At 55.5% G+C, this 57671-nt stretch carries 46 protein-coding genes; 28 read left to right on the top strand and 18 right to left on the bottom strand.

The window, feature by feature from the left end; genetic code table 11:
- Positions 1 to 188 precede the first annotated feature (188 nt).
- The 3 genes from B1C80_RS19640 to B1C80_RS28170 form a co-directional block, all read right to left on the bottom strand.
- Positions 189 to 935 carry a hypothetical protein gene (locus B1C80_RS19640; RefSeq protein ID WP_077922919.1) on the bottom strand — a complete coding sequence of 249 codons (747 nt, stop codon included), beginning with the start codon at positions 933 to 935 and terminating at the stop codon, positions 189 to 191.
- Positions 936 to 1003: 68 nt separating this feature from the next.
- Positions 1004 to 1315, bottom strand: a complete 312-nt coding sequence (locus B1C80_RS19635; protein ID WP_077922918.1) for a hypothetical protein — start codon at positions 1313 to 1315, stop codon at positions 1004 to 1006.
- 112 nt (positions 1316 to 1427) lie between these two features.
- On the bottom strand, positions 1428 to 1727 hold the full coding sequence (locus tag B1C80_RS28170; RefSeq protein WP_139361688.1) for a hypothetical protein: 300 nt from the start codon (positions 1725 to 1727) through the stop codon (positions 1428 to 1430).
- 371 nt (positions 1728 to 2098) lie between these two features.
- Between B1C80_RS28170 and B1C80_RS19630 the strand changes: the two genes are divergently transcribed.
- The 6 genes from B1C80_RS19630 (at position 2099) to B1C80_RS19605 (ending at position 8301) form a co-directional block, all read left to right on the top strand.
- A complete protein-coding gene (locus B1C80_RS19630) occupies positions 2099 to 3133 on the top strand; it encodes a LacI family DNA-binding transcriptional regulator (RefSeq protein WP_077922917.1) in 1035 nt (344 codons plus the stop codon).
- A gap of 165 nt (positions 3134 to 3298) precedes the next feature.
- The gene (locus B1C80_RS19625) at positions 3299 to 4297 is read left to right on the top strand and encodes an aldo/keto reductase (RefSeq protein WP_077922916.1); all 999 of its coding nucleotides are present in this window, start codon (positions 3299 to 3301) and stop codon (positions 4295 to 4297) included.
- A gap of 217 nt (positions 4298 to 4514) precedes the next feature.
- Positions 4515 to 5252 (top strand): AraC family transcriptional regulator, encoded by a 738-nt coding sequence (locus B1C80_RS19620; RefSeq protein ID WP_236648844.1) that lies wholly within the window; start codon positions 4515 to 4517, stop codon positions 5250 to 5252.
- 184 nt (positions 5253 to 5436) lie between these two features.
- On the top strand, positions 5437 to 6600 hold the full coding sequence (gene egtB, locus B1C80_RS19615) for an ergothioneine biosynthesis protein EgtB (protein ID WP_077922914.1): 1164 nt from the start codon (positions 5437 to 5439) through the stop codon (positions 6598 to 6600).
- A 14-nt stretch (positions 6601 to 6614) separates the two neighbouring features.
- Complete coding sequence (gene egtD, locus B1C80_RS19610; protein ID WP_077922999.1) at positions 6615 to 7574, top strand: L-histidine N(alpha)-methyltransferase; 960 nt, start codon at positions 6615 to 6617, stop codon at positions 7572 to 7574.
- 292 nt (positions 7575 to 7866) lie between these two features.
- Positions 7867 to 8301, top strand: coding sequence for a response regulator (locus B1C80_RS19605; protein WP_077922913.1), 435 nt, complete (start codon positions 7867 to 7869; stop codon positions 8299 to 8301).
- A gap of 11 nt (positions 8302 to 8312) precedes the next feature.
- Here the strand turns inward: B1C80_RS19605 and B1C80_RS19600 are convergent, their stop codons facing one another.
- The gene (locus tag B1C80_RS19600; protein ID WP_077922912.1) at positions 8313 to 11735 is read right to left on the bottom strand and encodes a HEAT repeat domain-containing protein; all 3423 of its coding nucleotides are present in this window, start codon (positions 11733 to 11735) and stop codon (positions 8313 to 8315) included.
- A 280-nt stretch (positions 11736 to 12015) separates the two neighbouring features.
- Between B1C80_RS19600 and B1C80_RS19595 the strand changes: the two genes are divergently transcribed.
- The 9 genes from B1C80_RS19595 (at position 12016) to B1C80_RS19555 (ending at position 21361) form a co-directional block, all read left to right on the top strand.
- Positions 12016 to 14112 carry a TonB-dependent siderophore receptor gene (locus B1C80_RS19595; protein ID WP_077922911.1) on the top strand — a complete coding sequence of 699 codons (2097 nt, stop codon included), beginning with the start codon at positions 12016 to 12018 and terminating at the stop codon, positions 14110 to 14112.
- Between the two features lie 15 nt (positions 14113 to 14127).
- Positions 14128 to 14763, top strand: coding sequence for an HmuY family protein (locus tag B1C80_RS19590; protein ID WP_077922910.1), 636 nt, complete (start codon positions 14128 to 14130; stop codon positions 14761 to 14763).
- A gap of 111 nt (positions 14764 to 14874) precedes the next feature.
- Positions 14875 to 15213, top strand: coding sequence for a DUF6686 family protein (locus tag B1C80_RS19585; protein ID WP_077922909.1), 339 nt, complete (start codon positions 14875 to 14877; stop codon positions 15211 to 15213).
- Positions 15214 to 15226: 13 nt separating this feature from the next.
- Entirely contained in the window at positions 15227 to 16096 is an 870-nt protein-coding gene (locus B1C80_RS19580; protein WP_077922908.1) for a hemin ABC transporter substrate-binding protein, read from the top strand.
- 3 nt (positions 16097 to 16099) lie between these two features.
- On the top strand, positions 16100 to 17203 hold the full coding sequence (locus B1C80_RS19575; RefSeq protein ID WP_077922907.1) for an iron ABC transporter permease: 1104 nt from the start codon (positions 16100 to 16102) through the stop codon (positions 17201 to 17203).
- A 2-nt stretch (positions 17204 to 17205) separates the two neighbouring features.
- Positions 17206 to 18003 (top strand): heme ABC transporter ATP-binding protein, encoded by a 798-nt coding sequence (locus B1C80_RS19570; protein WP_077922906.1) that lies wholly within the window; start codon positions 17206 to 17208, stop codon positions 18001 to 18003.
- Positions 18004 to 18015: 12 nt separating this feature from the next.
- The gene (locus tag B1C80_RS19565; RefSeq protein ID WP_077922905.1) at positions 18016 to 19053 is read left to right on the top strand and encodes a hemin-degrading factor; all 1038 of its coding nucleotides are present in this window, start codon (positions 18016 to 18018) and stop codon (positions 19051 to 19053) included.
- Positions 19054 to 19230: 177 nt separating this feature from the next.
- Positions 19231 to 20085 carry a hypothetical protein gene (locus B1C80_RS19560; RefSeq protein ID WP_139361687.1) on the top strand — a complete coding sequence of 285 codons (855 nt, stop codon included), beginning with the start codon at positions 19231 to 19233 and terminating at the stop codon, positions 20083 to 20085.
- A 337-nt stretch (positions 20086 to 20422) separates the two neighbouring features.
- Positions 20423 to 21361, top strand: coding sequence for a S1/P1 nuclease (locus tag B1C80_RS19555; protein ID WP_077922903.1), 939 nt, complete (start codon positions 20423 to 20425; stop codon positions 21359 to 21361).
- A gap of 9 nt (positions 21362 to 21370) precedes the next feature.
- Here the strand turns inward: B1C80_RS19555 and B1C80_RS19550 are convergent, their stop codons facing one another.
- From B1C80_RS19550 to B1C80_RS19525, 6 genes are all read right to left on the bottom strand, one after another.
- Positions 21371 to 21583, bottom strand: a complete 213-nt coding sequence (locus B1C80_RS19550; RefSeq protein WP_077922902.1) for a hypothetical protein — start codon at positions 21581 to 21583, stop codon at positions 21371 to 21373.
- A complete protein-coding gene (locus tag B1C80_RS19545; RefSeq protein ID WP_077922901.1) occupies positions 21573 to 22775 on the bottom strand; it encodes a PepSY domain-containing protein in 1203 nt (400 codons plus the stop codon). The genes B1C80_RS19550 and B1C80_RS19545 overlap by 11 nt, the downstream gene beginning before the upstream one ends.
- A gap of 66 nt (positions 22776 to 22841) precedes the next feature.
- The gene (locus B1C80_RS19540) at positions 22842 to 25295 is read right to left on the bottom strand and encodes a TonB-dependent receptor (RefSeq protein ID WP_077922900.1); all 2454 of its coding nucleotides are present in this window, start codon (positions 25293 to 25295) and stop codon (positions 22842 to 22844) included.
- A 583-nt stretch (positions 25296 to 25878) separates the two neighbouring features.
- Positions 25879 to 28095 (bottom strand): bifunctional alpha,alpha-trehalose-phosphate synthase (UDP-forming)/trehalose-phosphatase, encoded by a 2217-nt coding sequence (locus B1C80_RS19535; RefSeq protein ID WP_077922899.1) that lies wholly within the window; start codon positions 28093 to 28095, stop codon positions 25879 to 25881.
- Between the two features lie 120 nt (positions 28096 to 28215).
- Positions 28216 to 30912, bottom strand: a complete 2697-nt coding sequence (locus B1C80_RS19530; RefSeq protein WP_077922898.1) for a TonB-dependent receptor domain-containing protein — start codon at positions 30910 to 30912, stop codon at positions 28216 to 28218.
- A 94-nt stretch (positions 30913 to 31006) separates the two neighbouring features.
- Positions 31007 to 32770, bottom strand: coding sequence for an alpha-amylase family glycosyl hydrolase (locus B1C80_RS19525; protein ID WP_161492790.1), 1764 nt, complete (start codon positions 32768 to 32770; stop codon positions 31007 to 31009).
- 432 nt (positions 32771 to 33202) lie between these two features.
- Here B1C80_RS19525 and B1C80_RS19520 point away from each other — a divergent pair, with 432 nt between their 5' ends.
- A complete protein-coding gene (locus tag B1C80_RS19520; protein ID WP_077922896.1) occupies positions 33203 to 34384 on the top strand; it encodes an ATP-binding protein in 1182 nt (393 codons plus the stop codon).
- A 105-nt stretch (positions 34385 to 34489) separates the two neighbouring features.
- A complete protein-coding gene (locus B1C80_RS19515) occupies positions 34490 to 34858 on the top strand; it encodes a DUF1304 domain-containing protein (protein ID WP_077922895.1) in 369 nt (122 codons plus the stop codon).
- A gap of 97 nt (positions 34859 to 34955) precedes the next feature.
- Here B1C80_RS19515 and B1C80_RS19510 read toward each other — a convergent pair whose 3' ends face one another.
- Together B1C80_RS19510 and B1C80_RS19505 are read right to left on the bottom strand one after the other, a co-directional pair.
- Positions 34956 to 35891, bottom strand: coding sequence for a sterol desaturase family protein (locus B1C80_RS19510; protein ID WP_077922894.1), 936 nt, complete (start codon positions 35889 to 35891; stop codon positions 34956 to 34958).
- Between the two features lie 282 nt (positions 35892 to 36173).
- Positions 36174 to 37373 carry a glycosyltransferase family 87 protein gene (locus B1C80_RS19505; protein WP_077922893.1) on the bottom strand — a complete coding sequence of 400 codons (1200 nt, stop codon included), beginning with the start codon at positions 37371 to 37373 and terminating at the stop codon, positions 36174 to 36176.
- A gap of 189 nt (positions 37374 to 37562) precedes the next feature.
- Here B1C80_RS19505 and B1C80_RS19500 point away from each other — a divergent pair, with 189 nt between their 5' ends.
- Both B1C80_RS19500 and B1C80_RS19495 read left to right on the top strand, forming a co-directional pair.
- A complete protein-coding gene (locus B1C80_RS19500; RefSeq protein WP_077922892.1) occupies positions 37563 to 38594 on the top strand; it encodes an alkaline phosphatase D family protein in 1032 nt (343 codons plus the stop codon).
- Positions 38595 to 38645: 51 nt separating this feature from the next.
- On the top strand, positions 38646 to 40418 hold the full coding sequence (locus B1C80_RS19495) for an ABC transporter ATP-binding protein (RefSeq protein ID WP_077922891.1): 1773 nt from the start codon (positions 38646 to 38648) through the stop codon (positions 40416 to 40418).
- A gap of 23 nt (positions 40419 to 40441) precedes the next feature.
- On the opposite strand, the gene B1C80_RS19490 is transcribed toward B1C80_RS19495, so the two are convergent.
- From B1C80_RS19490 to B1C80_RS19480, 3 genes are read right to left on the bottom strand one after another with little or no spacing between them, the layout of a single operon-like run.
- Complete coding sequence (locus tag B1C80_RS19490) at positions 40442 to 41704, bottom strand: FAD-binding oxidoreductase (protein ID WP_077922890.1); 1263 nt, start codon at positions 41702 to 41704, stop codon at positions 40442 to 40444.
- Positions 41701 to 42705 (bottom strand): 4-hydroxyproline epimerase, encoded by a 1005-nt coding sequence (locus tag B1C80_RS19485; RefSeq protein WP_077922889.1) that lies wholly within the window; start codon positions 42703 to 42705, stop codon positions 41701 to 41703. Before B1C80_RS19485 ends, B1C80_RS19490 begins: the two co-directional genes overlap by 4 nt.
- A 12-nt stretch (positions 42706 to 42717) precedes the next feature.
- Positions 42718 to 43632 (bottom strand): dihydrodipicolinate synthase family protein, encoded by a 915-nt coding sequence (locus B1C80_RS19480; RefSeq protein ID WP_077922888.1) that lies wholly within the window; start codon positions 43630 to 43632, stop codon positions 42718 to 42720.
- Positions 43633 to 43769: 137 nt separating this feature from the next.
- Here B1C80_RS19480 and B1C80_RS19475 point away from each other — a divergent pair, with 137 nt between their 5' ends.
- The 5 genes from B1C80_RS19475 (at position 43770) to B1C80_RS19450 (ending at position 49721) form a co-directional block, all read left to right on the top strand.
- A complete protein-coding gene (locus B1C80_RS19475; protein ID WP_077922998.1) occupies positions 43770 to 44705 on the top strand; it encodes an AraC family transcriptional regulator in 936 nt (311 codons plus the stop codon).
- Between the two features lie 118 nt (positions 44706 to 44823).
- On the top strand, positions 44824 to 46455 hold the full coding sequence (locus tag B1C80_RS19470) for a M1 family metallopeptidase (RefSeq protein WP_369822720.1): 1632 nt from the start codon (positions 44824 to 44826) through the stop codon (positions 46453 to 46455).
- 532 nt (positions 46456 to 46987) lie between these two features.
- Positions 46988 to 48067: a Gfo/Idh/MocA family protein gene (locus tag B1C80_RS19460; protein WP_077922886.1), complete on the top strand. Its 1080-nt coding sequence runs from the start codon at positions 46988 to 46990 to the stop codon at positions 48065 to 48067.
- Positions 48064 to 48891 carry a sugar phosphate isomerase/epimerase gene (locus B1C80_RS19455; protein ID WP_077922885.1) on the top strand — a complete coding sequence of 276 codons (828 nt, stop codon included), beginning with the start codon at positions 48064 to 48066 and terminating at the stop codon, positions 48889 to 48891. Before B1C80_RS19460 ends, B1C80_RS19455 begins: the two co-directional genes overlap by 4 nt.
- 17 nt (positions 48892 to 48908) lie before the next feature.
- Positions 48909 to 49721: an alpha/beta fold hydrolase gene (locus tag B1C80_RS19450; protein ID WP_077922884.1), complete on the top strand. Its 813-nt coding sequence runs from the start codon at positions 48909 to 48911 to the stop codon at positions 49719 to 49721.
- A gap of 7 nt (positions 49722 to 49728) precedes the next feature.
- Here the strand turns inward: B1C80_RS19450 and B1C80_RS19445 are convergent, their stop codons facing one another.
- The 3 genes from B1C80_RS19445 to B1C80_RS19435 form a co-directional block, all read right to left on the bottom strand.
- On the bottom strand, positions 49729 to 50991 hold the full coding sequence (locus B1C80_RS19445) for a sodium:proton antiporter (RefSeq protein ID WP_077922883.1): 1263 nt from the start codon (positions 50989 to 50991) through the stop codon (positions 49729 to 49731).
- A 33-nt stretch (positions 50992 to 51024) separates the two neighbouring features.
- Positions 51025 to 51915 carry a YitT family protein gene (locus tag B1C80_RS19440; protein WP_077922882.1) on the bottom strand — a complete coding sequence of 297 codons (891 nt, stop codon included), beginning with the start codon at positions 51913 to 51915 and terminating at the stop codon, positions 51025 to 51027.
- 327 nt (positions 51916 to 52242) lie between these two features.
- A complete protein-coding gene (locus B1C80_RS19435; RefSeq protein WP_077922881.1) occupies positions 52243 to 52626 on the bottom strand; it encodes a hypothetical protein in 384 nt (127 codons plus the stop codon).
- 319 nt (positions 52627 to 52945) lie between these two features.
- On the opposite strand from B1C80_RS19435, the gene B1C80_RS19430 reads away from it, so the two are divergent.
- The 4 genes from B1C80_RS19430 to B1C80_RS19415 all read left to right on the top strand — a co-directional run bounded on the left by B1C80_RS19430 (position 52946) and on the right by B1C80_RS19415 (position 57618).
- Positions 52946 to 53299 (top strand): helix-turn-helix transcriptional regulator, encoded by a 354-nt coding sequence (locus tag B1C80_RS19430; protein WP_129605460.1) that lies wholly within the window; start codon positions 52946 to 52948, stop codon positions 53297 to 53299.
- A gap of 159 nt (positions 53300 to 53458) precedes the next feature.
- Positions 53459 to 54418: a ParA family protein gene (locus B1C80_RS19425; protein ID WP_077922879.1), complete on the top strand. Its 960-nt coding sequence runs from the start codon at positions 53459 to 53461 to the stop codon at positions 54416 to 54418.
- Between the two features lie 12 nt (positions 54419 to 54430).
- A complete protein-coding gene (locus B1C80_RS19420; RefSeq protein ID WP_077922878.1) occupies positions 54431 to 55420 on the top strand; it encodes a hypothetical protein in 990 nt (329 codons plus the stop codon).
- Positions 55421 to 56115: 695 nt separating this feature from the next.
- On the top strand, positions 56116 to 57618 hold the full coding sequence (locus tag B1C80_RS19415; protein WP_077922877.1) for a replication initiation protein: 1503 nt from the start codon (positions 56116 to 56118) through the stop codon (positions 57616 to 57618).
- The last annotated feature ends 53 nt before the right edge of the window (positions 57619 to 57671 follow it).

The raw sequence follows: 57671 nt of genomic DNA, 5'->3' as shown, positions 1-57671 counted from the left end.
ATAGAAAGGGTTACTCTTTACAATAGATGAAGGGTGATTACGACGTGAAAGCCAATCAGATAGTGGGTTTCTTCTCCCCCTTTAGGGGGCTGGGGGGTGAACAGCTCAACCAGTCCAGCAATCCCTATGAATTGTCGGTTCATCGCGTCAACTGCCTCCAGATGCATCGCCCGACGGGAGCGATACAACTAAGCCGGCATCAGAACCGTACCCTCAGGGGGCTGTTCCTCCCAGAATGCACACAGCGTTTGTTTAAGCGGAAAAACCAACCCATGCAAAGCAATCTGCGTCCGGTAGGTCTTGTACTGGGCAACCAGCGCCGGATACAATCGAAGCCGGGCCGATTCCAGAGGCTGGATATCGAACAGAGCCGTTACGTCCGGATTGGTTACCCTCATTACATCTTCCCCGGTCAGTTGCGGACGATAGGGGCTCCTTTCGGGCTGCACAGCTCCCAAACACGTATGTAGATAGTGCCCAAAAGCGGCCAGCCAGAATGCCAGTCCAGCCGTAGCATGCCCCTGATTCAACTCTTGCGTCAGAACAGGAAGCAGAAACGTGGGTAAGACAGAAGCCCCTTCGGCACATAAGCGCTGTAGCGAATCCGTATCTACCGTTTCGGCAAACTGGTTCAAGAGCTGATCAACCCAGGCGCTCTGATCCGCGTCTGAAACCACGTTGTCGGTAGCCCCATCGAAGCGAACGACAAAGGAGTGCAAAAAGGAGTGATATAACCCGCCGGAACGTATGTCAGCCGTTGGTTCAGCCAAAACAAGTGGATAAGCCAGCCAGGTAAACGCGGCAGCCCGCATCGACTGGTCTGTATCGCCGACGGTCTCAATCAATTGTTCAACACCGTCGGCTGCGGGGCTATATCCCGGCAGGTTGGCGCCAGTCCTGTCTACGGTCAGCAACTGATTTATAAGTGTCAACATAGCTGGGACAGTTTTAGGTGGATAAATCCGGTAGGACCAAATGAGTCTTTTCGGCTGGTAAGTCAACCCTAGGCAAACAGGCTTGGCCGATGTAGGTCACCAACCGGCAGCCAGCCTGCATCCCGACGGCGAAGCGACTGGGCAATGGTGATGATCCGGTTGCCCTGATCGCCCTGTTCCCCGATGCTGGCCTGTTCGTAGTTTTGCTGGCGGGATGGTTCCCAGTCGAATAACTCCGTCTTGGAATCGTAGATACCAACCGGCTTCCGTTTTTTGTCAGCGGCCAGTTTATGCAGCACCGATTGAGCCTCGGTCTGTGTGTTGCAGCCAACATGATGATACTGCTCGTTGAGCAGGTAAAGCACTGAAAAACGTTTCATGACTTGGTTGTTCAATAATGAGTGAGCACGACCACAACGGACCGACAAACTGGAATACCAGTGTCAGCCTGTCTGGAGTGAAAATTGTAGTTACATGCTGGTAGAAAACGAACTAGGCGTTTTCCTGCTGGGCGCGAAACCGATCAAGTCCGATTCCTGTGGTTTGGGGCACTTTAGAGCCTACTCGGGAGGAAACCGTACGTGAGCTGACAGCCGGCCTGAAAACGGATGGCTGGGGTTGGCCCGGTTGCTGATCGGCGGGCAGCCAGTTGCTGCCAAATGGGTTGCCACTGCGGGCGAGCGCTTCAAAAACCTGCACCTGTTGGTTAATAAAGGTCAGTAGCGTTTGTTGAAACGGGTTGGCTAGCTTCGTTGGGCGAAGGCTGGTCCTATGTGTTTGTGTAAATTTCATAATCGGTAACGTTGTCGGTCGGGTCGCTGGCTTCCTCTCCCATCAGGATGGTGAAGCGAAACAACATCGGCTTTGGTCTTTGCTGGATTCGGCCGATCCCACCCGGTTTCGGGCGGGCCACTCGCAACTGTCTTGTTGTCAAGTGTTCGTCAAAGTAACGGCATCGTTGCGTCGAAAGTTTAATCGTTTAAACCCAAATAGTACAACAAACCTAAATTTCATTATATAATACGACAAATCTATAAAAATAGTACAATTAAAATGAGCATTTTAGAATTTTTCATTGAAGTTTCAGTGCCAGCAAACTTTATATGACCGTTTATTAGTTTAAACGATTAAACTAATTTGTTGCATTTTATTTTGTTGTTGGCATGCAAAAGAAGACCTCTCTCAAAGACATTGCTCAGGTCGTAGGCGTATCTACAGCCCTGGTATCGTACGTACTCAACAACAAAAAGGAAAACCGCATCAGCAAGGAGGTCGCCAAACGCATACGACAGGTTGCCAACGACTTAAATTACCAGCCCAACCAGATTGCCAAGAGCCTCAAAACGAGCCGGACCCGTACGCTGGGGCTCATTGTGGCCGATATAGCGAACCCCTTCTTTGCCACACTGGCCCGGTACATCGAAGACGAAGCCGATAAACACAACTACACCGTCATATTTGCCAGCTCCGACGAAAACCCGGATAAGTGCCAAAAACTGATTACGACCCTACTCAATCGCCAGGTCGATGGCCTGATTTTGGCCCCTCCTGCCGGGGTAGAGTCGCAGGTGATTGATCTGCAGAAGAAAGGCATTCCGCTGGTACTGGTAGATCGGTACTTTCCGGACATCCGAACCAGCTATGTGGCCCTCAACAACTTTCAGGCCATGTACACGGCTGTCGGCCACCTGGCCAAAGCCGGTTACCGCAGGGTTGGCATGATCACCCTCGACACTGACCTCTTCCATATTACCGAGCGAACGAGAGGGTATCTGTCTGCTCTTCAGGACAACCATCTCACCACCCGGCGCAGCTGGCTCAAACCGATTGGCCCATCGAACCTGCCAGCCGACGTAGCCAGAACCCTGCAGGCCTTCACTACTGGCCCCCAGCCGATAGAAGCCGTTCTGTTCGCATCAAACGTGATCGCTATGGCGGGCCTGAAAGCCATTAAATCGTTGTCGGTAGCCGTCCCCAACGAGCTGGCGGTGATCTGTTTCGACGAAACGGATGCCTACGAGCTCTTCGACACGCCCCTTACGTACATCCGTCAACCCGTTCAGGAACTGGGCCAGCTGGCCGTTTCGGTCCTTCTCGACACACTGGCCGTACCGAGCCAGATTACCCAGGTCAACCTGGATGGTCAGTTGATTGGGCAAGCCTCCACCCAGCCGGTCTCCATCCTGCTCCCCGACTAAAGTGAATACGATTTCCAGACCTGCGCAGGACGCAGCACGTTCGGACCAGACTCGGCCAAACTGTTCCTGAGTTGTTATTTGAATTTCGTAACTTTCTGTTTGTATTTCGTCCTTTTACGACGCTGGGGCCCGGTAGCTTTGTGTCAAATTTTAACCCCCAATGGTATGAGTACAACCCGTCAAAAACGCACACTGGGAACGGCCGGTCTCGAGGTATCAGCACTGGGCCTGGGCTGTATGGGCATGAGCTTTGGCTACGGGCCTGCTCAGGACACAAACGAGATGATCAAGCTGATTAGGTCGGCCGTCGAACAGGGCATTACCTTTTTCGATACCGCCGAAGTGTACGGACCGTACGCGAACGAAGAGCTGGTCGGGGAAGCGCTTGAACCGTTTAAGGGTCAGGTTGTCATTGCCACCAAATTCGGCTTTGCCATTCAGGATGGGAAGATGGCAGGCCTCAACAGCCGCCCCGAACACATCAGAGCCGTTGCCGACGCATCGCTCAAGCGGCTGCGGGTCGAGGTGATCGATCTGTTCTACCAACACCGGGTCGACCCCAACGTGCCGATCGAAGAGGTGGCGGGTGCCGTTCAGGACTTGATACAGGCGGGTAAGGTGAAGCATTTCGGACTGTCGGAAGCGGGTGCCGGCACCATCCGGCGGGCCCATGCGGTACAACCCGTAACGGCGCTTCAAAGTGAATACTCGCTCTGGACCCGCCAGCATGAGCAGGAAATCATCCCGACTATCGAGGAACTGGGCATCGGTCTGGTGGCTTACAGCCCCCTCGGGAAAGGGTTTCTGGCGGGTAAGATCGACGAACGTACCCAGTTCGCAGCGGGCGATATTCGCAACACGCTGCCCCGCTACACCGAAGAGGCCCGCGTGGCTAACAAGGCGCTACTGGATCTGATCGATCAGTTTGCGAAACGCCACGAGGCCACACCGGCTCAGATTGCCCTGGCCTGGGTACTGGCCCAAAAGCCCTGGATCGTGCCGATACCGGGAACAACGAAGCCGCATCGCCTGACCGAAAATATTGGCGCTGTGGCTGTTCAGCTAACCGCCGAAGAACTCGCCGATATCGAAGCGGCTACCGCCCGGATCGATGTGGTGGGCGCCCGGTACACGGAGCAGATGGAGAAATCGACCGGTTTATAAACCAGCTTACGCGGTCGGAACAGTGGCATTGTTTCGACCGCAATTTTCTAACTCCTTTCCAGTTTCTTATTCCTGGTCAATGGCTAACCTACCCAAACCACAGCCGACAGCGGGCAATTCGACAGATTTGACGTTGAAGGGGTTTAAAGTCTATGAGGTTAACCTGCCCGCCACAAAACCGCACCCGCACAGCCGCCGGGACTTTTACAAAATCGTTTTGAGTACAGGACACCTGATCATTCACTTTGCGGATCGGCGCATCGAAGTCAACGGCACGTCCTTATTTTTTGCCAATCCGATCGTTCCCTACTCGGTAGAACGACTCACCGACCACCAAACGGGACTTGCCTGTGTGTTTACAGAAGACTTTCTGAAACCAACCGATCGGTCAGCCAGTTTGCAGCAGTCGCCCCTGTTCAAAATCGGGGGTACGCCCGTTTTCGCGCTGACCGATGACCAGGCGGCTACCATGACGGCGCTCTTTCAGAAAATGCTAGCGGAACAGGCTACCGACTACCCGTTCAAAGGCGAATTGATTCGCACATACATCAACCTGATCATTCACGAAACGCTGAAACTGCAGCCCTCGAACGATCTGGTCAGACCACAAAATGCCTCATCGCGTATAGCGTCGCTATTCCTCGAACTGCTGGAGCGGCAGTTTCCCATCGAAAACCCTAACCACCCGCTTACCCTCCGTACGGCCCACGATTACGCGCTGCAGTTATCGATTCACGTAAACCATTTGAACCGGTCCGTTAAGGAACATACGGGACGACCCACAACGGCTCACATTGCCGACCGCGTCATCAGCGAAGCTAAAGCCCTGCTGCAGTTTACGGATTGGAGCATCTCGGAGATTGGGTACGCGCTGGGCTTCGATTACCCCACCCACTTCAATAACTTCTTCAAAAAAATGACCGCCACAACGCCCAAAGCATTCCGGTCCCAATAAACCCGAATCAGGCACGTTTAACCCGATGCTGTAGGTCAGGGCAAACCGTATCTAATCATCTGATTTACTACAGAACAGACCAGTGATGGCGAGCTATAGCGTCTTTTCACGATCGGGGAAATGCGTTTTTTGGGCACCACCCGCTCCCAAAGCGGGTTATGTATGAAACGTTGAATTTTCCCGCATGCACCTGTCCGAACGATACAGCCAGTTGAGGGCCCGAAGCGAAGCCATTTGTCAGGGTCTGCAACCCGAAGATCATGTTGTACAACCCATAGTCGATGTGAGTCCGCCCAAATGGCATCTGGGGCATACGACCTGGTTCTTTGAAACATTTATTCTTATCCCCTTTGCCGCTGATTACAAGGTATTTGACCCCAGTTATCCGTACGTATTCAACAGCTATTACGAGTCGGTGGGGGCGCGGGTGGTCCGAACCGACCGGGGCAATCTGAGCCGTCCGTCAGTGGCTGACGTGATGGCGTACCGGGCCCACGTCGACAGGGCCATGCAGGCCTTTCTAACCCAACCGGCTCCATTATCCGACTCGCTGCGGGCAACTATTGAACTGGGCATCAACCACGAAGAGCAGCACCAGGAACTACTGATCACCGACATCAAATACATCCTGGGTCATAACCCGCTCATGCCGGGCTACAGCACCTCGTACCCAAAACCGGACGTCCCGGACTGCCAGCAGCCGGACTGGATCTCCCTGCCGGAGGGCGTTTACGAGATGGGTGCCCAGGGCGGTGAGTTCTGCTTCGACAATGAACTGAACCGGCATAAGGTGTATCTGGCCGCCTATCAGGTTCAGTCTCAGCTAGTCAGCAATGCCGATTATCTGGCGTTCATCGAAGCGGGCGGCTATTCGGACTTTCGGTTCTGGCACGCAGAAGGCTGGGAATGGGTTAAAAGCAAGCCAATCAAGGCCCCCCTCTACTGGCACTGGATCGATGGTAGCTGGTACCACTACAGTCCGGAGGGGCTTGTGCCGCTGCCGCCCCACCAGCCCGTCTGTCACGTCAGCTATTACGAAGCCTGGGCGTATGCGCAGTGGCGCGGGTTGCGCCTGCCCACCGAGGCCGAATGGGAAGTGGCTCAACCCCTGTTTCAGTGGGGCTCGCGCTGGGAATGGACCGAAAGCGCTTACCTGCCTTACCCCGGCTTTACGAAGGCAGAAGGGGCCATTGGCGAATATAACGGCAAGTTCATGGTCAGTCAGATGGTGCTTCGGGGAGCTTCAGAAGCAACCACACCCGGTCACAGCCGGCCCACCTACCGCAATTTTTTTCACCCTCCTTTACGCTGGCAGTTCACAGGTATCCGCCTGGCCAGATCCATATGACAGATTCTACCGGTATGCAGCTTACTCAAGTTGACAGCGCCTTTCGTCGGGATGTCATCCGCGGTTTATCCGCCAGCCCGAAATTCCTGCTGTCGAAATACTTTTATGATGCCAGGGGCGATGCCTTGTTTCAGCAGATCATGCGCTGCCCGGAGTATTACCTAACCCGGGCCGAAGAAGAAATTTTACGGGACAAAAGCAGGGATATTCTACGGGCCTGTACCGCTCCACACCCCACGTTCGATATCGTTGAACTGGGAGCGGGCGATGCCTCCAAGACCACGCACCTGCTGCGGGCCGCCATGGACCTGGCATTTAGCAATCGCTACGTGCCGATCGATATTTCGGCCAGCATGGTTGAGCAACTAACGCAAACATTACCGGCACAGCTCCCGGGTCTGGCGGTCGACGGCCTCGCGGGTGAATATTTCCCGATGCTGGCCCAACTGAAGAACAACGGACCAACCCCCAAACTGCTGTTGTTTCTGGGAGGAACCATCGGGAACCTCCTGCCAACCGAAGCCATCGGGTTCTGCAAGGAACTGAACAGCTATCTGAAACCGGGTGATTACGCGCTGATGGGATTCGATCTGCGGAAGGACCCACAGACCATACTGAATGCTTATAATGACAGGGGCGGACTGACCCGCGCGTTTAACCTGAACCTGCTGGACCGGATCAATGAGGAACTAGGGGGTACGTTCGACCCGGCTGATTTTGTTCATTTTCCCGTGTATGACCCCGTAACCGGAGCCTGTAAGAGCTATCTGGTCAGCACCCGCCGGCACGACATCCGCCTGGACGACGGCACCCTTTTCCAATTTGAAAAAGACGAACCGATCTACATGGAAATCTCGCAGAAATACACCCAGACGCAGATTGCTGAACTGGGTCGTGAAGCGGGTTTCGAGCCGATACAGACGTACATAGATAGCCAGCAGCGGTTTACGGATGTGCTCTGGAGAAAATCCTGAACTACTGCCATTAGACCCTGGCTTCCTGTGAGTTATACCGTAGTTGACCACCTGTAGTTAGCCCAGCCTTGTTTTCCCAACGGGGAAGCCGGGATGGCAAGGCTGGGCCATTATTCGTCACATACAGCCAAATAGGGGCCCTTCTGAGCCAGACCCGGATGAATACGGGCGACGTTATGCTTCCGGCAGCAAAGCACGCACAGGCAGTCTGCCACTTAGTAGATAATTGGCCATTTCCCTATCAATTCTGAACGCATTGGGTTCTGTATGCACAACGAAGAATTGAAAACGTATGGAAGTAAACGGTCCTATCATCTGTATTGACGACGATACAGATGACGAAGTGCTTTTAACCCCTATTCTCAACGAAATTGCCCCGCTGAGTCCGGTCATTTTTTTCAGCAGTGCCCAACGCGCGCTCGACTACCTGAAAACAACCAAAGACCGGCCCTTTTTGATCATCTCAGAAGTCAGCCTGCAGGAAATGAGCGGAATCGAGCTGCGCCAGCTGATCGAAGAGGATTCAGCCTTGCGCAAACGCGCGATTCCGTTCATTTTCTTTACCCATCCAGTTTACAAACACCTGGTCGAAGAAGCCTATGAGCTAACCATACAGGGATTTTTTGAAAAGCAGCAGAGTCAGCAGGCCATGCGTTCCCAGCTACAGGCTATCGTGGATTACTGGTCTAACTGCCTGCACCCCAACCGGTTTACCGAGGAAGACTAACCCGCCCCTCCCTACTTGTCGTCCTGTAACGTAGCCAGAAAACTGACCACGTCCCGAATCTCGCGTTTGGTGAGCAGGTACTTCATGTCCGGCATACTCGACGGCGAATCGGTGCGGGTCACTATCTGGCTTTTACTGATCACGGCATCGGGCTGATCACCGGCCTTGATGGTCAGTTCGGTGGCCGTTTCGCCCTGAATGATACCGCTGATCGTCTTGCCGTCTTTCAGCGCGAGCGTGGTCGTGCCGAAACCGGGAGCCAGCCGCGCGCTGGGGTTGATTACGGCTTCGAGCAGTTGTTCGCGGGTCAGCCGCCGGGCTACCCCGTTCAGACGCGGACCGGCATTACCACCCAGGTCATCGTAGGCATGGCACCGGATGCACTGTGCCGTCTGGTGCCGCATGAAGATCCGGCGTCCTTTATCAGGTTCACCCCCCAGCAAACTGCCCTTGTACGACGCCATGACCGCATCCGCCGACAAACGGCCGGTGATGGTTTTGTAACGGCTGGCCAGTACCGGCGATCGGGTGCTGGCAATGGCTTCTTCCAGTTCCAGGCTGATTTCGGGCGAGAGCGTTCCACCCTCCAGTTTGGTCAGCAGTTGATTGAACACAGCCTGCGTATTGGCAACGGGCAGTTTGCCCAGCGTCAGCAGAGCCGCCTGCTTCTCTTCGACGGGTTGGTTATTGATTACGTCGGTCAACAGGCTGGTGATGCGGTCCTTTGCCATGGTGGTTTTTCCAACCAGATCCAGCGCAGCCACCCGTACCTGTTTGTCTTTATCGGCCAGACCCAGCTCAATGGCACTGCCAATTTTAGGACTGTTTAGCCCAGCCAGCGCCCGCAGCGCTTCGACCCGAATCGTGGCCGATGCATCGGTTTTGAGCCGGTCCAGCAGGTTATCCGACGCCTGGGCCAGACCCAGCTTCTGGATGCCCCGCACCGCGCTGAGCCGTAAACTCTGATCCGAATGGGTCAGCAGCTGGGTGTAGGTAGCTGCCGATTTGGCCTTTACCAGGTTGGCGTCCCGTACGGCCGGACCCCGATACCGCCCGTCGACGCGGTCCAGCACCGACGGCTTCGACCAGGTACTGAGCGCATCGAGGGCATCGGCCCGCATCGCAACAGGGGCTCCTTCCCGGCTGGCAAAGCTGATCAGCTGCTGCATGGCCGCTGGCGTTCCTACCCGCAGGTTGGCACTGATAGCCCGACGAAGCAGCGGCTCATTCGTGAAACGGGTCGTAGTCAACAGACTGCCCAGGGCAGGTAGTGCACCCGGAATAGACAGGTCGTCGTTGATACCCCGGGCGGCTTCGGTAACGATAAACTCGTCCTCGTCGGCCAGAAAATTGGCAATGCCGGGATGGCTCAACCGCCGAAGGGCCACCACTGCCGCAATTCGTACCCCCCGCGACGGGTGCTTAGCCAGCGCTACGACCGGCTCTGCCTTGCCGATTCGGGCCAGCGCCAGACTACCCGCATGACGCAGGTACGCGTCTTTGTCGTTGTTGGCCGCCAGCATGGCAATGATCGGCTGAATAGCAGGTTCATAGGCCATCCGACCGAGGGCCTCGGCCGCAAAGAACTGCACCCGTTCGCTCGGATCGCTTAGCAGCGGCAACAGCGACGGGGCGGCTTCGGCATGGCGACCATCGCCCAGCCATTTGGCGGCCTGTGCTTTGATTTCAGGGTCTTTATCCGTCAGCAGGGGCACCAGCTGCTGGGCGTATTTCTTATCCTGCCGGGCCAGCTGGCTGATACCCCAGATGCCGTGAATGCGGGCCAGCTGATCGGTAGTTTGCCGGATGGCTGCGCTGAGCACCGGAGCGCCTTTAGCCCCGCGCTTCACCAGCTCGAACTGAGCTTTCTGGCGCACGCGCATGTCGGGATTCCTGAGGTAATCGCCCAGTTGGGTTTCGGACACGCGGGCGAAGTTCTCGGCCAGCAGCTTTTTAGTCAGCAGCCGTTCGGCCGAGCCGGCCCCATCTTTATCGTCGAGTTTCCAGATCCGACCGTAGTCTTTGGAGTCCCAGCCGTTGATCCAGTCGGCTACGTACATGGCTCCGTCGGGACCGAAATCGATCCCGGTGGCCAGCACATTGCCCAGTATCTTTTTATGTTCACCCAGCTCGAAAGAGGCTCCTTTGGGCTTCAGGCTAAACATATGGATACCCGACCGGGCCGGGCTACCCACAAACTCGCCAATGAAAAACTTGTTCTTATAGGCCGGACTCAGCGCCGTACCCGGGTTGAACAGCATACCCGTTGGCCCGCTGACAAAGTTGGCGATGGTCGGCGTAAAATAAGCGGCCTGACCGTCGAAACGGGGTTTGTACATACCCTCGTCCATCCAGACTTTGTAGGTATTGTTGTTCGGGTCGCGGTATTTACCGTACTGCCAGTTGCTGCGCCAGCCGGTATCGGAGCCGTTGACGATGTATACGAGCCGTTCGCGCTCGCCGGGGTGATCGCCGTCGTTGTCTTCGCTGATCAGGTTACCGAATTGGTCGAAAACGAATTCGTGGGTGTTGCGAACGCCGTAGGCAAACACCTCGAAGTCACTCCCATCCGGATTCGACCGGACAATGACTCCACTGTTGGGGTGCTCCCACTTTTTACCGTCGGGGCCTTTGCCGTTGAAACCGATATCCCCAATCTGCCAATAGATACGCCCGTCGGGGCCCATCTTGATGCTCGACATCCCGTGGCCACTGAAGCCGACGTGGACCCCGTAGCCGTGCGAAATGGATTTTTTCTCGTCGATGATGCCGTCGCCATTTTTGTCTTTCATGCGCCACAGGTCCGGCGCCACGGCTACGTACAGATCGTTGCCATCGGCCATCACGCCACCGGCAACGTCGGTTACTTCGTCATGAAAATCACTGACTACCCGTTTCGACAGATCAGCCAGTCCGTCGCCCGAAGTGTCTTCGAGCCGGTAGACATGTTCACGCTCGATGGTCAGATCCCGCCAGTCGTGCGAGCCGTCGCCGTTGAGGTCTTTTAGCCACTCGTTTTTCTTGCTGTTTGCGGGCGACAGCACTTGACGCAGAAACGCCTGCCGATCGGCTACATTCTGCAGCCGGTTCGATTCGATTTCCCAATCCTGGTGCCCCCGAATGTCGAATTCTGAGTTTTTCTGGCGGTTGGTCCGGGTGTAATACAGCCGGCCCTGGTCATCCATATCGATGGCTATCGGGTCAGCCACCAGCGAATCGACCCCCCATATTTTCAGGGTCAGACCGCTGGCCAGCTCGGGCGAAACCTGGGCTTCAATGGCTTTCGCCTGCGTGGTGAGTTGTTCGGGGGTCAGGCGTTTGATGGCTGACCCGATCGGATCTTCTTTAAAGCCTACCAAGACCAGTAATGGAGTGAGCGCTATGCCTGCACACCCCGCAATCGTTCCTATCCGGTTTCGTCTGAATGTCGTCATGGAAAAAGTAACTACGCACTATCTACAATCTATGTATCAAGTTCGCATTCGACCTTCTTTACTGTTCAATCCCAAAATCGTTAGCTAATTCATTCAAACCAGAAAACTATCGACTTGTATCTATACCAATTCGAACATTGTTTGTAATAATTCTAAATAACTCAGTTTTTATTTGGATTAATTTTAAATAAGGAATACGTTTGCAGCGAACCTTTGCAGTAATGATCCAGGCAAATGCCGGATTCACCTGTATAACCACCTCACTGCCAACCTATTCACCATGCTATCGATTCTACTTCTTCTGGCCATTGAGCAGGTACCGGACCCGGTAGTTGACACGAGTCGTATTCAACAGCTGGACCCGGTTGTCGTTACGGCGACCCGGACCGAGCGGCAAGTTGGCTCGCTGCCGATGCCGGTTACCCTGATAGGCCAGCGGCAGATTCGGCAATCGGGGAGTTTGCGGCTGAACGATATTTTACGGGAGCAGACGGGCCTGGCTATTGTCAACGACCACGGGCAGGGGCTGCAGGTGCAGGGGTTCGGACCGGACTACACTCTGATTCTGGTGGATGGCGAGCCATTGGTTGGCCGTACGGCCGGTACGCTCGAGCTGAGCCGGTTAACAGTGGGAAATATCCGACAGATTGAAGTAGTTAAAGGTCCTTCGTCCAGTCTGTACGGCTCCGAAGCCCTGGCCGGCGTGGTGAACATCATCACCGCCAATCCGGCGGAGGGAATGCGGGGTAGCCTTTCGGGTCGGTACGGTGCTAACCAGACCAGCGACCTGACCACCGATGTATCCCTGCGCTCCGGCAAAACCGGTCTTTACCTGTTCGGCAATCGGTACCAGTCGGGTGGCTACGACCTCAGTCCCGAAACGCCGGGCACCACCGTGTCTCCCTTTCTGAACTACACCGCCAGCGGGCGGCTCACCACGAGCTTCGGTCCCCGCCTGAAACTGGGCATATCGGGTCGTTTCTTTACGGAACAGCAGGACAACTCGCTGGCCACCGTTGATCAGCGGCTAGTCTCGGGCACCGGCCGGGTTCGTGACTACTCCATAAACCCGGTACTGACCCAGCAGCTAACGGACACCTGGAAGCTGACTTACCGCTATTACCACACGGGTTACTCTACCACCACAAAACTGGCCTATCAGGATACCCAGGCCCCCTACGACGACAGCTATTTTCGGCAAAACTTCGACCGGGTAGAGATTGTCACGGAGCGCACCTTCCGAAACCGGCACTACCTGACGCTGGGAGCCGGCTACATTGGCGAAGGCGTAGAAGCCACCCGCTATCCCGGCCGTCAGCAGTTCAGCACCCGCTACGGACTGGCTCAGTTCGAGTGGCAGCCGTCGACCCGACTGACGTTCATTGCGGGAGGCCGCTTCGATGCCCACAGCCAGTATGCCTCGCAGTTCAGCCCTAAGTTGTCGGCCCGTTATGAGCTTAATCAAACCCTGGCCATACGGGCTAGCGCAGGCGTTGGGTTCAAGGCGCCCGATTTCCGCCAGCTCTATCTCAACTTCGACAATGCGGTGGCGGGGTACAGCGTGTTTGGCACTCAGGAGGTGGGCGCGGGTGTCGCGCGGTTGCAGCAACAGGGTCAGATTGCCGAAATCCTGATCGATCCGGGCCGATTTGGGGCTATCCGGGCAGAGAGTTCAGTGGCGGTTAACCTGGGGGCGGTGCTCGACCTGCGCAAAGCCTACGACATTCCCGTACGGATCAGCGCAAATCTCTTCCGAAACGACATCCGCGACCTGATCGAAACTCAGGTCGTGGCCCGCAAAACCAACGGGCAAAACGTGTTCAGCTATACCAACCTCAGCCGGGTATACACCCAGGGCATCGAACTGGATGGCAGCTACCGAATCGAACTGGGCGGCTCTCAGCTAACGGTCAGCAGTGGGTATCAGCTCCTCGAAGCCAAAGACAAGGCCGTGGTGTCGAGCATCCGAAACGGGGATATTTTCCGTCGGAATCCGGAAACCCTGCTTACCGAACGGGTCAACCTGTCAGACTACGGCGGGCTGCTGAACCGGTCCCGGCACATGGCCAACGTAAAGCTCTTCTATGAGCTGACCAAATCCGGTGTTTCTGCCTCGCTGCGGGGCATCTACCGGAGTCGCTACGGCCTGGCCGACCGGAATGGCAACCTGATTCTGGACGAAGCCAGCGAATATATCCAGGGATACATGACCTGGCACCTGACAGCCGCCAAGACCATTAAAAAGATCACCCTGCAGGCCGGGGTCGATAACCTGACGGGCTATACCGATCCGTCATTCATCCCCACCCTCGCCGGGCGGCTCTGGTACGCCAGCCTGCGCTGGGACTGGGCCACGACGATAAGCAAATCCAATTAATCAGTACATACTCTTATGAAAACTACGTATCCCGTTTTACTCCTGGCAGCCGCTATGTCCCTGCTCCTGGCCTGTAATGACGACGACACCGCTACCAACCCAGTGCTGCCGGTACAGGCGCAGACGGTAACGAACCTGCCCGCCGACCCGACCACCCCCAGTTCAACGACCGGCCAGCCACCGCTCAGCACCGGCAAATACACGCTGTTCAACCTGAGAGATAACAAAACCGTAGCCAATACCGACTCGGCCAGTACCAAATGGGACATTGGTTTCCGGGGTACATCGATCATCGTCAACGGTGGCCCGATCCGGTCCGGCCAGGGCGGAGCCTATGTGCATACCGGCACCTTCGATGAACTGACGACCCTACCCACCTCGGCCACGTTCGCGCAGGATCAGAGCCCATCGAGTCTGGCCATTCCGGCGGTGTCGGGGGCGGGCTGGTACAACTACAATTCCAGCACCAACCTGGTTACGCCGATACCGGGGCGGGTGCTGGTGATTCGTACGGGCGACAACAAGTACGCCAAGGTCGAGATCCTGAGCTATTACGAGAACGCACCTGCCGCGCCGACTTCGGCCAACCGGTCTCGGTTCTACACCTTCCGGTACCTGTACCAGCCCGACGGTTCCATGAAACTCAACTAACCCCGCCCCGGCGGAATCCCAAAGTCCTCGGCGTGGCAGCCAGCCCGGTCCATGAACTGTACTGGCTGCCCGCTTAGGCACAAACCACTCAACAGAACGACGCTTACCGCTATGAACCACAAACACCACTTCCGAAGTTTTGCGCAGAACGAGTTTGGGTATGTAGGCATGTGTGAAGATTGCCGCGTGGTCAATGTGGCGTTCAACAACTCGCTCTTCTGCCTGTCTCTTGACCAGTTCGATGCATTTGCCGAGATGATTTTTGACCGGCTGGCCATGCAGCCGTTCGGTACGACCCACGGGAAGGAACTGCTCCTGCCTACGCCCATGCCGAACTACTTCCTGCTTTTTTCGGAAGACGACCTGGCAAACCTCTGCGCCTTACTGACCGAAGCCGCCCCGGTTCTGGAAGCACAACGTATTCTTGATCTGAGTCAGCGACTCTCCTAACCATCCTCTGATTATGACGGCTGTTTCTCAACCAACAACCCTTCTTCGCCGGCTGGCGCGCTGTGTATTCGCGTTGTTCATGGCAGTACCGCTGGCCACATCGGCGCAGGTACCCCGCATCGTCTCGCTCGACGGAACCGTCAGCGAAATTCTGTGTGAGCTGGGGCTACAGGATCGGCTGGTGGGCGTCGACGTGACGAGCACCTATCCCGAAAGCCTGCAAAAGCTCCCTAAAGTAGGTCACAACCGAACCGTTTCGGCCGAGGGTGTGCTGGCCCAGCAACCGACACTCGTGCTAACGACCGAAAAAGCAGGTACCAAACCGGCCGTGCTGGACCAGCTACGGGCGGCCGGGGTGCAGGTAATCACCTTCGAACAGGAGTTTTCGGTGGAGGGCACTAAAAAGCTGATTACCGACATAGCCGCCACCTGTCGGGTACCCAGCAAGGCCCGGGCCGTTGTCCGGCGGCTGGAGTCGGATATGGCCCGGGTTCAGCCGGCGCCGGGTCGGCCCAAGGTCCTGTTTATTTACGCCCGGGGAGCGGGAACCATGCTGGTGGCAGGCCGGGGAACACCGGTCGAGAAGATGATCGAACTGGCCGGTGGCCAGAACGCTATGCGTCAGTTCGATGAGTTTAAGCCCTTAACGACCGAGGCTCTCGTGGCTGCCAACCCAGATGTTATTCTCCTCTTCGATAGTGGGCTCGAAAGTTTAGGCGGGGCCCGGGGTTTGCTCGATATTCCGGGCGTGGCCCAGACCAACGCGGGAAAGCAAAAACGATTGGTGACCATGGATGGCCACCTGCTCACGGGCTTTACCCCCAGGCTGGGAAAAGCCATCAGCGAACTGGCCCGTAAAATCAGCCCCTCGGGCTCGCTCTGACCGATGGCAACCGAACAGCTATTCACCGACCAGCCAATAGCCCGCATGCCGATTACCCGGACCGGCGCGCTGCCGGCCGTGCGCCGACCCTGGCTCCTGCCGGTGCTGGTCGCGGGCCTGCTGGCTACCGTTCTGGTTTCGGCCGGGGTCGGTGCGGTATTCATTTCGCCGGCCGAGGTGCTGGGCATGGCCGGCCATCATTTTGGACTGGCTGCGGCACCCGACGAAACCAAAACGGTAATCCTGACCACGATTCGCCTGCCGCGGGTCTGTCTGGGTCTGCTGATCGGGTCGGGGCTGGCGGTAGCGGGAGCGGCCATGCAGGGCTTGTTCCGCAACCCGCTGGCCGATCCTGGGCTGATCGGTATTTCATCGGGAGCCTCGCTGGCCGCCGTTTGCATGATCGTTCTGGAACTTACCCTCTTTCAGCAGCTGGGTGGTCTGCTGGGGTATTATGCCCTATCGGTGGTTGCTTTTCTGGGCGCCTGCGGTACCACCCTGCTCGTTTACCGGCTGGCCCGGGTAGCCGGGCAGTCGGTCGTGACGACCATGCTGCTGGCCGGTATAGCCATCAATGCGCTGGCGGGGGCGCTGACGGGGCTGCTAACCTACCTGGCCACCGATGATCAGTTACGGACTATCACGTTCTGGTCGCTGGGCAGTCTGGGCGGGGCCAGCTGGACCACCGTACTGGCGCTGCTGCCCTTTACGGGGGTGGTGCTGGTTGGTTTGCCCCGGCTGGCCAAGTCGCTCAACCTGTTATCGCTGGGCGAAAGTCAGGCAACTATGCTGGGGGTGAACCTGACGGGACTAAAGCGCCAGGTGATCGTGCTGAGTACCCTCGCGGTGGGCACTTCGGTAGCCGTGGCGGGCATCATCGGGTTTGTCGGCCTGGTCATTCCACACCTGATCCGGCTGGTTGCCGGAGCTGATCATCGGCGGGTTCTGATCGGGTCAGCGCTGGGCGGGGCTATCGTGCTGACCGGTGCCGATGCCCTCGCCCGAACCATTGTGGCCCCGGCTGAACTGCCCATCGGCATCCTGACCGCCTTACTTGGAACGCCCGTATTTCTCTGGATGCTAATCAACGAACGAACCCGCTCCTGACCATGCTAAACGTTGAGAACCTAAGCTTCCGAACAAACCAGCGAACGCTGTTGACTCAGCTGTCATTCGAGGCCCGGGCGGGCGAACTGCTGGCCATTGTCGGACCTAACGGAGCCGGGAAGTCAACCCTGCTCAAGCTATGCGCCGGTGAGCAGAAACCCACCGCTGGCACCATCGCGCTGCACGCTACCCCGCTGAGCGCGTACAGCAGTAAACAGCTGGCCCAGTGTCGGGGTATGCTGCATCAGCAAAACACCCTGGCGTTTCCGGTTCGGGTCCACGAGTTGGTGCTCATGGGCCGCTACCCCCACTACGGAGCCCACCCCTCCCCCGCCGATTATTCGATTGCCGCAGCGGCCCTGGAAACGGTAGGCATGCAGTCATTTAACAACCGGATCGTGTCGACCCTGTCGGGTGGGGAGCAGCAGCGGGTTCAGCTGGCCCGGGTACTGGCCCAGGTCTGGACCATACCAAACGGCTTACTGCTGCTCGACGAACCGACCACCGGCCTCGACCTGCTCCATCAGCATCAGCTGCTAGACGTAGCCCGGCAAATGGCACAGCGGGGGTTTGCTGTCGTCGCTGTTCTACACGACCTGAACATGGCCGCCCAGTACGCCGATCAGATACTGATGCTGCGGGCCGGTCGACTGGAAGCCTACGGTACGCCCAATGACGTGCTGACGGCTTCGCTGGTGGAGCGGGTGTTCGGCCTACCGGTCAAACGGCTCGAAAACCCCTGTCATCACTGCCCACTGATTGTTCCTGTACCTACTTTTTCACCCGCCTTTACACAATAACCTATATCATTTATGACAACCGACCTCCTTTCTCTCAAAGCACGCTGGACCGATTTACGCCAGCAGCAGCCCCAAAGCCGAATTCGTGATGCGGCTCAACAACTCGGGGTCAGTGAAGCCGAACTGCTCGTTACCGGCCTGGGCGAAACCGTTACCCGACTCACCGGCGACTTCCGGGAGCTGCTCAAACAGGTTACCTCGCTGGGCTATGTGATGGCGCTGACCCGCAACGATGTGCTGGTGCATGAACGCAAAGGCGTATATGAGAAAGTATCGTTCTCGAACCACGTAGGCCTGGTACTCGGACCCGATATAGACCTGCGGCTATTTATGAACCGCTGGCAGTGGGGCTTCGCGGTGCAGGAAAACGGCCGAAAAAGCCTGCAGTTCTTCGACCCGCAGGGACAGGCCGTACATAAAATCTACCTCACCGATCGCTCCGACGAGACCGCCTACAACCGGTTGGTAATCCGCTTTCAGGATAGTCAGCAATCGACAGAACTAGCTATACTGCCCGCGGCTGCCAAAGAGATCGAAAAGGACGACACAGATATTGACGTGAGCGGGTTTCGGCACGGCTGGCTCGACATGAAGGACACCCACGAATTCTTCAGCCTGCTTCGTCAGTACGGGGTGGGTCGTCAGCAGGGACTACGGCTGGCCCCCGAAGGCCATGCTCAGCTGCTGTCGATGGAGGTGTTGAAACGGATATTCGCCGAAGCCGCTGACCGGCAGGTGTCCATTATGGTTTTCGTATCCAACCCCGGCTGCATTCAGATTCATACCGGGCCTGTCCATAAGCTCGCAACAATGGGCCCCTGGTTCAATGTGCTCGACCCCACGTTTAACCTGCACCTGAACGAAACCCGTGTCGATCAGGTATGGTTGACCCGAAAACCAACCACCGATGGCATTGTCACGGGCCTGGAGCTATTTGACAAAGACGGGCAGAACGTGGCGCTCATCTTTGGTGAACGAAAACCCGGCAAGCCCGAACTGTCCAGCTGGCGCACCCTGGTCGATGATATGGCGGCTGCCGCCATTTCCTGATAACAGACCCGTTTTCTTGGCGTCTATAGTGTCCATTCTCTCCCGGTGGGTCAGCCCGAACGGGCGAATAGAGTGGACACTTTTGGTTACCCCAGCTCACATAAATCGCTGATTCTAAAAACAGTATGGCTAAACGTCGGTTTTACTACCCATTCCTACTCATCTCCATTTATGATCATGCGATTTTACTCATTCGTCACCAGTCTTCTCCTGCTCGCAACCTGGGGTTGTCAGCAGGAATCCGTAACGGTCTCACCCGATGCGGCCTCACTTGACGCACGTTCGCCGACGGCGGCTACCAAGCCAGCGGCCGCGCAGAATTTTCGGCTGAAGCAACTGTTCGTCGAAGGCTATGCAGGCGGCCTGGGGCCCTATTTCGTGACGACACACTTTGAGTACAACGAGGGGCGCGCGCTGAAACGGGCTATCATTCCACCCACGTCGGCAGCCGCTCCCGAGCTAACGAACGAGTATACCTATGATCAGCAGGGGCGGGTTGTTTCGTACTTTGTTCGCTACAGCCGGCCCAACGGCGATGGGAGCGTGGGAGAACTAAACACCTTTACCTTCGGAGACAATCGTATCGAACAATCGTTCGCCCGGCAGCTGGCCGACGGGCAGAAGCTGCCAACCGCCGAAACGAATCCGCGGCATATATACCGCACCAACGCCGACGGCCAGATGACGGAATGGATACAGGAAGGCATCATTCGGTACGGCAAGCCTACGCGTGCCCGTTACGTATATACCTATGAGAACGGGAATATTACCCGGGCCACGTACCTGGATGCGAACGACAAAGCAGAGTTCACCATCAGCTACGAGTACGACGATAAACCCAACCCCTTCTACCGCTGGATGTATACGATCGACCCGGTGCTGTACAACAGCCGGAACAACGTGGTGAGTACCCAGGTCAACGAGAGCGCGCCGTCCCGAACCGAATATACCTACACCGACAGCGGATTACCGGCCACGAAAAAAGACGTGACAAAAGGAGCCGTGTTGACCTACGAATACGAAACGTACTAGGCAGACAAACCCGTCAACGAGTGAACCCCGGACCGATCTGGGGTTCACTCGTTGACGAAGATACGCTTCTGTTAAAAAATGGCTGGGAAGCCGGTTTCACCCTTAAACAACCTCCTGGGAGTGATTTGTCGAGCCACTAGAAGTTTGAAAACTACCAGACCCCCCCCCTCTACGTAGATGGCCCTGGTCTGACTCACCAGCAATTATATCTGCTCTATACCCGCCTTGAACTGACTGATTTTAAACTGGCAGGCATTGGCGCCGTATGCGTTTGTCATCTGTCGCTTGGTTTGGCCGGGGTAAGGTTTTTACCTTTGCGACCAGATTACGCAACTTCATGAAAAACAAACTAATCGTAAAACGAAACTGGCTGTGGCTGGTTTTCGTATCGTTAACTCTCCAGGCATACAGTTGGAACAAGCCGACCCATATGGCGATCGGCGCCATTGCGTACCGCGATCTGCAGCAGAAATCGCCGAAAACGCTGGCTCGCGTGCTGAATTTACTTCGACAGCACCCCGACGTGAAAACGCGCTGGGCACCGATGATGGCCGACACTACGCTCACCCCTGCAGAAAAAGACAGGTACCTCTTCATGCTGGCCGCGCGCTGGCCCGACGACATCCGGGGTCAAAACAATCCCAACGACCACGCCACCTGGCATTTCATCAATTATATCTACAACCCGTCGTTGGGTATTGCCCGCACCGATTCGTCGCTGGCCACGGGCGAAAATATCGTGCAGGCGTTTGCCCTGAACCAGCAGATCCTGCAAAGCAACGCCCCCGACAGTGCGAAAGCGATTGCCCTTTGCTGGTTGTTTCACCTGGCGGGAGATGTCCATATGCCCCTGCATACGGCGGCCCTGATCAGTCCGCAGTTTCCGGAAGGCGACCGGGGTGGCAATCTATTCAGGATCAAGGTGAGTATGAGCAATCCGACCCTGAATCTTCATTCATTCTGGGACGGCATGCTGTTGGGGAAAGACCAGTTTCGGGCGGCTGACCAGCTGGCCATCGAACTGCTGAAGAATCACCCGAACCGCAAACGGATACGGGGTCGAAAACCGGCCATACAGGCCTGGTCGACCCAAAGTTTTGACCTGGCCCGATCGCTGGCGTACCGACAGGGGGCACTCGTTCCGGGCACCGGTGCCGAAGGGGCCGTTCTCCCTGCCGACTACGTAGCCACGGTAAAACCGGTTGCCGAACAGCAGGTCGCCTGGGCCGGTCACCGGCTGGCGGGTACCTTACGGGCCGACGTGACGCGCCACTGATAAGATGAGCTAGGCCCGTCTGCCGGTCGATCCGGCCGGGCGCGTCCGCGATGGGCGGGGTTTTGTCAGGTACCAGGCGGTAACGATTAGTGGAATACCCAGGCTGATCCACGACAGGATATCCCAGCCGTCGTTACCGACCAGGGCCGCAATCAGGCCAATCAGACCCAGGACGTTCAGTACCAGCGGTATGGTCCAGATGTGCCAGAATTCACGCTTCATGGGCCGACGTTTTTTCCAGGTTGAGGGATAGAATTTCCTGCTCATCTACCGCACCGTCTCGTTTCGACAGGGTTCTGGCGAGCTGGGCCTGGGTGGCTTTGTACCGGGCGAACCAGAGATACAGTCCACTGATCAGGATCACGATCATGATCAGATCGAAAAATGCCCAGATAATCTTGAGTGGCAATCCGCCATAGTCTCCGAAATGAAGCGGCTGCGACAGAAAGAAGGCGTTGACGTACCAGGGCATGGTACGAACGTCGGTCAGGGCACCGGTTTTCGCATCGATGAGTACCGGTTTCACCAGCCGCTCGGTCAGGGGCGTATTCCCCTTCATGAATACCGCATAATGGTGCTGACTGGAGTAGGGCGTACCCGGATAGGCAATAAAGGACGGACTCATGTCGGGAGCGGTGCGGAGCGCCACCTGCATTGCCTTATCGAGCGGACTGAGCCGACCCCTTAACGGTGCTTCGTTTTTGTAGGGCGCCACCATCTCGGCCAGCTGCCCCTGCTGCCAGAAACCCAGTACCACTTCGGCCAGGGTATTGACAACACCCGTCAGGCCAACCACCGAGGCCCAGATAACCGTAACTACGCCCAGCATATTATGCATGTCGAGCCACTTGAGCCGGGTTGATTTTTCGGTCCGGATCATACCGAAGTCGAACCGGCGCATGATGGGGCTGTAGAGCATCAGACCCGAAAGGATGGCCACGAAAAACAGCAGGCCCATCAACCCCAGAAACAGCTTACCTCCCAGACCCAGAAACATGTCTACGTGCAGCTGAAGCATGATGTACATGAATCCCTCCTTAACGGCTGGCTCTTCGAGGACCTGAGCGGTTCGGCTGTCCAGAATAAGCAGGGTATAGTCGTCGGCGGGCGACGTGATCGAGTCAGACAGGGTGAAGGTAGTCGTGTTTGGTTCGTGCTCGTCCCAGTAGGTGTACCGGATCACCTTGTTCGGGTAATGCTGGCGGGCTTTTTCGGCCAGTTTTTCCAGCGGAACCTGGGGCGTACCGGCCGGCAGAACCTGAGCCAGGGGCGCTTTGCCCTCCAGATGCTCGATCTCCTCGTGGAAAATCAGGGGTAAGCCCGTCAGGCAAAGCATCAGCAGAAACGCCGTGCAGATGAGGCTGGTCCACTTGTGAATCAGAAACCAGGCTTTTATCTGTTTTGTGGTACTCATAATGGCCAAACGTTACCGGTAAGAAACAGACTGCCAGCCCGGCGTGTCCGGGCTGGCAGTTTACAACTAGAATGCGTAGCTCACACTACCCGCAAAATTCCTCAGCTTCTGCGGGTTAGCCGTTGTATAACCGACCCAGTAGCGCTGGTTGGTGAAGTTGTCGACTTTACCCGACACGCGGAATTTTCGGTAGGTATAGAAGACCGATGCGTTCAGGACCGTGTAGGCCGGCAGGATAAATACCCCCTGGCTGACACTGTTAAGAATTTTATTGTCGCTGGCGTAGTTACCACCTACGCCCACGCCAAGCCCCTTGAGGAGGTTGTCGGGCAGCCGGTAGCTGACCCAGAGGTTAGCCAGGTAAGGCGACGAAGCCGTTGACGGTCGGCGGCCGTTTACGTCGGCATCGGCCCGTACCAGTTTGGCGTCGTTGTAGCTGAAGCCGGCCACTACGTTAAGCCCCCGGGCCGGATTAGCAATCACTTCCATCTCTACGCCCTTACTGGTCTGAACCCCGTCCTGAATCTGAGCAAAGCGGGCGGCTGCCAGCGGGTTTGGATCGGTACGCAGGATGTCGTTTACCCGAATCGAGTAATAGCTGATGGTGGTGCTGAGTTTACCCCCGAAAGCGTCCAGTTTAACCCCGGCCTCTACCTGGTTGGCCCGCTCCAGCTTAGCCTGACGCTGGCTGGTGCTGTCCGGAGCCTGCAGATCGAACGCGTTGTAGACGCCCCGGTTGTTAAAGCTGTTCTGGTAGTTGGCGAAGAGGGCAACTACGTCTTTCACGGGCTGATAAACCAGACCGAATTTCGGCGAAAGGGCGGTTTGCTGGTAAGCGGCTACAGCTCCCCCTTCCGAACCGCCTTTGTTGTCGTAATGATCGACCCGCAGGGCGGCCAATACGCTGAGCTGATCGGTCAGGTTCAGCACATCCGATGCATAGGCACTATAAATGTTCCGCTTGTTGATAATAGGATACGTGAACTGGGGAGGACCGCTGGCGTAGATCGAATCCATCCGGCTCCCGCTGAAACGGCTGTAGTCAAAGCCCGGCACGTTGAGCGGAACCGTATCGAACGTACTGCCGAAGAAACGCTGGTTCGAGTTGATGCGCAGGAAGTCGAGCCCCACGACGACCCGATTGCGAAGCGAACCGATGCGAAAATCACCGTTCAGGTTCTGCTGCACCTCGAACACAGTATTGCGGCTGTTGTCTGTCGACTGATCGGCTCGGGTCAGGAAGTTGGATTTACCCGCATCGGCCGGGTTGCCCGTAACCACATTGTCTGGTACGAGGTAGAAGTAAGCGCCCTTGCCGTCGGAAAAACTCTGGCTCGAGGTGATATTTGTGGACGTAGTGAAGGTAGGCGACAGGCGGTAGTTGATCTGCCCAAACAGGTTGGTGCTTCTCGAATTCAACGACAGTCCGTCACCCATGTAGGAGTTGCGGTAGTCCAGGTTCAGCTGATCGGCGCGGGTGGCACCCAGCTGATCGGCCGGGAAGTAGAAGAATATCATTTGCTTGCCAACACTCTGCACCCGGGTAATCTCGGCGTCGAGCAAAATCGATAGCCGCTCGTTCGGTCTGAACATCAGACTCGGCGCCAGCGCGAAACTGCGGGTGTAGCCCTGGGTCTGGAAGGTGCCTTCGTAGTTGTAGGCGGTGTTGACGCGCAGTAACAACGAACGCGACGCGTTGAGGGGGGTGTTTACATCCAGGCTTACCCGGTTAAAATCATAGCTACCGCCTGCCAGGGTAACCTCACCGCCAACCGTTTCGTAGGGTTTCTTGGTCACCCGGTTCATCAGCCCGCCGTACGACGTCAGCGCACTCCCGAACAAGGTAGCCGAGGGTCCTTTGATGACTTCCAGCTTTTCCAGGTTAACCGCATCGATACCGCTTGATACGTAACCGGCCACGCCATTTCGCAGCGAGCTCTGCAGAATGAAGCTGCGGCTGTTGTAAAAACCACCCCCATCGCCCGAGCGGCCGGTGGCTTCCCACATCCGCTGCACACCCGGCGCGTTCCGGATGGCGTCATCGACCGAGAACACAAGTTGTTCGGCCAGCAACTCCTTGCCGACCGAGGTATAGACCTGCGGATTTTCCAGATTTTTCAGCGGCATCTTCGACACGTAATCACTCGTGGTGCGTGAAAAACGATTGATCTGACCCGCGCTGATGATGACCTCTTGCAGCTGAGCGGTGTTTTCGGCCAGCACGAATGACACGGTGGTGGTTTCACCGGCCGTGACGGTAATGGTTTGCTCGGCGGTTTTCAACCCGACCGACGATACGCGAATGGGATAGGTACCTGCCTTGACCCGGTTGATGACGAAATCGCCCTGGCTATTGGTCAGGGCGCCCAGACCCGTTGTGCCTAGTGTAACGGTGATGCCTTCGGCAGGATTGCCATCGGCGGTAGTGACATTCCCCCGAACAGCCGGGCCCGTCTGAGCCAGCACCTTAGCTGAGGAAATGGTAACGAGTATAAACAGGAAAAAATAAACTGATCTCATTGTGGTGCGCTTTAATTAGCACACAAAACAAGTAGGCAAACGCGAGAATTAAAAATAATTTTTAATTATTCTAAATAAATTGCCTACACAACCGACCTTGTAAACTGAGTATACGGGTGTTCAGATTACCATTTTTTAGCAGCAAAAGGTCACTTTCCTTATTGCTCCTTTCTCTTACTCGACAGGGTTATAGGGATCATATAGCCCGTTTTGGCCTTCCCATCGCATCGTCCGTCTACCAACGCTACGCTGTTAAGGCCCTAACGGGCCATATCGATCCTCATTTCCTTAGCTACCAACGCTACGCTGTTAAGGCCCTATCGGGCCATGGCGATCTTAACTCTTCGCATACCGACGCTGCGCTGTTAGGGCCCTAACGGGCCATGGCGATCTTAACTCCTCGTATACCGACGCTGCGCTGTAAAGTCCTAACGGGCCATGGGTGTCCTGGTTCCCTTGTTTACCGACGCTGCGCTGTTAAGGGCCCAACGGGCCATGGCATGGCTTGAATTCAAGATAACTGGTGATGAGAGATGAATGCATGGTAAAAAGTCCATTGCAACTTACCGGTGCCGACCGCTTATCAGGCCGTAACCAGGACATCGCTCATGCGTTTGAGCAGGGTTTCGACATCCTGCTGGCGGGCCAGCCGATACCGCGCGTACGAAGCACCGGAGCCAACTTTCAGCGTGTAGGCCCAGTTAGGCAACTGCCGGAACATGTCCTCGTCGGTGGTGTCATCGCCAATGCTGACGATAAAGTCGTACGGAATTTGTTCGAAGATCGACAGAGCAACCGTTCCTTTGCTATGCTGGGAGGGCTTCACTTCAACGACCTTGTTCCCCTGAATGACGGCCAAAGGTGTGGAGGTACTGACATCGCGGAGCTGAGTGGCCAGTTCTACACTCTGGGTGTCTACATCGTCGGCCTCAACGAGCCGGTAATGCCAGGCTATAGCCGTTTCTTTCTCTTCAATGAACGAGCCGGGGAACCGGTCGACAAACTGGCTCATAACTGTCCGGATCGGCTCCACCCAATCGCCAGCCGACAGATCGAGCCGTTCCCAGGGCTGCCCGGGCTTTTTGAGGAATGCGCCATGCTCGGCCACCAGATGAACGGGTATCGAGTCGAAGGTTTTTTCCAGAAACGCCCGGTTACGGCCACTGATCACGACCAGGTCGGTAGCCTCGGCCAGTCGGGAGAGCGACTCGCGCAGCGTATCGGAAGGGCGCGCACTAGCCGGATCATCGACAATCGGGGCCAGCGTACCGTCAAAATCGAACAACAGCAGGCGCTGTTGTGCTTCGGCAAACGCCGTCAGGAAAGGACTCAGCGACAGGTCTGTTTCCAGACCCGGCTGACTGCCCGGAACTTCGTCAAAGGCCATAAGAAAATCGTGACTCCAGCGAAAAACATTGTAATTCTGTAAGTGATGACGCATGCGCTGCATCCGGCGCTCCTGCTCCTCGGGGGCCATGTGTAGCCCCTGTTTGATGGCATCGGCTACCTCCTGCGTGTCGGTCGGGTTGATGATCAGGGCGTCTTTCAGCTCCTGAGCCGCACCGGCCAGTTCACTCAGGATCAACACCCCCCGGTTGTCCTGTCGACTGGCCACGAACTCTTTGCAGACCAGGTTCATACCGTCGCGGATGGGGGTTATCAGCGCCACATCACAGAGGGTGTACAGCGCCATCAGTTCGGTGAACGTCATCGATGCGTAGGAGTACACGATAGGACGCCAGCCAATACTGCCGAACAGGCCGTTGATACGCCCGACGGTTTCTTCGATCTCCCGTTTGATCTCCTGATACTGCTCGATCTTGTCGCGCGAGGGCACCACCGTCATCACGAACGTTACCTTATCGTGCCAGTCGGGATTCTGGTTCAAAAACCGCTCGTACCCCAGTAGCCGGGAGGTGATCCCTTTGGTGTAATCGAGTCGATCGACGGAGAAGATTACTTTATTCTGCCGGAGCTCGGAGTGGTAAAAATGGCGGGTGTCGATGACGGCCGGCTCCTGCCCCGAGCTGTTGAACTTGTTAAAATCGACACTGATCGGAAAATCTTTCACCACCACCGGCCTGTCGGGCAGCACGATCCGATTCCCGATAATGGGCAGGTTCAGCACCTCCGATACGCTCTGGATAAAGTGCTGCACATAATCGGCGGTATGGAACCCAATCACGTCGGCCCCCAACAGCCCCTCGATGAGCGCCTGTCGCCAGGTGCGGGGCAGCAGTTTAACAATTTCGTAGGTCGGGAACGGTATATGAAAAAAGTACCCGATGGTTGCATCCGGCCGGGCCTCTCTGACCTGCCGGGGCAATAACATAAGCTGGAAGTCATGGATCCAGACCAGATCGCCGGGCTCGATCAGCTGGTCGAGTTCTTCCAGAAAACGATTGCTGGCCTGCTGATAATCATCAAAATTTGGTTCGCTGAACGATGCATAGGACGGAAAATAGTGAAAGAGGGGCCAGATCAGGTCATTGCTAAATCCTTCGTAAAACCCCTTATGCACGGCTTCGTCCATAAAGACCGGATGGGCTACAAACGTCTCGTTCTCGAAAACCGACTGATCGATCGATTTTAGTTTCGGGTCGGCATGACCCACCCAGTGTATTTTGGTAGCCTGACCGTCGGGGTTGTTCCCCATACGCTCGGCCATCGACAGCACCGCGGAGACCAGACCGCCCGAGTTCTGCACAAGCTCCAGCCCTTCTTTGGTCTGCTTTATGGTAAATGGCAGACGGTACGAAACAATAAGAAGGCGTTTAAAAGATGGCTTCGATACTTTCATTCAGTTGGCACGTTGCTTTTTACAAATCACGCTTACACGATTTAGAAGCGGATTAACTACATGTTATGACTCGAGTCCGGGGCGGTAATGACCTGATGCGTTTGCTCCGGATCGGCCCTGCTAATTTGAAAAGTCCGGATCGCCGGCCGGATTATCGGGCTGACGATCGTCGTTATCCCGGTCCTGCTCCCGGCTGATCTGACGACTCAGGCGGTAGCTGAACCCAATAAATCCGATCCGGCTCTCGCGCTTGCTCAGGCTCGTCGCCAGGAAGTTGGGTCCGAAGCTGTCGCTCTGGAACTGGAGGGTGTTGAACACATCGCTGACCCGCAGCGACAGGGTACCTCTCCCCTTCAGAACCGTTTGTTTAACGCCCAGGTCTACGTTTGTGAAACTATTGATAGTCCCCTGCGCGACCAGAAACGGCGACCGGTAGTTGTACACGAGCTGAATGGCGGTTTGCCGGGTAGGTTTCAGATCAAACGTCACCCGGCCGGTCCAGCTCCGGTTGGTCCGGGAGAGAATGTCGGGTACGTCGGCGCTGGCCAGGATCGACCGTTGAAAAAACGAGAAGTTTCCGCTTGCTTTCCACCAGCGGGTAATGTCCTGGTTGAGGACCACCTCCAGCCCGTAATTCTGGGACCGGTTGAGGTTCAGCGACGTCTGTTCGGTTATGCCGTCTTCGCGCAGGGTGCGGTAGTTTGTAATCTCGTTATTCGTCTGTCGGAAAAACAGCGACGATGTCAGCGAGGTACTCTTCCCGTTCCAGAGGTGACTCAGCTCGAAGGAGTTGATCAGTTCAGGATTCAGTAGGGGATTTCCGAACCGAATGTTGAGTGGGTCCGAGAGATCGATGAACGGGTTCAGCACCCGAACCGACGGCCGGTTGATTCGCCGGGTATAATTGATCTGTAGCTTTTGCGCCTGGCTCAGGTTGTAATTGACGAAGGCGCTCGGGAACAGATAGATATAGTCGGTGGTGTTGCGCTGGCTGGTAGTCCGCTGGTCGGTGCTGATGCTGGTATATTCGGTCCGTAGCCCAACCTGATAGCTAAATTTTTTCAGTTCATTCCCCAGGTTTACGTAGGCAGCACTGGTCTGTTCGTCGTAGATGAAATTATTGCTGATACCGGGGTTCAGCACCCAGTCCGGGCCTTCCAGGTTCTCGAACACGTAGTTGGCACCCAGCTGGCGCGTGGTGTACTTAAGTCCTCCCTCCAGCCGCTTTTTGCCTTTCAGCGGCTCTACGTAGTCGAGCTGCAATACCCCAACCCGGTTGTCGCGGTCGTTGGTGGCCCGCTGATCGCCGATCAGGAAATTGGGGGTAAGCAGCGTTTCGGGCAAGGTGGTCGTATTGGTAAAGCGCTGAAATTCGGTCCCTTTGTTGGTCGACAGGGTCGCATCGAACGACAGCTCGCGCCCCTTTTTCGGGAAAGTCCGTCGGTACCCGAGCGTATAGTCAATCCCCCGTTCGGGTTCCCGCTCTTCGTTGGTACGATAGATTTGCCCGAGCGAAAGCCGGTTTTCGTCCTGCGTATCGAAGGTTTCTACCTCGCTGTCGTAGCTGTACCCCGGTCGGTAGAGCGCCGATACCGTAATATTGTCCCGTTCAGAAAGCGTATAGTCGAAGCCCAGCCGCAGATTGTTGTTGACCCGGCGTCTGACCGCATCGTTACGCTGCGCCAGGAACGATGTCGAATCGGTAAAGAGATTCTGCCGGTCCGAGATCCGGTACTGAAACCGCCGGTCTTCCCGGAAGTTGTAACTACCAAACAGGTTCAGCTTTTTAAAGCGGGCGTTCAGATTAATGGACGCATTGTACTTATCGCGCGTACCGACGTTCAGCTGAACGGTGCCGTTGAAACCAGCCGCCCGCTCTTTCTTAAGCACAATATTGATGATCCCCGCGGCTCCGTCGGCGTCGAAGCGGGACGAGGGGTTGGTGATAATTTCGATGCGCTCGATGTTACTGGCCGGAATCTGTTCCAGAATAGCCTGCCGGTCTAAACCCGTTAGCCCCGATGGCTTCCCATCTACCAGCACAATGACGTTACTGCTCCCCCGTAAGCTCAGCACCCCATCCACATCCAGGGTAACCGACGGTACATTCTGCAAAATATCGACCGCCGAGCCGCCCTGCGCAATGGGGAGCTGGTCGACGTTCACAATTTTCCGGTCGAGTGAGTATTCGTAGGCCTGCCGCTGTCCCTGAACAACGACCTCTTCCAGCTGCTGCGATGTCTCGGTGATAATGACGTTTCCCAGGTTAACGGCGGCATTGTCGGCCGACACCGTAATTCGTGGGATTCGTTTGGGGGCATACCCCAGGCTCTGAATCAGAATATAATAAATGTCGGGGCTCAGGTTAGCGATGCTGAAATACCCGTTTTCATCCGTCAGTCCTCCCGTTACCGAACTGGAGTCGCGGGTGCGGAAGACGCCCACACTGGCGAATTCGATGGGTTGGTTCTTCCCACCCTGTACAGTTACCAAACGGCCCCGTAAGGTTCCCGTCGCGGCCGTAGCCTCACCAGCCGGTTGACCTGGCTGAGTCGGGGCCGGTGATGTCTGGCTACTGTCCCGGGTAGCGGGCGGGCTTATACCAGCGTTTCCGGGTGTCGACTGCCGCACCGTATCGGGCCGATCGGCCGAGTTGAGCTGGGTTGTATCGGGGCGGGTAGGGCTTAGGGGCTGCAGGGTGTCGGGTGCCATACCCAGCGCCTGCCTGAGCGAAGCGGGCGACGGCTGCTGCGCCCGGCTAATCGAAGATACCAGACAAATACAGACTATGGAGCAGCTAATAAGCAAATGATTCATTCAGAAGATGTTGAGTAGAAAAGGTCGTACCTAGTTAACCTTTTCCCAGACGCTGTGTTTGAACGCAGCGCCCCTAATTACCAATCATTACGTGTCAGACACTGACGTGTTCATCGGCGCAGGCCTGGGGGTCGGGCTGGTCGCAGCCTTTATAGATCAAAATCGACTCGGGCTGCAGGGTAGTCGTATCACCGTCCGACAACCATTCGGGTCCGGCTTCGGGGCCAAGCCAGGCCGGATCGGCCGAGTCGATCAGTTTATGCCAGTAGGTGTTGAGGGCAGGTACGGTGATTTCTCGTTTCTCTTCCGAAAAATTCATCAGGCATAAGATGTCATTCCGTTCGTACCAGCGGTGAACCACCATCGTTTCCTGATCAGGTTGCTGATTGACCGACGTTTGTTTCCGGTTTAGATGATACAGGGCCGGTTGCTGTCGACGAAGGCGGGTAAGCGCCTGATAGTAGGCATAGAGCGTCTTATTCGTCTCATCGGGTTGGGCATCTGTAGCAGCCGCAGCCAGATCCTGGTCGGCGTCAGCAGAGGCCTCCGTACCGCCCTCGCCAGGCGTCAGCACGACGAAGGGATTGGTCCCGCCCCATTCGTCGCCCATGAACAGGGAAGGCACGTACGGACTCACCAGGATGGAGCCAGCCATGAGTTTCATAGACTCGAAGCTTGGCTGCCCCCCCCCCTCTTCAGTTGCCGAAAGTCCGTGTCCGGCTTCGTGGGGGCGGGTAAACATCACACTGGGCTCACTAACGATCGTCTCTGCCTCCCGACCGAAGAGTTCGCGGAGCACCGAAGAGAACTGCCTGTCGTAGATAAAATCTTCGCGGTAGGCTTTCCTGGTATGACCGTCTGTTTCGTAATAATTCCGATAGGCCTGGTCAGCTTTGACGGGGCGTCCCCCGCCCATCGGTTCGGCATCCTGATCAGCTTCCTGTTCGGGACTATCTTCGACCAGGAGGTAATAATGCCGTCCGGTTAACCCGGTCAGCGCGTCGGCCTGCTGCCGGATGTCGCTCAGAACGGCTTCCGCATCGGGCAGCACCTGAAGATCGTTTAAGCGGAGGGCATCGACGTGAAAATCACGCAGCCACATCAACGCGTTTTCAACGATGTATTGCCGACGCGCCTGCCGCCAGGCCCGACCGTTATTGCCCGTTCGGCGCCGGCTGCGATCATCCGATCCGGTGCAACGCGCGGCTACGTCTTCCAGATACTGCTTCTGCTGGTCGACATGATTGTAGGACAGGTCGACCGTTACGGCGATGCCTTCATAATGGCAGGCATTGACCAGTTTCTGCAACTGGCCTGGCCCGCCGTACGAAGCCTGCACCGCATACATAAAAATATCGGGGTGATGCCCCTTCTGGGCATCGGGAAAGGGCGTGACGGGTCGTATTACGATGGCGTTTACCCCCAGCGCCTTCAGGTACCCGAGCTTGTCGGCAATACCCATAAAAGTGCCCTCGGCCGAGAACGTGTATACATCCAGTTCGTAAATGATGTATTCATCGAAAGGCGGATTGACCCAGCAGGTATCCTCCCAATAAAAGGCGCTGGTGTCGAACGCCTGGGAGGGGCCGTAAACCCCATCGGGTTGAACCAGCGAGGCCGGGTCGGCGAACTCTTCTTCGTTTTCAAGGACAAACGAATACCGATCGCCGGGCTTGAGCTGATCTGTTTCAGCGGACCAGTAGCCCAACTCAGACCGGGTGAGCGGCAGTGTGAGGCTGTCGCGATTGATGGTGAGGGCCACCTGACTGGCATACGGAGCCCAAAGACGTATCTTCGCTTTCTGCCCGGCATCGAACGTAACGCCGAGTGTTCGTCTGTTTAATTCTACCTGGCCCATGGTGCTTTTTAGTAACGTGAGTTGAGAACATGACATCGGTCGACATATCAGCCAAAAACCCGGCCTATGAGTAGCCGGTTAGCCGTCCTCTCTGGTTGTATAAACCAGAAATCCGCCAAATTGTATGCGTTTGCGCAGCATGTTGACAGCCCTGCATAGCTGCACAACGGAAAAGAGAGAGGCAAAAACCGTAAGGACAGCCAGCGGTTTTAGCAGTCGGAGCAGTAAAAACATAGGCTTATTGTTGATCAACCAGCGATAACCAACAAACTACGGGGCAACTACTTAGAATGAACTTAACCTAATCTTAGAAAAACATTAGATTACCGCGCCGGCCATTCCCTAGTTTGGCCTTCTACCATTCAGTAAACTATCGGGCTGGCCCCAAACTTTACCCTTCTGATTTAGTAGATTATTCAAATACTATTGATTATGTCTGCTTTGCCTTCCGCTCTGATCAATGAACTTTCGTTTCTGCGCCATATCCTTGATTCGACTCAGCTAGGGGTTGCCATTTTTGAGCCTATAACTGACGAGCAGGGGCAGGTAATCGATTTTAACTTCGTGTATGTCAACAACCGGATACGGGAAATGTATGGGGGCGCCTTACCGGCCGATTTGCCCCGGCCGGTTTCCTACCTCCAGCTTTTCCCCAGCGCCAAATCAAGGGGATTGTATGACGAATACCTGAAGGTGCTGCATACCGGCCAACCCTACCAACGATCAGAGCTGGCCTATGCCTGGGACGGGATTGACGGCTGGTTCGACCTGGTGGTGAGCCGGTACGAAAACAGACTGGTGCTTATCACGTCTGATGTTACCTCGGTCAAACAGATGCAGCTCGTGCTGAAGCATCAGACCAGTGAGCTGGTCACCCTTAATCAGGAGTTGATGCGCTCGAACCAGGAGTTGCTCGAATTCTCGTACGTAGCGAGTCACGATCTACAGGAGCCACTCCGAAAAATTCAGCAGTTCGGCGACATGATGATCGATATCTATGCCGCGCAACTCGGGAACCACGGAACCGACCTGCTCAATCGAATGAAAAACGCGTCGGTCCGCATGTCGGCGCTGATCAACGACCTGCTCGACTATTCGCGACTGACCCGACAGCCCGACACCTTCCGTAAAAACAATCTGAACGACATTATTGACACCGTGCTGACCGCCCTTGAAGTTGTCATCGGCGAGACTAACGCCCGGATTGAGGTTGCCCCCATGGCCGAAGTTATATGCGACGCAAGCCAGCTCAATCAGCTCTTTCAAAATCTGCTGACCAACGCCATCAAATTTACCCGCCCCGGCGAATCCCCCCACGTTATCATACACAGCCGAACGGTTCAGGCCCACGAGCTCCCCGTCGAGTTTACCCCCATCAGCGCCCGACCGACCTACCATCTGATCGAGGTTCAGGACAACGGTATCGGCTTTGATCAGGCCTACGCGGATCAAATTTTCGGTGCCTTTCAACGGCTGCATAACCGAACCGAGTACCCCGGAACCGGCATAGGGCTGGCCATTGCCAAGAAGGTGGTTCTGAACCACGGCGGATTTATAAAGGCAACAGGTAATCCGGGGCAGGGCGCGGTCTTTAGCATTTATTTACCGATCTAGCTGGTTTAGCGAACGAAATTCGTACCCTTGTTTATCGGTAAAGCCCAGGGCAGGCCCGATTTGCTTACCCTGGCTTTGTGTGTATACATCTAAACCCATCGTGCCATGAAAGTAGTCGCTCAGATTTTCGTTGGACTGGTTGCCGTTGAACACCTGTACATTCTCTGGCTGGAAATGTTTGCCTGGACAACCCGGGGCCGTAAAACCTTCCGGTCATTCCCGCCCGAACTGTTCGAGCCGACGAAATCGCTGGCAGCCAATCAGGGGTTGTACAACGGTTTTCTGGCGGCCGGGCTGGTTTGGTCGTTGCTGATTCAGGACCCGGTCTGGCAGGTGCATGTCGCCTGCTTTTTTCTGGGATGCGTGATTGTTGCCGGTGTGTTTGGGGCCGTAACTGCCCAGCGCTCTATTTTTTTCATCCAGGCGGTACCGGCCCTGATCGCGCTGGTATGTACGCTCCTCAGCCGGGGATAAGTCAGCAGCGATAGCTATCAGATCATGATAAAGCCAGTCGGGGCCTTTGATGTCAAAGGCCCCGACTGGCTTTATAAGCTTGATTGGCTTTGGCTTATTAGGCAACCGAAGGCATTTCTGCCGGTTCGGGCCTGGCCTCACCAGCCTGCTTGGTTTCGGCGATTTTGATGGGGCTACCGAACACGTAGAACAGCTTCTGGCGCAGACCACGGGCTTTCTTTACATCGCGGGCCATGTCGGCAAACTCGTGAAAGTTGATGTGAAACGGGTTGCCTTTCTGTTCAATATTGGTCGTGATGCCATAAATCGGCCGCTCTTCTTCGGGTTGATAGGTGCCGAACAACCGATCCCAGAAGATAAAGGTGGCGCCGTAGTTCTTGTCAATGTACTTGGGTTGCGAACCGTGGTGGACCCGGTGGTTCGAGGGCGTCGCGAAAACATACTCGACCCAGCGGGGCAGTTTACCGATATACTCCGTATGCACCCAGAACTGAAACAAAACGGCAATCTGGTTGGTGGTGAAGAAGATAACCGGGTGGAACCCGATCAGCGCCACCGGCAGGAAGAAAATAATTTTCAGATGCTGTACCCAGCTTAGCCGGAACGAAACGCTTAGGTTATAATGCTCACCGGAGTGGTGTACCACGTGGGTCGCCCACCAGAACCGCTGCTCGTGCGAGATGCGGTGCGCCCAGTAGCTGAAGAAGTCAAAAATCACGTAACACGGAAGCAGTGTCCACCAGGCCAGCTCCATGCGCCAGGGAAGGGCATTGTAGATCCAGACGATGGCATACAGCAGCGCGAGTTTAGTGGCTGCTCCTACGGCCAGCGCCCCCAGCCCTACCAGCACCGAACCGACCGTTTCTTTGCGTTCATAAAACGGCTTTTCTTCCACATAGGCCGCTATCATCTCGATCGCGGTAAACAGAATCATAAAGGGAACAGCCCATAGGATGAGGTTGGGAGCCGACTGCTCGACGGGACCAAGCTGGTCTAATGAAATGGGGGGAGCACCGAAAAAAGAAGTGTTCATAGCGGAGTACTAACAGGTTGCTGAAAAAAATACATAGTCAACTGACTCTCCTTGTCGACGTCACGACGAAAGGCGTTCTGCAGGATCTGCATCTTCACAACGCTGGGCTGACTTTTCTAAACCAGGGACGACTCACTCAGGCCGTCAGGTTTGGCCCAAAAGAACCGGAATTTGCTTAGAAACTACTTAGCGGCTGCTTAGAATCTGATTAGCCTGACAACGATTCGCTAGACTAAAGTAGGCGATCCAGCTCAAAATTCAACCCTTTTTTGCTCGTTTTGCTCAAACCGGGGTCAATTCCGGGCGGGTTGGCTTCCTGTCCCGAGTCAGGAGTTCATACGTCAGCCGCGTCCAAATGGCGATGCAGAAGACGCCTTTGAAGACATAAGGCTCAACGAGTGACTGGCGCAGGCCGGCCGGAAAAACATCGGTCGGCGAGAGTGACGTAAAGACAAAAGCCAGCAGAACGAGCACCCGGTCCATAGCGGTAGCTGTCCTGGTAAAGTACCAGATGGCCACCCCCCCCATGGCAATAATAAAGGTCGGCGACTCGGCCTTGTGGTTGAAGATAACCACCCAGATCAGCACCGAAGCCAGCAGCAGCAGCCGGTAGCCGTAGTCGGCATAGAGCGACAAGCGGACTAGCGGAGCCAATAATAACATCGCCCCGAGCCCAACGACGAGCAGTTTGGGAGGTTCCGCTGAAAACCAGGTCGATAACCAGCCCATGACCGAATACCCCAGCGAGCTTGAATGGTCGGCCTGTAACATGACCCACCAGTTCTGATACTGGGCCAGCAGTTGCGGGCCCGTTATGACCACCAGGGGCAGAAGTAGTAAAATCAAAGTCCAGGCCAGGGTATACGCCATGGCTACCGGTTTGCGGGGATATAGCAGGAACAGCATAAACGCTACAACCCCAAAGATTTTTATAAAAACACTGCCCAGCATCAACAGGGTGGCCCAGATCAGCCGCCCCCGCTCCAGGAAAATAAAACTCCAGATCAGCATGCCCAGAATCAACCCGTTGCTTTGCGAATTCTGAATGGAGGTCAGCAGCTCGATCAGGACAAACCACCTCAGTTTAACGGTTGTTTCCCGGGACAATCGGGGTAGATGTTTTATGCCGAAAAAAAGGACCAGCGTGTTGAGCGCATTCCAGAGAAAGAGACCCAGCCAGTTGGGCAGCCACGCCAGCGGGGCCATGAGCAGCGCAAACGTAGGTGAGTACTTATACAGATCCCACTGTTCGGCCAGGTAGTAAGTGTACAGGTTTTGATTGGCGAGCAGGTGGAAGAACGAATTCTTGAAAATTACATAGTTGTTGTAATGCGTATACAACTGTTCACTACCGGCAACAGACGTGGGCGTCAACAGATACTGCTGGATACTGGCGAGCAGGGTGATCAGGCCATATACGGTGAGCAGTACCGGTTCTCTGCCAAAAAACAGGATGACTTTTTGATAACGTGAGCGATTCATGCAGGCTGTATCGGTGACTGGCGCCAAAACTACAACAGTTGCCTCTGTATACTAAATAGATTTTTATGGATTATAAATCATCCCCCGTTTTATTCACTGGGAAACACCCCTCAGCCTGTATTAACAAATCTTGAAGTCAGTCTTAGTCCGCCATCGACTAGCTAGTTTTGTGCAATTAACCAGTCAACGATGCTATCATTTACCAAACAACTTGCTATTGGGTTTCTGGGCTGCGCAGCCGTTATCGGATGCCGCACACCTAAAGCGGAAACCAGTAACCGGGCCGACCAGGCGCCCATTTCAACGATCGCGTTCGGGTCGTGCAGTGATCAGAAGCGCCCCCAGCCCCTGTGGGATGATATCGTGGCCCAAAAGCCGAATGTGTGGATTTGGCTGGGTGACAACGTGTACGGGGATACCGAAAACATGGATACCCTGAAAGCGAAGTACGATCGTCAGAAAGCCAACCCCGTTTACCAGCAGCTACGTCAGTCGGCTTCGATCATCGGCGTATGGGACGATCATGATTACGGGGTGAATGACGGTGGTAAAGAGTACCCGCGTCGGAAGGAGAGCCAGCAGCTAATGCTCGACTTTCTGGATGTACCGGCCAGCGATCCGCTTCGCAAGCAGGAAGGGGCCTACTCAGCCCACGTCTATGGCCCGGCCGGAAAACGGGTAAAGGTCATCCTCCTCGACGGCCGCTACTTCCGCGACCCGCTCAAGAAAGAAGGCAAGCTGAACGTACCGGATCCTTCGGGCGATCTGCTGGGCGAGGCTCAGTGGACATGGCTGGAGAAACAGCTCACGAACTCTGATGCGGATGTTCACCTGATTGGCTGCGGGATTCAGTTCCTGCCCGAAGAACACCCTTACGAGAAATGGGGCAATTTTCCCGTTGCCCGCCAGCGCTTTCTGGACCTGCTGGCCAAAACAAAGCCGAAGGGCGCACTGTTGCTTAGTGGTGACCGGCATATTGCCGAAGTGTCGCGCGTTCGGGTTCCCGGCCTCGGCTACGACCTCTTCGACATTACTAGCAGTGGTCTGACCCACGTGTCGAAACCGCATGAAGAACCAAACCGCCACCGCGTGGGTGAGATGGTTGCCAAACTGAACTACGGTTTGATCACCATCAACTGGGAAGCTAAACCGCTGACGGCTACCGTCCGGATCAACGGCGATAGCCAGGCCACTCACCTTACCCAGACGGTTAGCTTCTGAACGGTCTGAACGGGTCGGCGTTGCATTTGTCACACGTTAACCCCTACAGGCGTGCTCATTCTCTGGAAATATCTGTATCCATACCGCTGGCTGGCCGTTCTGGCGCTGGGCCTGGCGGGCGTTGCTCAGGCGCTGGCCCTGATCGACCCGATCATCTTCGGTAAACTGATCGACGAGTATGCCACCAATCCGGGGCAGAAAACCGAGTCGGAGAAAATACGCGGGGTGTTACAGCTGCTGGGACTGGCTGTTGGCGTGGCCATTCTGGCTAACGTGATGAAAGCCCTGCAGGAGTACGTCACGCGGCTGGTGGTGCAGAAATTCGGTACGGATATCTTCAACGATGGACTGAAGCAAACCCTTCGGCTATCGTATCAGGAGTTTGGCGACCAGAGCAGCGGGGCCACACTGGCCATTCTGCAAAAGGTCCGTACCGACACCGAGAAATTCATTAACTCGTTTATCAACGTACTTTTTGCGTCGGTAGTGGGTATGGGCTTTTTGATCTGGTACGCCGTCACGAAACACTGGGCGCTGGTTCCGGTGTTTCTGATCGGGGTGTTGTTGCTGGGCGGGCTCACGGGCCTGCTCAGCCGACAGATCAAAACGACCCAGCGCTCCATCAACCGCGAAACGGCGCTGCTGTCGGGCGTCATAACCGAATCGCTCCGGAACATCGAGCTGGTCAAAAGTCTGGGCCTTACCTTTTCGGAGATTCGGCGGTTGACGGGCCAGACCCGTAAAATTTTCGAGCTGGAGATGTTCAAAGTCCGGCGGGTGCGGCTGCTGTCGTTCTGGCAAAGCAGTACGCTCAGCATCCTGAAACAATCGGTATTGTTCACCCTGCTGTGGTTGATTTTTCGGGACATTTTGAGCACCGGCGAGCTGATCTCGATGCAGTTCATCTCGGTCGCCATCTTCACCCCACTGCAGGAACTCGGTAATATCATTCTGGCCTACCGCGAAGCCGAAGCCGGGCTGAACAGTTTTGCGTCGTTGATGGAAAAACCCATCGAGCGCAATCCCGAATCACCGATCGAGGTGGGTCCGATCGAGCGGTTGAGGTTCACTGACGTGATATTTCGGCATAAAGGAGCCAGCCAGAACGCTATTGACGGCGTATCGTTCGATGCTGCGCTGGGCGATACCATTGCCTTCGTCGGCCCCTCTGGCTCGGGTAAATCAACGATGGTTAAACTGCTGGTGGGCCTGTACAGACCCGTAGGCGGTGAAATCTATTACAACGACATCTCAACGAAAGACCTCCGGTTCAACCCGATGCGTCGGCAGATTGGTTTCGTCACGCAGGATACGCATCTCTTTTCGGGTACCATTCGGGAGAACCTGCTCTTCGTTAAACCCGACGCTTCGGAAGCCGAGATGCTCGAAGCCCTCGACAAAGCCGCCTGTAACCACCTCCTGGCCCGCTCCGCAAACGGCCTCGATACGCCCATCGGCGAAGGGGGACTGAAAATGTCGGGGGGCGAGAAACAACGCCTGTCCATTGCCCGGGCGCTGGTTCGAAACCCACGGCTGTTGATTTTCGACGAGGCCACATCGGCGCTGGATTCGCTCACCGAAGATGAAATTACCGCTACAGTTCGGGCGGTGTCGGCGCTGCATGAACAGATCACTATCCTGATTGCCCACCGGCTCTCCACCATCCTGCACGCCAACACCATTTTCGTGCTCGAAAAAGGAAAGATTGTGGAAATAGGGAGTCATGCCGACCTGGTCGAGCGCAAGGGCCTGTACTACGCCATGTGGCGCCAGCAGATCGGCGAACGGAAGGTCATTGACCCGGCCACGGTAGAACCCGACTAACCCGGCTCCTACCCCAGCGCGGCTCAAGCAAACCGGTCGGGTCGGAACGGGTCGAGCTTAACCCCGGTGCTGGTTCCGGCAATGGTTTCGGCAACGAGCTTCCCGGTAGCGGGCCCGAGACTCAGCCCCATCATGCCATGACCGGTGGCCAGGGTTACGTTATCGAAACGACCTGTACGACCAATGTACGGCAAACCGTCGGGCGAGCAGGGCCGCAACCCTTTCCAGACTTTATCTACGGTTGGCATTTGCACCGGAATGTCCGGATAGTACTGGCTGATGGATTCGTAAATACCCCGCACCCGATTCATGTTGATGGTCTGATCGGTGCCCGCAACTTCCAGCGTACCCGCAAACCGCAGGCTGTTCCCCATGGGCGTGGCCGTGGCCCTTGCCTCCAGCATGATGGCCGGAATCTGCACGTTACTGGCCAGGTTTGGTACCATGAAACTGTAGCCCTTTCCTCCCTGCAGGGGGAGGAAAAACCCGAGCAGCCGGGCCAGCTCGGGCGACCAGGCCCCGCCCGCCACAACGACCTCGTCGACCGGATAGTCACCCCGGCTAGTGCGGACACTGCTCAGCCGACGGTTGTCGGTTTTGAAACCCGTAACGGACGCTTCTTCCACAAACTGAACCTCATAAATCCGCAGCCAGCTGATCAGCGAGCTAATCAGTTCTGCCGGGTTGAGGTGCGCATCGCCGGGGTAATACACCGCCCCCCGAACGTCGACCCGGACCTGCGGTTCAAGGGCCTGCACCTGCGCGCCGGTCAATACCTGGGCTTCAATACCCGCCCGGTTGGCTACCCGGGCCTCCTCAACCATCTCATGTTCGGCAGATGCGGTTTTGTAGAGCATGAAAAGTCCCCGCTCCTGCCAGCCAAAACTCAGCTCGTCCGTAGCGGCTAGTTCCTGATACAGTTGCTTGCTGAGCAGGCTGATATCGCGCAGCGCGGGTATGGCCCGCTCCACGTGCTCGTCTGTGGCGTGCCGGTAAAACAGCCAGCCCCAGCGCACCAGATCGGCGTTGAGCCGGGGCTTTACGTAAAACGGACTGGTCGACCGAAGCATCCAGCGAAGTCCTTTGGCGATCATACCCGGCTGCGCCAGCGGAATAATATGGCTGGGTACAATCATACCGGCATTGCCGAATGAACACCCATCGGTAATCCGGTTCTGGTCGAAGATCGTCACCCGGTAGCCAGCCTGTCGCAGGTAATAGGCCGAGCACAGGCCCGCAATACCGCCACCAATGATTCCGACATGGAGGCCTTTGTTCTGGATCATAAAACCTGGAAGCCAAACCGGTAGGGATCAGCCTCGTTTACGATAATATGGTTGTAACCGTGGATAACCGCCCACCCTTCAATACTAGGCACGATGGCAGGCTTACCGCCCAGCTCGGTTTCGGCCTCGATCCGCCCGTTGAATATAGAGCCGATGATACTTTCGTGGACGAAGGTTTCGCCCGGTTTCAGCCGACCCTGAGCATACCATTGGGCCAGTCGGGCCGAGGTGCCGGTGCCGCAGGGCGATCGGTCAATGGCTTTGTCGCCGTAGAAAACAGCGTTTCGGGCTGTAGAGGTCGGTTGTAACGGCGCGCCCGTCCAGAGGATATGGCTTAGTCCGTTGATCGTCGGGTTCTCGGGATGAACGAAGGTGTACCGCTCATTCAGCCGCTGACGCATGACTCGGGCCCAGGCAATGAGTTGTTCGGCCTTGTAATGCTCCAGCCCGGGGAACGACGGTTGCGGATCGACGATGGCATAGAAATTACCGCCGTAGGCCACATCGACCGTCAGCTCTCCCAGATCGGGACACTCGACCGTCAGTTTCTCGGCGGCCAGATACGACTTCACGTTGGTGATCTTTACTGACCTTACCCGCCCCCCTTCCTGCTTGTATTCGGCACGAACGAGACCCGCCGGCACTTCCAGCAACAGAACCCCCGGCGTTTTCGGTGTGATGAGTCCCTGCTCGATGGCTACCGTAACGGTACCGATGGTGCCATGCCCACACATGGGTAAACAGCCTGAGGTTTCGATGAACAACACCCCGGCATCATGAGCCGGGTTGGTTGGCGGGTAGAGAATACTTCCCGACATCATATCGTGCCCGCGTGGTTCGAACATCAGCGCTTTGCGAATCCAGTCGTACTCGCGCAGAAAGTGCTGCCGCTTCTCGCTCATCGACTCACCGATCAACGCAGGAATGCTGCCTCCCGTAACCACCCGTACCGGATTACCACAGGTATGCGCGTCGATGCAGAAAAAATGAAAGTCTGGCATATGGAATAGGTATTATCGAACAGCCGTTAACTCCGGCCGACAGGCAAGCTGCGTTTGAATTAGCGACCAAACCTGTTCGCGCTCTGCCGCATCGAGGGTGAGACGGGGGGCGCGAACGTGTTCAGACCCGATGCCGGTTGCGGTGGCCGCCAGTTTGATATACTGAACCAGCTTCGGATGAATGTCCAGCTCGAGCAGGGGCATAAACCACCGGTAAATGTCGCGGGCTTCATCAAGCTGGCCAGCTTTCGTCAACTCATAAATGGCAACCGTCTCCGCTGGAAACGCATCGACCAGTCCAGCCACCCAGCCGTCGGCGCCCAGTACGAGGGCTTCGAAAGCCAGCGTATCCACCCCGCCCAGAATCCTGAATCGATCGCCGAATGCATTGCGCATCCGGGTGATGTTCGTCAGATCGCGGGTCGATTCTTTAACGGCCTGTATGTTCGGTAACTCAGCCAGCTCCCTGAACATAGCCACAGTGGTCATAATCTTGTAATCATACGGATTGTTGTAGATCATGATCGGCAGTGAAGTTGCCTCCGCCACGGTCTTAAAGAACACCACGGTCTCGCGCGGGTCGGCATAGTACCGCATGGGGGGTAAGACCATCAGCCCATCGGCGCCATGCGCTTCGGCCTCCCGGGCGCAGGCTACCGCTTCGCGCGTGGCCTGCTCGGCAATATTCATCAACACCGGTACACGGCCGTTACTGACCGACTGCGCCGTTTGCAGCAGGGTTATCTTTTCCGGCCGGGTCAGTGTACTGGCTTCGCCAAGGGACCCTCCCAGTATCAGGCCATGTACACCAGCCTCAAGCTGGGCATGAAGATTGGTCTCAAACAGCGGCAGATCGAGCTGATCGTCGGCCGTAAACGGAGTGAGCAGGGCGGGATATACGCCCTCCCATTGAACAGGTTGTGCCATATGAGCTATCCGGTTGAAAAAGGTACAGACAAATGTCCGGCAGATCCGCTTCTGCTAGATATGGCGAATTAGCGAATACTAATACATTTTTCACTCATTTTAAGTATTTATACGGCTTGTGTATGCTTTACTGTATCATGAAACCTCTACTATTTCGGGTTCCAACGGTCGACTCCCGTTCGTTTCGGGTACAGGTCGATGATGGACCCTATCTGTATAACCGACTTCATTTTCATCCGGAGTATCAGCTCACCCTGATTCGCGAGGGAGTTGGTACCCTGGTTGCGGGCGACCGGATTGACCGGTTTCAACCTTTCGATGTGCTGTTGCTCGGGGCTAACCTCCCGCACGTGTTTAGAAATGATCCTGCTTATTTCGAAGCCGGATCTGCCCAGCGGGCGTTGTCGTACTCCGTGTTTCTCCGGTACAATCCGGCCGATGGGCCATTGTTTGGCCTGCCCGAACTGGAACACCTGACCCACCTGCTGCGGGATTCGATCTATGGAGTCCGTATTCGGGCCACCCAGCCGAACGCCCTGACCAGCCAGCTTGAGGAGTTGCACCGGCTTCGTCCGTTCGAGCAGCTGACCTGTTTGTTTTCGGTGCTCGACCAGCTGGCCGCCCATCCGAACCGCGAAATGCTGTCGGCCACGGCCTATGAAAAACCACGCCGACCCGATGACCACCAGCGGCTCGATAATGTGTTCTCTTTCATCATGAACCGCTATGCCCAGCCCATTACCCTCGAGGATGTAGCAGCAGAAGCCAGTTTAACCCCCGGTGCCTTCTGCCGGTTTTTTCGACTTCACACCCGAAAAACATTTTCCCGCCTGCTGAACGAAGTGCGGATCAAACACGCCTGCCGCATGTTGCAGGAAACACCCGACAGCATAAGCCAGATCGCGCTGGCCTGCGGCTACGGTAACCTGTCTAATTTCAACCGGCAGTTTAAAGCCATTACAGGTTTGACCCCAGGTCATTATCTTCGCGCCGTCGATCAGACTCCTCTCCCGGGCAATACGGACCTCAAAAATCGGGTTAAGAACGTATCAGACCCGGTAAACGCTTATTAAGCCGCTCATTTCTCCGGGTTCTCACAAGCCCGTGAACGTACCTGACACTGTGGTTTCCAGCTTTCGCATCCGCCTGCTCCGTCCCCTCGATCTGGGACTATGTTTCCTGCTGATTTTCCTGGCCCTCCGGCCGGCTCCCGGCTACGCCCAGCACTATGCGTTTACCCACGACGATACCCTTCGGGGCACCATCACCCCCGAACGGGCCTGGTGGGACCTGGCCCATTATCATCTTCGGGTGCGGTTACACCCCGAAGACAGCACCCTGAGCGGTAGCAATACGGTTCGGTACCGGGTTCTGAAACCCGGCCAGGTTATGCAGATTGATTTGCAGCGACCCGTGCAGATCGAAAAGGTAGAGCAGGATGGTCAGTCTCTCCCGTTTCGGCGGGACGGTGATGCCTATTTTATTCAGCTGAAAAAACCCCAGCGCGTTGGCCGGACCGAATCGATCACGGTCTTCTACGGCGGCAAACCACGCGTAGCGCGCAAACCACCCTGGGACGGCGGCATGGTTTATTCCCGGGATAAAAAAGGGCAGCTGTTCATCGCTACGGCCTGCCAGGGACTGGGGGCCAGCGCCTGGTGGCCCTGTAAAGACCATATGTATGACGAGCCCGATTCCATGCAAATAGCGGTAACGGTTCCTGAGCAGCTAACCGACGTATCGAACGGGCGGCTGCGTAGTGTGGTAAAGAACAGTGACGGAACCCGAACGTTTACCTGGGCCGTCGTTAACCCGATCAACAACTACGGGGTAAACCTGAACGTCGGCAACTACGTACACTGGTCTGATACACTCCGGGGCGAAAAAGGCCCGCTGACCATCGATTATTACGCGCTGGCCGAAACCGCCGACTCAGCCCGGCAGCAGTTTAAACAGGTAAAGCCCATGCTGCGGGCCTTCGAGCACTGGTTCGGGCCGTATCCGTTCTACGAAGATGGCTACAAACTGGTTGAGGCCCCCTATCTGGGCATGGAACACCAGAGTTCGGTAACCTATGGAAACGGCTTCAAAAACGGGTACCGCGGCCGGGATCTGTCAGGAACCGGCTGGGGGCTGCTCTGGGATTTTATCATCATCCACGAATCAGGCCATGAATGGTTCGCCAACAATATTACCTACAAAGACGTGGCTGACATGTGGGTACACGAGAGCTTTACCAACTACGCCGAAAACCTGTACGTCGAGTATTATCACGGTAAAAACGCGGGGGCTACCTACGTCATTGGCTGTCGGAAACTGATTCGCAATGATCGGCCCATTGTCGGTATCTACGGGGTAAACCACGCCGGTTCGGGCGATATGTATTACAAAGGGGGCAACATGCTCCACACGATCCGGCAGCTGGTAAACGACGATGCCAAATGGCGTCGGGCCTTGCGCGGACTCAACAAGACGTTTTACCACAAAACCGTTGAGGGCAGGCAGGTCGAAGCCGAGCTGAGCCGGCTAACCGGGCTTAAATTACAGAAGGTATTTGACCAGTACCTGCGCGACACCCGGATACCGACCCTTGCCTACAGGTTCACTGGCAACACGCTGGAGTATCGCTGGACAAACTGCGTTGACGGTTTCGACATGCCGGTAAACGTATGCCTCGGCGAATCGGGGCCGACCCAGCTCCTGCGGCCAACCACCCGCTGGCAACGGATACCGGTCAGAGACAAAACCCTCACGGCCGACCCAAATTTTTACGTGCTTACCCAGCTTGTAACCGAAACCGCCCCCAGCGCTCAGACCAATTAGCCGTGAACGCCGGGGGCGATTAGCTCACCACCTTTGGGTTCACTACTCCATGGCCATATCGACATGGGCCGGGGCCTCAATTTTCTAACCGACAAACAGCAGCGGCACGCAGACCAGGAAGAAACCGCCAATAACCAGAAACGCAGCGGCATACCAGAGCCCAGGATAAAATTGAATAGCAAACCGACGGCAAACCGGAGACCTCCCGCACTACTGGGTCTTTCGAAACCAGCTGATCGGTTGGCCGGGTTGAAGTCGGCCATTTTTTCGTTCAGTCCACCGCCGTCAACCTACCCGGATACACTTCAGATACCCGACGGTGTACGATGGTACTACTGCACCGACGGGTCGAAGAGCGCCAGTCTCTGACCGAAGTGGTTAAACATGTAGACACCAGTCCGGTGCAGGGTGGCGATCAGCTCGTGCTAGCAATTTTGATGTTGTTTGTCCATGGGGTCACCCGCTAGCCAGTTGCCGGGATGGCCCGTTCCTGCTTATTTGCGGCTATTGTTTCTTAACCCGGCTAGTTTGTATGATCAGAAAGGACGATCGATTACTCAGGGTGGGCCTACTTGGGTGTGGGCCAATTGCTCAGTTTGCCCATTTCGAAGCCTGCCAGAAAGCTCGCAATGCCGAACTCTACGCGCTCTGCGACGCGGCCGACGACCTGCTCGATCGGATGGCCACCATCTGGCAACCCCGCCGGGCTTACCGCGACTATGACGCCATGCTGGCCGACCCGGCCGTTGAAGCGATTCTGATTGCGACGGCCGATGCCTTTCATTTGCCGATGGCCCTGCGGGCGGTCGAAGCCGGTAAACACGTGCTGGTTGAAAAACCGATGGGAACCTCGCTCACCGACTGTCTGCGGCTTCAGGAACTGACCAGGCAGCAGCAGGTACACGTCCAGGTGGGTCACATGAAACGCTTCGATCCGGGTATTGCCTACGCACGGCGGTTCATCCGGGACGAGATTGGCGAGCTTATGTTTTTTAACGGCTGGTACAGCGATAACACCCATCGATATACAGTTACCGACAATGTGCAGCCATTGCCTGTTTTATCCGCCAGGGCACTAAAACCCGGTCACGACGAAAAAGCCGACAAAGTACGCTATTACCTCCTGGCTCATGGTAGCCACCTGCTCGATACCGCCCGGTTTCTGGCGGGGCCAATCGGGTCGATCCGGGCGCGGCTGGTGCAAAAATCCGGCGCCTATCACTGGACGCTGCAAACCGAATTTACGAACGGCGCCGTTGGGCATCTGGACCTGACCATCGGCTACCGGGGCGACTGGCATGAAGGCTTTTCAGCAGCCGGTCAGTGGGGCAGCGTTCAGGCAAAAACCTACAACCCCTGGTATTTCAGAGGCAGCGATGTCAGCTGCTTTTCCGAGCGCGATGCCATGTACCATCAGGTTCTGGGTGCCGATGCCCATTTTTATCGTTTACAACTCGAAGGACTCGCCGATACCATTCTGAATGGGTTGCCGCAGCAGGGTACCACCGTGGCCGAGGGGCTGGATAACGTTCGCGCTATGCTGGCAGTGCAGCAGGCGGTTGCTACGGGCCAGCTGGTTTATCTGGACAACCTACAGGAAGGGGAGCTATGATGGAGGTAGGCATCTTCGCCAAAACGTTTGCCGGGCCCCTGCCCGACGTGCTACGGACCGTCGAGGACCACGGGCTGAGCCGCATTCAGTTTAATTTTTCCTGCGCGGGACTGCCGTCCATGCCCGATGCTGTCGATGCGTCTGCCCGCTTTTTCATCCAGCAGGCGCTGGCTCAGTCGCCGGTAACGCTCGAAGCCGTTTCGGGTACGTTCAACATGATCCACCCCGATCGGTCGGTGCGGGTTAACGGCTTGCGTCAGTTGTGGGTTATTGCCGCCCAGTGCTCATGGCTCGGTACCAATCTGCTTACACTCTGTACCGGAACCCGGCACCAGACCGATATGTGGACAGCCCATCCGGACAATGATCGGCCGGACGCCTGGTACGATCTGCGCCAATCGCTGGACAAGGCGCTGGAGCTGGCCGAGCACTATGATCTTTACCTGGGTATTGAGCCAGAGACCGCCAACGTTATCAATACCGTCGAAAAAGCCGCTCAGTTGCTGAAGGAGGTTCGTTCACCCCGGCTGCGAATCATTTTTGACCCGGCAAATCTTTTTGAACACGAGCCCCTTGCGGTTGTTCGTCAACGGATTGCCCGTGGTCTCGATCAGCTGGGTGACGCCATCCGGTCAGTCCATGCCAAAGATCGGGATGCATCGGGGCAGGTTGTGGCGGCCGGTACAGGTCGGCTCCCTTACAATGACTTTATTCAGGGGTTACGGGCCATCGACTACCGGGGCAATCTAATCCTGCACGGCTTATCCGCGGCCGAAGTAAGTACCAGCGTTGCCTTTATCCGGGAACTCCTACACCAGACCTAGCGCTTGTTGCAAACGAAATGACCTATCCCCTACTTCCCTACACAAACCTTGGCCAGGGGCAGCCGCTGGTACTGCTGCATGGCCTGGGGGGTAACCGGCAACAATGGCCATCGCTACTGCAGCCAATTCCCGGTTATCAACTTCTTGTCCCTGATCTGCCGGGGCATGGCGACGCCCGCTGGTTACCAACCACACCCTGCTCCTTCGATTCATTTGCTCAGGCGGTGGCCGATTGGCTGGATCAACTGACTCAGGAAGGTCAGATAACGGGCCCTGTTGTGTTGGGCGGCCTATCGATGGGAGCCGGCATCGCCATTCGATACGCGCTGAACCGTCCGGATCAGATTCGGAGCCTGGTGCTGCTGCGGCCCGCCTGGGTAGACCAGCCCCTGCCTTCGCCACTGATGATCTTGTATCGACTCGGGAAACGGCTGGAATCCGGTCATGACACCCTCGCGACCCGAGCGTGGTTGCTGCAGGATGAGCCATTTCTTACCCTTCAGGCCAAAAACCCGGCCTGTGCAGATTCAATAATGGGTCAGTTGAACCGACCCGACCCACCACTGACTGCCCGCACACTGGTAGAAATCGTCAATAGCGCGCCCATACAGGATTGGGCGGAGGTGTCGCGGCTCGCTCTGCCTACGCTGGTTATGGGTTCTCCGGATGACCCGCTTCACCCCGTGGCTATGGCCACGACCTGGGCGAACGCACTACCGAATGCCTCGTTTCGGGAGATTGCCTCCCGGTATACGGAGCCTGACCAGCATACCGCCGATGTGAACCGATGCATGATCGAGTTCCTGACCGTCGGAAACGGGGGGAACTAAAACCGGATCATTCGGCCGGATCGGTCACCACGACCGGGCCTGCGTTGCGCCGATCCAATCGGTTCATGGCGGGGGTAGACAAGATGCCGTGCAGAAAAACCGAGAGCAGGATTGTCCATCCCGTCAGCGCCCATATCCGCTCCGGCTGGTCGAAAGATACCTGCTGGAGCGCGAATGCGATATAAAACAAAGAACCGATACCCCGAATCCCGAAACTGGCTATGATCCATCGTTTCAGGCCAGTAGCCCCGGTGTTGCCCAGGGTCAGCCAGCCACCGAGCGGACGGATAATCAGTACGAGACCCGCGCCCAGGAGCGCATCCCGCCAGGTCAACGAATCCAGCAACCCTTCGGCTATGGTTCCTCCGAACAGCAACAGCAAAACCGCAATCAGCAGCCGCTCAATCTGATCGGAGAACGCGTGCATGTAGGTGTGGTACTCGTGGGTTCGTTCGTGGCTCCGGATAGTGATGGCCGCCACAAAAACGGCCAGAAATCCGTAGCCATGCACCAGTTCCGTAAGGCCATAGCTGATCAGCGTCACGGCCAGGGCCACAAAGCCGTAGGCCGTTGTTTTGATGCTGATCCGCTGAGGTAATCCGAAGATCAGGTAAGACAGCAGCCGGCCCGAAAGCCACCCGCCCAACACCCCCACGCCGACCCGAAGCCCAATATCGTACAGTGCCCACTCGGTAATCATTGCCGAGGATAGCGACCCCGCCTTAGCAATCGCAATGGCCAGAAAAACAAACGGAAACGCCATGCCGTCATTCAAACCGGCCTCGGCCGTCAGCGCAAACCGCACCGAATCTTCTTTCCCTTCGTTCGGGTCACCCACCTGAATGTCGCCCGCCAGTACCGGATCCGTGGGAGCCAGTCCACCCGCCAGCAGAATCGCAGAAGCCAATGGCCACCCGGCCCAGTCGGCCGCGATCCAGGCGAATACGATAATCGTTACCACCATCGTAAGCCAGACCAGCCGGATTGGTAAACGCCAGCCGCGCCAGCTGAACCGCCGATCTATTTTCAGGCCCGTACCCGTCAGTGCTACGATGACGCAGAGTTCCGTTAGCCGGGTCGTCAGCTCAGGATGCAGCATGGGCGATGGATCGGGCAGCGGCAACGGAAGCTTATACAACAGCCAGCCCGCCACTACAAACAAAATCGGGTACGACAGCGGATAATCTTTTAACAGGGATGGTAACCAGGCTACCGCCAATATGGCGACAGCCAGGATTACCAGCCATAAATCATAGTTGTATGAAAGCATTATTCGCTCGGAGAAAATGTGTCGATGCAGCCACTAATGCAGGGGCCGCCCCTTAACCATTCCGCCTTTGGTATCATCAACCCCATGATTGACAATGAACGCATTGGCATCAATACGCTCAATTCTGTCTTTCAGGCGGGTCAACTCCAGGCGGGTTACTATTACATAAAGAATATTGGTGTCATTTTGTTGAAGTCCCCGCTTGCCGTACCCTTTTTCGCCCTTGAAAACGGTAATGCCCCGCCCCAGCTCCTGGGTAACCATTTCGCGGATCACCTCATGATAATCCGATATGATGATCACGGCCGTGTATTCCTCGATACCGTGGATCAGAAAGTCGACGGTTTTGGAAGCAGCCAGGTAGGTCAGCATGGCATAAAGCGCCGTTTCTACGGTCAGCAGCATGGCCGCGGCTCCAAATACCAGCACGTTGATGACCATGATAACATCGCCAACGGTCAGCGACGACCGGCGACTTATCCAGATGGCGAGAACCTCCGTGCCATCCAGCACCCCCCCACCCCGAATGGCCAATCCGATGCCGGCTCCGAGGAAAAAACCGCCAAAAACCGATATCAGCAGCTTATCCGTGGTTACGACGGGATACGGAACCACCACCAGGCAAAGAGCCAGCAGGCCGATGGCGATAACGGTTCGTATGGCAAACCCGGTCGAAATCTGCCGATAGCCCATCCAGATGAACGGCAGGTTGACCAGGACCACCAGCAACGCCAGCTCCACACCCGTCGTTATTTCGAGGAGCAGCGAGATGCCCATGGCCCCGCCATCGATGAAATCGTTTGGTAACAGAAATCCCTTCAGGCCCATACCGGCACAAAGCACACCGGCGCACAGCAGGGCCAGATCTTTAAGCCGTTGAACATGAGATTGTGAAGAATCTATAGAAGCAGTTTGAGTAATCATATGAAGAAAATCAATTAGTATGGATCAATGGATACAGATCGGGGAATGAGCGCACGAGCCGGGCTCACCCCATCAAAACAGGATACGGGAAACATGCGGGGAACTGATGCAGCCTCCCTTTGACGAGAAATGGGGGTATGCACACGCCTATCCCACACAATTGGCGGTGGGGTATTCTACCGGAGGTGTCGGGTCAGCTATGCCCCTGATGGGCCTGACGAACCGAACCTTTTCAGGTCTACGGATTGATGCACGTGGTCCAGGAAGCCGATACCGTTTGCGGTGATACCTACCCAGACAACCGGTAATGAAGAAGACCCCGGCGGATCAGGGCGCGTTAATCGCAATCTGGTGTTCAAAAATCGGTCTGAGGAAGCCGAACCAGAAATACGAATCACCCGACTGACCGAGCAGCTCAATACAGAGTGTACGACAGAAAGCCGAGAATAGGCTGGGCAGGAAAACGACGGATGGCAGAAACGAAAAACCGGCCCTGGGGCTCACAACCGCAATCCGGTGGTCGTGGTAGGCCGAGGAAGAATAATCGGAATCAGTATCCCAGTTTTCGGACGAAGCGGTAGTCAAAAAGGCCTGTTCGCTGACAGCCGGCAAGTCAGCAGCCCGAACAGGCAACAACAGCAACAGCCAGGCTGCCAGGAGGCCACCTATCCATTTTACTGATTGCTGTATGTCTAGTCCGCTTTTTCCCATGCTTCAGGTAAAGAAAGTATTTTTTTCAGGAAGAGCCATTAAATTAGTAGGCAAACTCGCAACTTATTATCGTACAACCGACTGCTGCTCTCCTTCTGGGTGAATAGCCCTCTGGCCGTTCGCCCGGGCGACGTTGGTAAGGCCGGGTCGATCTGCTCTGTAGTTCCGGTGTATTTCATCCGTCCCGATCCGACCGAATAATTTCCTGCCCGTACATTCGCTAACGTTTCCGTCCCCTTGCCGCCTTCGACCAGCCAGTTTTTGTAAATTAGGCCTATATTTCAGCGTTCATTCGTTGTTTACCTTTATCATCGCTCCTATGGCCACTCCTGTTGGCAAAAAGTTTGACACAGTCGCTCCCCCACTCTACCGTGATCTTTTCGAGTTTATCGATGTCATGGGTATCAAGCAAAGCAGAGTGATCGAAGCGTTTGGTGTTGGCCGTTCCAACTGGTACAAGCTGAAGCAGCAGCACCTGAACGGCATCTCGCTGGAACATATGCACAACTTCGCTACCTATTTCGGGCTTCCCCCCGAAAAGGTGATGTCGCTCTGTTATATGACCTATGTTCGCGGTTTAACGGTTCAACAGGCCGTTGACGCTCCAACTGAGCAATCCGCTGTTGACCACAGCCGTACCGAAGTGGACTCTGATTTCCCACCCATCAACTAGGGTATTTTTCTATTCAGGGCCAGAAAACGAACACAACGCGTCCCTCTCCCTCATTTTTTAAGCTAATTCTTCTAAAAATAGTTTGGTTTGTCTTAAAATTAAGACATAAGATATACTTTTGCCCTAATTATAAGACAATTCTAAACTCTACACATTACCATGATCACTCACGAACAGGCTGTTCAGTTTCTGCGCAGAAACCCGGCGCTGTCAGCTTCTGTATTAGAAAAGGAAGCCGGATTGCCGGCCAGCACGCTGCTGAAAGCCGTGGCTGGCGATCGGGTTTTGAACGTAAAACACCTCGGCGCCCTGTTCCCGGTCCTGATTCGATATGGGTATCAGAACCAGCCTAAAGCCAGAGTCATTTCGGTAGTCAATCACAAAGGGGGGGTTGGTAAAACGACGACGACGCTGAACCTGGGCAGGGCCCTGTCGCGGATGAACTACCGCGTGTTGCTGATCGACATGGATTCGCAGGGCAACCTGTCTCAGGCGCTGGGGGTCGACGAACCCGAAAAACAGGTTAAACACGCCCTGCTCGACAATGAACCCTTACCCATTCTCAACATCGGCGAACGGTACGATCTGTCGCCGAGCGATCTGGAGCTGGCCTATGCCGATCTCGAGCTGGTACAGGTAGTCGGGGGCGTCAATCAGCTTCGGAACGCGATCTCTCCCCTCCGATCGGAGTACGATTACATTCTCATCGACTGTCCGCCGGCGCTCAACATTTTTACCAACTCGGCCCTGGTTGCGTCACAGTCGTGTCTGGTAACGCTCCAGCCCGAGGTGTCGGCGCTGAAAGGCATAAACAGCCTGATTGACCGCATCACCCAGGTCCGCGACCGCATCAACCACGAACTGACGGTGGAAGGTATCGTACTGACCATGGTTGACCGACGGCTGAAGCTGCACCGCGACATGATTGAGTACGTCCATACCAACCTGAGTAACTTCCGGATATTCAAGACTGAAATCCGGCTGAATGTATCGTTGAAAGAGTCGCAGGTAGCGCAACGTGATGTGTTCACCTACGCTAAAGAATCACACGGCGCTCAGGATTATTTAAAATTGGCCCACGAATTCACTCAGCCAGCTCCTCAACTGCTTACCGCCTAAACTGCACCCGGTATGAAAAAATACATGGAATCGCTGAGCACGAAGAAAATCATAAAAGATCAGAGCCTGCTCCGGCACGAAGACATTCGTCGAAACATCCGGGTATTGCCCGAGCTACAGGCCTTCATCCCCCCACTCCTCCCCGACGAACAGGCCCAGCTGGAAAACAACATTCGGAAAGACGGCTGTCGGGAAGCGCTGCTGGTATGGGAAACAACCGAGGGTAGCCTGGCCGGTTCGGACGATATAAGCCCGGTATATGTGCTGGTAGACGGCCACAATCGATACGGCATCTGTCAGCGTTTCGGCATCGATTTTCGGGTTAACCTGGTCTCCTTCTCGGGCATGGATGAGGTCAGGAGCTTCATGATCGAAAATCAGCTGGGACGCCGGAACCTGACCCCGGAACAGACCGCCTATTTTCGCGGCTTACGCTACCTCGATGAACGCGGGACACGGGGCAAATACAAACGGGACAACCATAAAGGACAAAATGTCCCATATGCTTCAGCCGACTTTATCGACACGGCTTCGAACCCGGAGGCAAAAGCCGAATCGACCGCCCAGAAGATTGCCAAACAGTACAACGTCAACGAAAAGACGATTAAACGCGATGCCGAATTTGCCGCAGGCATGGACAAACTGGCTCCTGCCCTGAAAGCTTCTATTCTGGCCGGTAGTGTCTCGGTAAGCAAGTCGGTGATACAACAGCTGGCAAAAAGTGATATACCAGCTGGTAGCCTCACTTCCATCGACAGTTTGTTGACCGGGTCTGATCAACTCGTTGCGGCAGACAAGCCAGCTTCGGTATCTATCGGGCGTCAGATGAGCAAACCAGCCAAACCGGCCGCACTACGCAAACGGTTACACTCCTTACTAGCTTCACTGACCGCTACCGGTGCCGATGAAGTAGGTATCTGCGATCAGATCATTGACTGTGCCGCGATGCTTAAAAAGACGCTTGTTGAAAACCATTCAGGAGAGAGGGCGAAAAACCTATAAGGGGGCGGCCGCAACAGGGGGTTAAGGGAAAAGTGGAAGAGCGGTAAAAGGAAAGTTTAAAATTTGAAAAAAGAAAAAAACACCCACCCAGTCTTGCGGCAGGTGGGTGTTTTTTTAGAGTGTGTTTTTTCTATTATTTTTAGATACTATTTTTTCTATTTTTAATATATTTTTAGACCCCGCCTAACCTATTGACTATCAGGTTTTTATAAGCTGATTATGTAAGTCGTTTGGTACGGATATGTAAGTCGTTTGGTACGAGAATGTAAGTCATTTGGTACCGGATGTAAGTCGTTTGGTACGGATATGTAAGTCGTTTGGTACGAGAATGTAAGTCATTTGGTACCGGGTGTAAGTCGTTTGGTACGAATATGTAAGTCATTTGGTACGAGAATATGGAGGGCACTTTAGGCCATATTTAAGACCAGTTTGTGCTTTTCCCCAACTGCTGCCTATACATTTCTAGTTATGAGTCCCTGTAGTAGAATGAATAAGTCCATTATATAATACTTTTTTATTTTTAAAATAGACTACCCGGGATTGTGTAAGTTGGTTGGTACGGTAATTAAATCGACTACGCGCCACCAGGGCCTCATTCTGTGCGGTTTGTCGGCAGGATAATAAAATGTAAGAAACTGGGTAAAACTTACATATTAACTTTATATTGCCTCACCTTGCGATTCACCAGAACCGATATGAGTGATAAGCCCGACACCCGAAAAGACATAGAGGCTCTTCAGCAGAACCCGGAGTACATTATCATGAATAACCCGCTCGCGAGTCCAAAATTCGTTCGGGCTATTTCGAAATCAGAGCAGAAGACAATAACGGAAATCTACACCCCCAAGGTCTTTTACGAGATTGTATCCAGGCTCAAACCCGAGCACCTGGTTGGCGTTGCCAACAACCAGAACATCACGATCGAGATCGTCATCAAAGATTTCCTGAAAGATATTGGCGCGGCCAAGTCCAAGAACTACCAGCACCTGATCACGTCGGTAGAAACCTTGCAGACAACCATCCTGAAATGGAAAGACGAGAAAGGAGAACACCGCAGCCCTATCGTAGCCTTCTCGACGCACGATCACAAGAGCAGCACCATTCAGGTACAGGTTCACGAAAAGCTGGTTAAAATCATCCTCGATGTTAAAGAGAAAGGCAATTACAGCTTTCTAAAACAGAACGTCCACAAGCTTCAGAATGCGCAGGCAATTAAACTATATCCGTTCTTCAAATCGTGGCTCAATTACGGCCGGTATGAAAGTGATTTGGTACGGTTCAAAGAACGCTTCGGGTATAACACCAGCGGATACCAGCGGTTTGCCGCCTTCGAGAAGTACGTACTGATGCCGGCGCTGGAGGAGATCAACGAAAAGACCGATATCAGGCTGTCGTATCAGAAAGTTGGTGAAAACTTACAGGGCCAGAAACCCAGAGTTACCGGGCTGATTTTCTTTATCAAGCCAAAAGATAAAACCAAAATTCTACCCGTTCCGGAAGGTCCGCCCGAAACCGGGCCTGAACTCACAACCGAGTACGAGCCCCAACCCGAGCCGGCGGCTGGGCCTGTACCTGCCGCTTCACCCGAACTGACCGTAGCCGAGTTTGCGGAACTGTACGAACTCTTCAAGGAAATCTGGATTGAAGACAGACCCGATGCGATCACCAGTAAACTATTGATTGATGGTTACGTAACCGAGCATGGCCGGGATACGGTGCTGGACGCATTCACAGGTTTGATCGATACCAAAGCAAAGGCCAAAAGTGTAGCCTTTTTCACTCCCGAAACGTTTGCCCGATACAAAGGATTTCGGCTGAAGAAAGAAGGCAAACGACAAAGCGAACGAGCTCGTTTACAACAGAAGCAACAGGAGCAGGCAGAGCAGGAGCGGATGCAGTTAATCATTACTGATTTTGAGCGCCGGGAGCATACTTACTTTTTGCAGGCCTTCGATAAAATGACAGAAGATGCCCGCACTCCATTGCTCGATCAACTGCTGACGACCCAGGCGAATAATCCTGTTTACTTCGAATCTGGTGGCCAGCCCACCGATCTGGCCAAAAGTGAGATCGGGAGTTACTGGGTAAATAACCATACTGCCTATGACCGGCGCCTAACCTTCCAGAAAATTGCCGAACGGGAGTTCGGGGTCCAGATTGGTTTCAACGAAAATGGTATCCCTTATTTTATCAAATAACGGTATATAGCCAGGTTCCTGAGCATAAAGGACATTTTGTCCTTTATGCTCAG

This window comes from Spirosoma sp. 209, assembly GCF_002006735.1.
Taxonomy (GTDB): Bacteria; Bacteroidota; Bacteroidia; order Cytophagales; family Spirosomataceae; genus Spirosoma; species Spirosoma sordidisoli.
The sequence above is the reverse complement of the archived record's forward strand: the minus strand, read 5'-3'. Positions and strand labels throughout refer to the sequence as shown.

Coding starts and splice junctions, on each gene's coding strand:
- B1C80_RS19640 (WP_077922919.1), bottom strand. CDS start 935: ATGTTGACACTTATAAATCAGTTGCTGACCGTAGACAGGACTGGCGCC.
- B1C80_RS19635 (WP_077922918.1), bottom strand. CDS start 1,315: ATGAAACGTTTTTCAGTGCTTTACCTGCTCAACGAGCAGTATCATCAT.
- B1C80_RS28170 (WP_139361688.1), bottom strand. CDS start 1,727: ATGAAATTTACACAAACACATAGGACCAGCCTTCGCCCAACGAAGCTA.
- B1C80_RS19630 (WP_077922917.1), top strand. CDS start 2,099: ATGCAAAAGAAGACCTCTCTCAAAGACATTGCTCAGGTCGTAGGCGTA.
- B1C80_RS19625 (WP_077922916.1), top strand. CDS start 3,299: ATGAGTACAACCCGTCAAAAACGCACACTGGGAACGGCCGGTCTCGAG.
- egtB (WP_077922914.1), top strand. CDS start 5,437: ATGCACCTGTCCGAACGATACAGCCAGTTGAGGGCCCGAAGCGAAGCC.
- egtD (WP_077922999.1), top strand. CDS start 6,615: ATGCAGCTTACTCAAGTTGACAGCGCCTTTCGTCGGGATGTCATCCGC.
- B1C80_RS19605 (WP_077922913.1), top strand. CDS start 7,867: ATGGAAGTAAACGGTCCTATCATCTGTATTGACGACGATACAGATGAC.
- B1C80_RS19600 (WP_077922912.1), bottom strand. CDS start 11,735: ATGACGACATTCAGACGAAACCGGATAGGAACGATTGCGGGGTGTGCA.
- B1C80_RS19595 (WP_077922911.1), top strand. CDS start 12,016: ATGCTATCGATTCTACTTCTTCTGGCCATTGAGCAGGTACCGGACCCG.
- B1C80_RS19590 (WP_077922910.1), top strand. CDS start 14,128: ATGAAAACTACGTATCCCGTTTTACTCCTGGCAGCCGCTATGTCCCTG.
- B1C80_RS19585 (WP_077922909.1), top strand. CDS start 14,875: ATGAACCACAAACACCACTTCCGAAGTTTTGCGCAGAACGAGTTTGGG.
- B1C80_RS19580 (WP_077922908.1), top strand. CDS start 15,227: ATGACGGCTGTTTCTCAACCAACAACCCTTCTTCGCCGGCTGGCGCGC.
- B1C80_RS19575 (WP_077922907.1), top strand. CDS start 16,100: ATGGCAACCGAACAGCTATTCACCGACCAGCCAATAGCCCGCATGCCG.
- B1C80_RS19570 (WP_077922906.1), top strand. CDS start 17,206: ATGCTAAACGTTGAGAACCTAAGCTTCCGAACAAACCAGCGAACGCTG.
- B1C80_RS19565 (WP_077922905.1), top strand. CDS start 18,016: ATGACAACCGACCTCCTTTCTCTCAAAGCACGCTGGACCGATTTACGC.
- B1C80_RS19560 (WP_139361687.1), top strand. CDS start 19,231: ATGCGATTTTACTCATTCGTCACCAGTCTTCTCCTGCTCGCAACCTGG.
- B1C80_RS19555 (WP_077922903.1), top strand. CDS start 20,423: ATGAAAAACAAACTAATCGTAAAACGAAACTGGCTGTGGCTGGTTTTC.
- B1C80_RS19550 (WP_077922902.1), bottom strand. CDS start 21,583: ATGAAGCGTGAATTCTGGCACATCTGGACCATACCGCTGGTACTGAAC.
- B1C80_RS19545 (WP_077922901.1), bottom strand. CDS start 22,775: ATGAGTACCACAAAACAGATAAAAGCCTGGTTTCTGATTCACAAGTGG.
- B1C80_RS19540 (WP_077922900.1), bottom strand. CDS start 25,295: ATGAGATCAGTTTATTTTTTCCTGTTTATACTCGTTACCATTTCCTCA.
- B1C80_RS19535 (WP_077922899.1), bottom strand. CDS start 28,095: ATGAAAGTATCGAAGCCATCTTTTAAACGCCTTCTTATTGTTTCGTAC.
- B1C80_RS19530 (WP_077922898.1), bottom strand. CDS start 30,912: ATGAATCATTTGCTTATTAGCTGCTCCATAGTCTGTATTTGTCTGGTA.
- B1C80_RS19525 (WP_161492790.1), bottom strand. CDS start 32,770: ATGGGCCAGGTAGAATTAAACAGACGAACACTCGGCGTTACGTTCGAT.
- B1C80_RS19520 (WP_077922896.1), top strand. CDS start 33,203: ATGTCTGCTTTGCCTTCCGCTCTGATCAATGAACTTTCGTTTCTGCGC.
- B1C80_RS19515 (WP_077922895.1), top strand. CDS start 34,490: ATGAAAGTAGTCGCTCAGATTTTCGTTGGACTGGTTGCCGTTGAACAC.
- B1C80_RS19510 (WP_077922894.1), bottom strand. CDS start 35,891: ATGAACACTTCTTTTTTCGGTGCTCCCCCCATTTCATTAGACCAGCTT.
- B1C80_RS19505 (WP_077922893.1), bottom strand. CDS start 37,373: ATGAATCGCTCACGTTATCAAAAAGTCATCCTGTTTTTTGGCAGAGAA.
- B1C80_RS19500 (WP_077922892.1), top strand. CDS start 37,563: ATGCTATCATTTACCAAACAACTTGCTATTGGGTTTCTGGGCTGCGCA.
- B1C80_RS19490 (WP_077922890.1), bottom strand. CDS start 41,704: ATGATCCAGAACAAAGGCCTCCATGTCGGAATCATTGGTGGCGGTATT.
- B1C80_RS19485 (WP_077922889.1), bottom strand. CDS start 42,705: ATGCCAGACTTTCATTTTTTCTGCATCGACGCGCATACCTGTGGTAAT.
- B1C80_RS19480 (WP_077922888.1), bottom strand. CDS start 43,632: ATGGCACAACCTGTTCAATGGGAGGGCGTATATCCCGCCCTGCTCACT.
- B1C80_RS19475 (WP_077922998.1), top strand. CDS start 43,770: ATGAAACCTCTACTATTTCGGGTTCCAACGGTCGACTCCCGTTCGTTT.
- B1C80_RS19460 (WP_077922886.1), top strand. CDS start 46,988: ATGATCAGAAAGGACGATCGATTACTCAGGGTGGGCCTACTTGGGTGT.
- B1C80_RS19455 (WP_077922885.1), top strand. CDS start 48,064: ATGATGGAGGTAGGCATCTTCGCCAAAACGTTTGCCGGGCCCCTGCCC.
- B1C80_RS19450 (WP_077922884.1), top strand. CDS start 48,909: ATGACCTATCCCCTACTTCCCTACACAAACCTTGGCCAGGGGCAGCCG.
- B1C80_RS19445 (WP_077922883.1), bottom strand. CDS start 50,991: ATGCTTTCATACAACTATGATTTATGGCTGGTAATCCTGGCTGTCGCC.
- B1C80_RS19440 (WP_077922882.1), bottom strand. CDS start 51,915: ATGATTACTCAAACTGCTTCTATAGATTCTTCACAATCTCATGTTCAA.
- B1C80_RS19435 (WP_077922881.1), bottom strand. CDS start 52,626: ATGGGAAAAAGCGGACTAGACATACAGCAATCAGTAAAATGGATAGGT.
- B1C80_RS19430 (WP_129605460.1), top strand. CDS start 52,946: ATGGCCACTCCTGTTGGCAAAAAGTTTGACACAGTCGCTCCCCCACTC.
- B1C80_RS19425 (WP_077922879.1), top strand. CDS start 53,459: ATGATCACTCACGAACAGGCTGTTCAGTTTCTGCGCAGAAACCCGGCG.
- B1C80_RS19420 (WP_077922878.1), top strand. CDS start 54,431: ATGAAAAAATACATGGAATCGCTGAGCACGAAGAAAATCATAAAAGAT.
- B1C80_RS19415 (WP_077922877.1), top strand. CDS start 56,116: ATGAGTGATAAGCCCGACACCCGAAAAGACATAGAGGCTCTTCAGCAG.